The organism is Roseomonas fluvialis (genome assembly GCF_022846615.1).
Classification (GTDB): Bacteria; Pseudomonadota; Alphaproteobacteria; order Acetobacterales; family Acetobacteraceae; genus Neoroseomonas; species Neoroseomonas fluvialis.
This window is the reverse complement of the sequence record NZ_AP025637.1, coordinates 888,664-942,187: the sequence shown is the minus strand read 5'-3', so window position 1 is coordinate 942,187 and position 53,524 is coordinate 888,664. Positions and strand designations below refer to the sequence as shown.

General features: G+C 71.8%; 58 protein-coding genes (2 of these 58 running past the window's edge). 30 read left to right on the top strand and 28 right to left on the bottom strand.

The window, feature by feature from the left end; all coding sequences use genetic code 11:
• The 10 genes from dapF to MWM08_RS04580 all read left to right on the top strand — a co-directional run.
• Positions 1-264: the 3' end of a diaminopimelate epimerase gene (gene dapF, locus MWM08_RS04620; RefSeq protein ID WP_244458302.1), read on the top strand. It extends 567 nt beyond the left edge of the window; only the last 264 of its 831 coding nucleotides appear in the window; the start codon falls outside the window, past its left edge; it ends in the stop codon at positions 262-264.
• Complete coding sequence (mtaB, locus tag MWM08_RS04615) at positions 261-1,553, top strand: tRNA (N(6)-L-threonylcarbamoyladenosine(37)-C(2))-methylthiotransferase MtaB (RefSeq protein ID WP_244458301.1); 1,293 nt, start codon at positions 261-263, stop codon at positions 1,551-1,553. The genes dapF and mtaB overlap by 4 nt, the downstream gene beginning before the upstream one ends.
• A gap of 281 nt (positions 1,554-1,834) precedes the next feature.
• Positions 1,835-2,773 carry a signal recognition particle-docking protein FtsY gene (gene ftsY, locus MWM08_RS04610; RefSeq protein WP_423816065.1) on the top strand — a complete coding sequence of 313 codons (939 nt, stop codon included), beginning with the start codon at positions 1,835-1,837 and terminating at the stop codon, positions 2,771-2,773.
• A gap of 28 nt (positions 2,774-2,801) precedes the next feature.
• A complete protein-coding gene (locus MWM08_RS04605; RefSeq protein WP_244458300.1) occupies positions 2,802-3,368 on the top strand; it encodes a peroxidase-related enzyme in 567 nt (188 codons plus the stop codon).
• A gap of 25 nt (positions 3,369-3,393) precedes the next feature.
• Positions 3,394-4,191: a creatininase family protein gene (locus MWM08_RS04600; RefSeq protein WP_244458299.1), complete on the top strand. Its 798-nt coding sequence runs from the start codon at positions 3,394-3,396 to the stop codon at positions 4,189-4,191.
• On the top strand, positions 4,188-4,793 hold the full coding sequence (locus MWM08_RS04595; protein ID WP_244458298.1) for a C39 family peptidase: 606 nt from the start codon (positions 4,188-4,190) through the stop codon (positions 4,791-4,793). Before MWM08_RS04600 ends, MWM08_RS04595 begins: the two co-directional genes overlap by 4 nt.
• A gap of 45 nt (positions 4,794-4,838) precedes the next feature.
• Entirely contained in the window at positions 4,839-5,729 is an 891-nt protein-coding gene (locus MWM08_RS04590; protein WP_244458297.1) for a formate dehydrogenase accessory sulfurtransferase FdhD, read from the top strand.
• A complete protein-coding gene (mobA, locus tag MWM08_RS04585) occupies positions 5,716-6,366 on the top strand; it encodes a molybdenum cofactor guanylyltransferase MobA (RefSeq protein ID WP_244458296.1) in 651 nt (216 codons plus the stop codon). Before MWM08_RS04590 ends, mobA begins: the two co-directional genes overlap by 14 nt.
• 20 nt (positions 6,367-6,386) lie before the next feature.
• Positions 6,387-6,512: a hypothetical protein gene (locus MWM08_RS26290; RefSeq protein ID WP_255751386.1), complete on the top strand. Its 126-nt coding sequence runs from the start codon at positions 6,387-6,389 to the stop codon at positions 6,510-6,512.
• Between the two features lie 8 nt (positions 6,513-6,520).
• The gene (locus tag MWM08_RS04580; RefSeq protein ID WP_244458295.1) at positions 6,521-7,564 is read left to right on the top strand and encodes a C45 family peptidase; all 1,044 of its coding nucleotides are present in this window, start codon (positions 6,521-6,523) and stop codon (positions 7,562-7,564) included.
• Between the two features lie 92 nt (positions 7,565-7,656).
• Here the strand turns inward: MWM08_RS04580 and MWM08_RS04575 are convergent, their stop codons facing one another.
• The 13 genes from MWM08_RS04575 to MWM08_RS04515 form a co-directional block, all read right to left on the bottom strand.
• Entirely contained in the window at positions 7,657-8,004 is a 348-nt protein-coding gene (locus MWM08_RS04575; RefSeq protein ID WP_244458294.1) for a hypothetical protein, read from the bottom strand.
• Positions 8,004-9,281 (bottom strand): molybdopterin molybdotransferase MoeA, encoded by a 1,278-nt coding sequence (locus tag MWM08_RS04570; RefSeq protein ID WP_244458293.1) that lies wholly within the window; start codon positions 9,279-9,281, stop codon positions 8,004-8,006. Before MWM08_RS04570 ends, MWM08_RS04575 begins: the two co-directional genes overlap by 1 nt.
• Positions 9,282-9,812, bottom strand: a complete 531-nt coding sequence (gene mobB, locus MWM08_RS04565; RefSeq protein WP_244458292.1) for a molybdopterin-guanine dinucleotide biosynthesis protein B — start codon at positions 9,810-9,812, stop codon at positions 9,282-9,284.
• 68 nt (positions 9,813-9,880) lie between these two features.
• Positions 9,881-10,897, bottom strand: a complete 1,017-nt coding sequence (locus tag MWM08_RS04560; protein ID WP_244458291.1) for a formate dehydrogenase subunit gamma — start codon at positions 10,895-10,897, stop codon at positions 9,881-9,883.
• Positions 10,897-11,493 (bottom strand): formate dehydrogenase FDH3 subunit beta, encoded by a 597-nt coding sequence (fdh3B, locus tag MWM08_RS04555; protein WP_244458290.1) that lies wholly within the window; start codon positions 11,491-11,493, stop codon positions 10,897-10,899. The genes MWM08_RS04560 and fdh3B overlap by 1 nt, the downstream gene beginning before the upstream one ends.
• Before the next feature lie 15 nt (positions 11,494-11,508).
• On the bottom strand, positions 11,509-14,445 hold the full coding sequence (locus MWM08_RS04550; protein WP_244458289.1) for a formate dehydrogenase subunit alpha: 2,937 nt from the start codon (positions 14,443-14,445) through the stop codon (positions 11,509-11,511).
• Between the two features lie 14 nt (positions 14,446-14,459).
• Positions 14,460-14,696: a twin-arginine translocation signal domain-containing protein gene (locus MWM08_RS04545; protein ID WP_244458288.1), complete on the bottom strand. Its 237-nt coding sequence runs from the start codon at positions 14,694-14,696 to the stop codon at positions 14,460-14,462.
• A 23-nt stretch (positions 14,697-14,719) separates the two neighbouring features.
• Entirely contained in the window at positions 14,720-15,322 is a 603-nt protein-coding gene (locus MWM08_RS04540) for a TorD/DmsD family molecular chaperone (RefSeq protein ID WP_244458287.1), read from the bottom strand.
• A gap of 100 nt (positions 15,323-15,422) precedes the next feature.
• The gene (locus MWM08_RS04535) at positions 15,423-16,145 is read right to left on the bottom strand and encodes a DUF3306 domain-containing protein (RefSeq protein ID WP_244458286.1); all 723 of its coding nucleotides are present in this window, start codon (positions 16,143-16,145) and stop codon (positions 15,423-15,425) included.
• Positions 16,142-16,654: a DUF3305 domain-containing protein gene (locus tag MWM08_RS04530; protein ID WP_244458285.1), complete on the bottom strand. Its 513-nt coding sequence runs from the start codon at positions 16,652-16,654 to the stop codon at positions 16,142-16,144. Before MWM08_RS04530 ends, MWM08_RS04535 begins: the two co-directional genes overlap by 4 nt.
• The gene (locus MWM08_RS04525) at positions 16,651-17,691 is read right to left on the bottom strand and encodes a DUF6352 family protein (RefSeq protein ID WP_244458284.1); all 1,041 of its coding nucleotides are present in this window, start codon (positions 17,689-17,691) and stop codon (positions 16,651-16,653) included. Before MWM08_RS04525 ends, MWM08_RS04530 begins: the two co-directional genes overlap by 4 nt.
• Positions 17,688-18,233, bottom strand: a complete 546-nt coding sequence (locus tag MWM08_RS04520) for a DUF6505 family protein (RefSeq protein ID WP_244458283.1) — start codon at positions 18,231-18,233, stop codon at positions 17,688-17,690. Before MWM08_RS04520 ends, MWM08_RS04525 begins: the two co-directional genes overlap by 4 nt.
• On the bottom strand, positions 18,230-18,916 hold the full coding sequence (locus MWM08_RS04515; protein WP_244458282.1) for a biotin/lipoate--protein ligase family protein: 687 nt from the start codon (positions 18,914-18,916) through the stop codon (positions 18,230-18,232). Before MWM08_RS04515 ends, MWM08_RS04520 begins: the two co-directional genes overlap by 4 nt.
• Before the next feature lie 84 nt (positions 18,917-19,000).
• On the opposite strand from MWM08_RS04515, the gene MWM08_RS04510 reads away from it, so the two are divergent.
• Positions 19,001-21,043 (top strand): 4Fe-4S dicluster domain-containing protein, encoded by a 2,043-nt coding sequence (locus MWM08_RS04510; protein WP_244458281.1) that lies wholly within the window; start codon positions 19,001-19,003, stop codon positions 21,041-21,043.
• 300 nt (positions 21,044-21,343) lie between these two features.
• Here MWM08_RS04510 and aroC read toward each other — a convergent pair whose 3' ends face one another.
• Positions 21,344-22,450: a chorismate synthase gene (gene aroC, locus MWM08_RS04505; RefSeq protein ID WP_244458280.1), complete on the bottom strand. Its 1,107-nt coding sequence runs from the start codon at positions 22,448-22,450 to the stop codon at positions 21,344-21,346.
• Positions 22,451-22,503: 53 nt separating this feature from the next.
• On the opposite strand from aroC, the gene MWM08_RS04500 reads away from it, so the two are divergent.
• Positions 22,504-22,935, top strand: a complete 432-nt coding sequence (locus MWM08_RS04500) for an anthrone oxygenase family protein (RefSeq protein ID WP_244458279.1) — start codon at positions 22,504-22,506, stop codon at positions 22,933-22,935.
• 38 nt (positions 22,936-22,973) lie between these two features.
• On the opposite strand, the gene MWM08_RS04495 is transcribed toward MWM08_RS04500, so the two are convergent.
• The 3 genes from MWM08_RS04495 to fabI are packed head-to-tail and all read right to left on the bottom strand — an operon-like array spanning position 22,974 to position 24,836.
• Entirely contained in the window at positions 22,974-23,354 is a 381-nt protein-coding gene (locus MWM08_RS04495; protein WP_244458278.1) for a hypothetical protein, read from the bottom strand.
• 18 nt (positions 23,355-23,372) lie between these two features.
• Complete coding sequence (locus MWM08_RS04490) at positions 23,373-23,981, bottom strand: hypothetical protein (RefSeq protein WP_244458277.1); 609 nt, start codon at positions 23,979-23,981, stop codon at positions 23,373-23,375.
• Between the two features lie 12 nt (positions 23,982-23,993).
• The gene (gene fabI, locus MWM08_RS04485; RefSeq protein WP_244458276.1) at positions 23,994-24,836 is read right to left on the bottom strand and encodes an enoyl-ACP reductase FabI; all 843 of its coding nucleotides are present in this window, start codon (positions 24,834-24,836) and stop codon (positions 23,994-23,996) included.
• A gap of 194 nt (positions 24,837-25,030) precedes the next feature.
• Here fabI and pdxH point away from each other — a divergent pair, with 194 nt between their 5' ends.
• The 5 genes from pdxH to MWM08_RS04460 all read left to right on the top strand — a co-directional run bounded on the left by pdxH (position 25,031) and on the right by MWM08_RS04460 (position 29,933).
• A complete protein-coding gene (gene pdxH, locus MWM08_RS04480) occupies positions 25,031-25,624 on the top strand; it encodes a pyridoxamine 5'-phosphate oxidase (RefSeq protein WP_244458275.1) in 594 nt (197 codons plus the stop codon).
• Positions 25,621-27,087: a bifunctional aminoglycoside phosphotransferase/ATP-binding protein gene (locus MWM08_RS04475; RefSeq protein WP_244458274.1), complete on the top strand. Its 1,467-nt coding sequence runs from the start codon at positions 25,621-25,623 to the stop codon at positions 27,085-27,087. Before pdxH ends, MWM08_RS04475 begins: the two co-directional genes overlap by 4 nt.
• A 69-nt stretch (positions 27,088-27,156) precedes the next feature.
• Positions 27,157-28,035, top strand: a complete 879-nt coding sequence (locus tag MWM08_RS04470) for a universal stress protein (protein WP_244458273.1) — start codon at positions 27,157-27,159, stop codon at positions 28,033-28,035.
• 225 nt (positions 28,036-28,260) lie between these two features.
• The gene (locus MWM08_RS04465; protein WP_244458272.1) at positions 28,261-28,971 is read left to right on the top strand and encodes a pirin family protein; all 711 of its coding nucleotides are present in this window, start codon (positions 28,261-28,263) and stop codon (positions 28,969-28,971) included.
• A 137-nt stretch (positions 28,972-29,108) separates the two neighbouring features.
• Positions 29,109-29,933 (top strand): aldo/keto reductase, encoded by an 825-nt coding sequence (locus tag MWM08_RS04460; RefSeq protein ID WP_244458271.1) that lies wholly within the window; start codon positions 29,109-29,111, stop codon positions 29,931-29,933.
• A 248-nt stretch (positions 29,934-30,181) separates the two neighbouring features.
• On the opposite strand, the gene MWM08_RS04455 is transcribed toward MWM08_RS04460, so the two are convergent.
• Together MWM08_RS04455 and MWM08_RS04450 are read right to left on the bottom strand one after the other, a co-directional pair.
• The gene (locus MWM08_RS04455; RefSeq protein WP_244458270.1) at positions 30,182-31,597 is read right to left on the bottom strand and encodes a TRAP transporter large permease; all 1,416 of its coding nucleotides are present in this window, start codon (positions 31,595-31,597) and stop codon (positions 30,182-30,184) included.
• Positions 31,594-32,142, bottom strand: coding sequence for a TRAP transporter small permease subunit (locus MWM08_RS04450; RefSeq protein ID WP_244458269.1), 549 nt, complete (start codon positions 32,140-32,142; stop codon positions 31,594-31,596). Before MWM08_RS04450 ends, MWM08_RS04455 begins: the two co-directional genes overlap by 4 nt.
• 428 nt (positions 32,143-32,570) lie before the next feature.
• Between MWM08_RS04450 and MWM08_RS26415 the strand changes: the two genes are divergently transcribed.
• The 7 genes from MWM08_RS26415 (at position 32,571) to MWM08_RS04415 (ending at position 40,254) form a co-directional block, all read left to right on the top strand.
• Positions 32,571-34,586, top strand: coding sequence for a proton-conducting transporter transmembrane domain-containing protein (locus tag MWM08_RS26415; RefSeq protein ID WP_279323233.1), 2,016 nt, complete (start codon positions 32,571-32,573; stop codon positions 34,584-34,586).
• Position 34,587: 1 nt separating this feature from the next.
• Positions 34,588-35,547, top strand: a complete 960-nt coding sequence (locus MWM08_RS04440) for a respiratory chain complex I subunit 1 family protein (protein WP_244458268.1) — start codon at positions 34,588-34,590, stop codon at positions 35,545-35,547.
• Positions 35,544-36,212, top strand: coding sequence for a hydrogenase-4 component E (locus tag MWM08_RS04435; RefSeq protein ID WP_244458267.1), 669 nt, complete (start codon positions 35,544-35,546; stop codon positions 36,210-36,212). The genes MWM08_RS04440 and MWM08_RS04435 overlap by 4 nt, the downstream gene beginning before the upstream one ends.
• Positions 36,212-37,654, top strand: coding sequence for a hydrogenase 4 subunit F (locus MWM08_RS04430; protein ID WP_244458266.1), 1,443 nt, complete (start codon positions 36,212-36,214; stop codon positions 37,652-37,654). Before MWM08_RS04435 ends, MWM08_RS04430 begins: the two co-directional genes overlap by 1 nt.
• The gene (locus MWM08_RS04425) at positions 37,651-39,156 is read left to right on the top strand and encodes a hydrogenase large subunit (protein WP_244458265.1); all 1,506 of its coding nucleotides are present in this window, start codon (positions 37,651-37,653) and stop codon (positions 39,154-39,156) included. The genes MWM08_RS04430 and MWM08_RS04425 overlap by 4 nt, the downstream gene beginning before the upstream one ends.
• A 190-nt stretch (positions 39,157-39,346) precedes the next feature.
• Positions 39,347-39,730, top strand: coding sequence for a glyoxalase superfamily protein (locus MWM08_RS04420; protein ID WP_244458264.1), 384 nt, complete (start codon positions 39,347-39,349; stop codon positions 39,728-39,730).
• Positions 39,730-40,254 carry an NADH-quinone oxidoreductase subunit B family protein gene (locus MWM08_RS04415; protein WP_244458263.1) on the top strand — a complete coding sequence of 175 codons (525 nt, stop codon included), beginning with the start codon at positions 39,730-39,732 and terminating at the stop codon, positions 40,252-40,254. The genes MWM08_RS04420 and MWM08_RS04415 overlap by 1 nt, the downstream gene beginning before the upstream one ends.
• 239 nt (positions 40,255-40,493) lie before the next feature.
• On the opposite strand, the gene MWM08_RS04410 is transcribed toward MWM08_RS04415, so the two are convergent.
• A complete protein-coding gene (locus MWM08_RS04410) occupies positions 40,494-40,919 on the bottom strand; it encodes a DUF1489 family protein (RefSeq protein WP_244458262.1) in 426 nt (141 codons plus the stop codon).
• Between the two features lie 126 nt (positions 40,920-41,045).
• Between MWM08_RS04410 and opgC the strand changes: the two genes are divergently transcribed.
• From opgC to MWM08_RS04390, 4 genes are all read left to right on the top strand, one after another.
• On the top strand, positions 41,046-42,158 hold the full coding sequence (gene opgC / locus MWM08_RS04405; RefSeq protein WP_244458261.1) for an OpgC domain-containing protein: 1,113 nt from the start codon (positions 41,046-41,048) through the stop codon (positions 42,156-42,158).
• A 77-nt stretch (positions 42,159-42,235) separates the two neighbouring features.
• Complete coding sequence (locus tag MWM08_RS04400) at positions 42,236-42,796, top strand: sigma-70 family RNA polymerase sigma factor (RefSeq protein ID WP_244458260.1); 561 nt, start codon at positions 42,236-42,238, stop codon at positions 42,794-42,796.
• Positions 42,793-43,455, top strand: a complete 663-nt coding sequence (locus tag MWM08_RS04395) for an NrsF family protein (RefSeq protein WP_244458259.1) — start codon at positions 42,793-42,795, stop codon at positions 43,453-43,455. Before MWM08_RS04400 ends, MWM08_RS04395 begins: the two co-directional genes overlap by 4 nt.
• A gap of 44 nt (positions 43,456-43,499) precedes the next feature.
• Entirely contained in the window at positions 43,500-45,821 is a 2,322-nt protein-coding gene (locus MWM08_RS04390; RefSeq protein ID WP_244458258.1) for a methyl-accepting chemotaxis protein, read from the top strand.
• 12 nt (positions 45,822-45,833) lie between these two features.
• On the opposite strand, the gene pqqE is transcribed toward MWM08_RS04390, so the two are convergent.
• From pqqE to pqqA, 5 genes are all read right to left on the bottom strand, one after another.
• Entirely contained in the window at positions 45,834-46,919 is a 1,086-nt protein-coding gene (gene pqqE / locus MWM08_RS04385) for a pyrroloquinoline quinone biosynthesis protein PqqE (RefSeq protein ID WP_244458257.1), read from the bottom strand.
• Entirely contained in the window at positions 46,916-47,185 is a 270-nt protein-coding gene (pqqD, locus tag MWM08_RS04380; RefSeq protein WP_244458256.1) for a pyrroloquinoline quinone biosynthesis peptide chaperone PqqD, read from the bottom strand. Before pqqD ends, pqqE begins: the two co-directional genes overlap by 4 nt.
• A complete protein-coding gene (gene pqqC / locus MWM08_RS04375) occupies positions 47,185-47,910 on the bottom strand; it encodes a pyrroloquinoline-quinone synthase PqqC (RefSeq protein WP_244458255.1) in 726 nt (241 codons plus the stop codon). Before pqqC ends, pqqD begins: the two co-directional genes overlap by 1 nt.
• Positions 47,907-48,830, bottom strand: a complete 924-nt coding sequence (pqqB, locus tag MWM08_RS04370; RefSeq protein ID WP_244458254.1) for a pyrroloquinoline quinone biosynthesis protein PqqB — start codon at positions 48,828-48,830, stop codon at positions 47,907-47,909. The genes pqqC and pqqB overlap by 4 nt, the downstream gene beginning before the upstream one ends.
• 132 nt (positions 48,831-48,962) lie before the next feature.
• On the bottom strand, positions 48,963-49,040 hold the full coding sequence (pqqA, locus tag MWM08_RS26490; protein WP_198372310.1) for a pyrroloquinoline quinone precursor peptide PqqA: 78 nt from the start codon (positions 49,038-49,040) through the stop codon (positions 48,963-48,965).
• 187 nt (positions 49,041-49,227) lie between these two features.
• Between pqqA and MWM08_RS04365 the strand changes: the two genes are divergently transcribed.
• The gene (locus MWM08_RS04365) at positions 49,228-50,250 is read left to right on the top strand and encodes an aspartate-semialdehyde dehydrogenase (protein ID WP_244458253.1); all 1,023 of its coding nucleotides are present in this window, start codon (positions 49,228-49,230) and stop codon (positions 50,248-50,250) included.
• 261 nt (positions 50,251-50,511) lie between these two features.
• On the opposite strand, the gene MWM08_RS04360 is transcribed toward MWM08_RS04365, so the two are convergent.
• The 3 genes from MWM08_RS04360 to MWM08_RS04350 are packed head-to-tail and all read right to left on the bottom strand — an operon-like array spanning position 50,512 to position 53,247.
• Entirely contained in the window at positions 50,512-51,375 is an 864-nt protein-coding gene (locus MWM08_RS04360) for a DMT family transporter (protein WP_244458252.1), read from the bottom strand.
• On the bottom strand, positions 51,372-52,016 hold the full coding sequence (locus MWM08_RS04355; protein ID WP_244458251.1) for a trimeric intracellular cation channel family protein: 645 nt from the start codon (positions 52,014-52,016) through the stop codon (positions 51,372-51,374). The genes MWM08_RS04360 and MWM08_RS04355 overlap by 4 nt, the downstream gene beginning before the upstream one ends.
• Before the next feature lie 7 nt (positions 52,017-52,023).
• Positions 52,024-53,247 (bottom strand): MFS transporter, encoded by a 1,224-nt coding sequence (locus MWM08_RS04350; RefSeq protein WP_244458250.1) that lies wholly within the window; start codon positions 53,245-53,247, stop codon positions 52,024-52,026.
• Between the two features lie 229 nt (positions 53,248-53,476).
• Between MWM08_RS04350 and MWM08_RS04345 the strand changes: the two genes are divergently transcribed.
• A protein-coding gene (locus MWM08_RS04345) for a tripartite tricarboxylate transporter substrate-binding protein (protein WP_244458249.1) crosses the window boundary here: on the top strand, positions 53,477-53,524 show its start. Its footprint extends 900 nt past the window's final position; the window shows 48 of its 948 coding nt (coding positions 1-48); its start codon is at positions 53,477-53,479; the stop codon falls past the right edge of the window.

Sequence of the window (53,524 nt, the reverse complement as noted above, 5' to 3'; positions counted from 1 at the left end):
TTCGCGCAGGTGCTCTCGCCCGACCACATCCGCCTGGTCATGTGGGAACGCGGCGCGGGCATGACGCTCGCCTGCGGGTCCGGCGCCTGCGCCACCATCGTGAACGCCGCGCGCCGCGGCCTGACTGGGCGCCGCGCCACCATCACCATGCCCGGCGGCGACCTGCTGCTGGAATGGCGCGAGGCCGACGGGCACGTCCTGATGACCGGCCCGGTCGCCACCGCCTTCACCGGCACGCTGGACCTGGACGCCTACGCGCCATGACGGTCGAGGTCCTGACGTTCGGCTGCCGCCTCAACACCTATGAGTCGGAAGCGATGCGCGACCTCGCATCCCGCGCCCTCGCGGGCGATGCGTCCCGCGCCCTCGCGGGCGACGCCACCGAGGCCGGCCACGCCGGCGCCATCGTGGTCAACACCTGCGCCGTCACCGCCGAGGCCGAGCGCCAGGCCCGCCAGGCAATCCGGAAGGCGCACCGCGACAATCCCGGCGCGCGCATCATCGTCACCGGCTGCGCCGCGCAGATCGCGCCCGAGAAGTGGTCCGCCCTCCCCGGCGTCGAGCGCGTCATCGGCAATGCCGACAAGCTGAAGCCGGAAACCTGGGCGGCGCTCGACGCCCCCCCTGCCCCGGTCAGCGACATCATGGCCGCGACCGAGACCGCCGCACACCTGGTCACCGAATTCGCCGGCCGCGCCCGCGCCTTCGTTCAGGTCCAGCAGGGCTGCGACCACCGCTGCACGTTCTGCGTGATCCCCTTCGGCCGAGGCCCGTCGCGCTCCGTGCCCATCGGCGCGATCGTCGAGCAAGTGCGCGCACTGGTGCAGGCCGGCTATCGCGAGGTCGTGCTCACCGGCGTGGACATCACCTCCTACGGCCCCGACCTGCCGGGGAAGCCAGCACTCGGCCAGATGGTGCGCCGCCTGCTGGCGCTGGTCCCGGAATTGCCGCGGCTGCGCCTGTCGTCCCTGGACCCGGTCGAAGTCGACGACGACCTATGGCGCCTGATCGCCGAGGAACCGCGGCTGATGCCGCATCTGCATCTGTCGCTTCAGCACGGGTCCGACCTGATCCTGAAGCGCATGAAGCGCCGCCATTTGCGCGCCGATGCCATCGCCCTGGCCGAGCGCGCCCGCCGCCTGCGCCCGGGCATCGTCTTCGGCGCCGACCTGATCGCCGGCTTCCCGACCGAGACCGAATCCCACTTCGCCGACACGCTCTCCCTGGTCGAGGCGTGCAACCTCTCCTTCCTGCATGTGTTCCCCTATTCCGAACGTCCCGATACGCCCGCAGCCCGCATGCCGCAGCTGCCGGTGCCGGTCCGCCGCGAAAGGGCCGCGCGCCTGCGCATGGCCGGGGCGCAGGCAGCCGCGCGGCTGTTCACCGCGCGTATCGGACAGGAGGAAGACGTGCTCTTCGAACACCCCGACCGGGGCCACACGCAGCATTTCGCACCGCTGCGCCTGGCCAGCGGCACGGCCACGCCGGGCGAGATCCGCCGCCTGCGCGTGACCGCCGCCACATCCGACACCCTGATGGCGGAGGCCGCCTGATGGCGTTGCGCGCACTCTGGTCCCGGCTGCGCGGCAGCGACCCCGCCCAGCCCGGCCCGCCGCCCGAACCGCAGCGGGACGACCCGCCCCAGCCACCCCCGCCGCCGGAGGCACCCCCGCGCCCGCCGGAACCCCCCGCGGCACCGCCGCCGCCGATCGAGGACCCGACTCCCGATCGCCCGGCGGAAACCCCACCGCCCTACCGGGAGCCGCCGGGTGACCCCCCGCCGGTGGAACTGCCGCCCCCAGCGCAGCTTCCGCCACTCGAAGCCCCGCCGACCATCGCCGAGGAACCAGCCCGTCAGGGCTGGTTTTCTCGACTCAAGGCCGGGCTGTCGCGTTCGACCGCCAAGCTCACCGAGAGCGTCACGGCGGTCTTCACCAAGCGCAAGCTGGACGACGCCGCGCTGGAGGAGCTCGAGGAGACGCTGATCGCCGCCGATCTCGGCGTCGCGGCGTCCTCACGCATCGTCGAGGCGTTCCGCCGCACCCGCTTCGGCAAGGAAGTCACCGACGAGGAAGTGAAGGCGACGCTGGCCGAGGAAATCGCCGCGATCCTGGCGCCGGTCGCCACGCCGCTGGCCATCGACCGCGCCCGCGCGCCGCATGTCGTGCTCGTGGTCGGCGTGAACGGCACCGGCAAAACCACCACCATCGCCAAGCTCGGCAAGCAGTATCGCGACCAGGGGCTGCGCGCCGGCATGGTCGCCGGCGACACCTTCCGCGCCGCCGCGGTCGAGCAGCTGCAGGTCTGGGCCGATCGCACCGGCGCGCGCTTCTTCCCCCCCGCGAAGCCCGGGGCCGACGCCGCGGGCCTCGCCTTCGATGCGCTGACCACGGCGCGCGCCGAGGGCCTCGATGTGCTGCTGGTCGATACCGCCGGGCGGCTGCACAACAAAACCGCGCTGATGGAAGAACTGCGGAAGGTCGTCCGCATCATCCGCCGCGTGGACGAGAGCGCGCCGCATTCCGTGCTGCTGGTGCTGGACGCCACGACCGGCCAGAACGCCGTGCAGCAGGTGAAGGTGTTCAAGGAAATGGTCGACGTCACCGGCCTGGCGGTGACCAAGCTCGATGGCTCCGCCAAGGGCGGCGTGGTGGTCGCGCTGGCGCAGGACTTCGCGCTGCCCGTACATGTGGTCGGCGTCGGCGAGAAGGCCGAGGACCTGCGCCCATTCGAAGCGCGCGACTTCGCGCGCGGGCTGCTGGGGCTGGACTGATTCCCGCCGCGGGCCGATGGTCCGCCGCATGACGCCGATCGCCCGCACGCCCATCCCCGATATCGCCACGCTGCCCGAGGACATCCGCACCCGCATCCTGACGGTGCAGGAGAAGTCCGGCTTCATCCCTAACGTCTTCCTGATGCTGGCGCACCGCCCGGCGGAATTCCGCGCCTTCATGGCCTATCACGACACGCTCATGGACAAGGCCGAGGGGCTGTCGAAGGCGGAACGCGAGATGATCGTGGTCGCCGTCTCCTCCCGCAACCAGTGCCAGTATTGCGTGGTGGCACACGGCGCCATCCTGCGCATCCGTGCCAAGAACCCGCTGATCGCCGACCAGGTCGCCGCCAACTGGCGCAAGGCCGACATCACCGACAAGCAGCGCGCCATGCTGGACTTCGCCATGAAGGTGACCGATCGAGCGAACGAGGTGAACGACGCCGACCACGACGCGATGCGCGCCGCCGGCTTCGACGACGAGGCGATCTGGGACATCGCGGCCATCGCCGCCTTCTTCGGCATGTCCAACCGGCTGGCCAACGTGAGCAGCCTGCGCCCGAACAACGAATTCTATGCGATGGGCCGCGGCTGAACGCGGACGCCATGGGGAGGGGATGATGACCGAAGTCCGCTGGGAACGCCTGACCGCGCCGCAGCTGCGCGCGCTGGCCGAACGGAATGCCGTGGTGGTGGTGCCGGTCGCAAGCCTTGAGCAGCACGGCCCGCACCTGCCGGTCTGGACAGATTCCTTCATCGGCCATTCGGTGTCGGTCCGCGCGGCGGAGCTCTGCGCCGACCTGCCGGCGGTGGTCACGCCGCCGATGTGGCTCGGCCTGTCGGAACACCACTTCCCCTTCGGCGGCACGATCAGCCTGGACTACGCGACCTTCGCCGCGGTGCTGCGCTGCATCGTGAAGTCGTTGCTGGCGGATGGCTTCTCGAAGGTCATGCTGTTCAACAGCCATGGCGGCAACATCGACCCGCTGGCGGTGTCCGCGCGCGAGTTGGCGCATGAATTCGGCATCCCGGTGTTGACCACGACGGTCACCAAGGTCGCGCCCGCCGCCATCGCCGCCGCACTCACCGCGCAGAAGGCGATGCACCACGCCTGCGAGGCCGAGACGAGCCTGTGGCTGCACCTCGACCCGTCGCAGGTGCGCATGGAGGAGATCGCGAATTCCGTGTCGCCCGGGAATTTCGATGCCGGGCAGCAGGTGTCGTCGCGCTTCTGGTCGTTCAGCGAACGCGCACCGGTCACCGGCGTGCGCGGCGATGCGCGCGCCGCGACGGCGGAGAAGGGCAAGGCGATCTTCGAAGCCATGGCGGAGGGGCTGGCGCGCGAATTGCGCGACACTACCAACTGGTCGCCGCCCGACGACGTCTGGGCGCGCGGGCGGGCGCAAGGGAAGCGGTGATCCCGCCGTTCTTCGGCCAGTGGGAATCGGCCGGGCGCATCGGCGATATCCTGTCGGGCGCGCTGCGAGCCGAGGATGATCCGCTCTGGCCTCGCTCCGGCGCCGCGGGGGCGGCGGACTACGCGCGCTGGGCGGACCATCTGTGCGGCGTGGCCTGCCTGCGCATGGCGCTGGCGGCGCGCGGCATCACGCCGCCGCGCGCCTTCGACCTGGCGCGCGAACTGACCACGCGCGGAGGTTACGTGGTGCAGCCCGATGGCGGCATCCGCGGCCTGATCTACGCGCCCGCCGTGGCCTGGCTGCGCGAGGCGCATGGCATCGCCGCCGAGGTGCGCGTGGACGTGGCGGCGGGCGACATCCCGGCGTTGGTCGCGGACGGCGGGATGTTCATCGCCTCGGTGCATCCGGCGATCCGCTGGCCGGAGCGCGACCCGCCCGGCCGCGGCGGGCACCTGGTGCTGGTCTTCGGCACCGAGGGCGAGGCGCTGCGGTTGCACAACCCCTCCGGCGACACCGCCGCATCGCAGCACGATGCGCGCGTACCGCTGGAACGCTTTGCGCGCTTCTATGCCGGGCGCGGGATCCTGCTGCCGCGCGCCTGATCCGCCCCGCTTGTGCGGGCCAGCCGTTTCCCCCATCTCCCGCCCATGGAACAGCCGCTCCGCGTCCAGCCCGACCCCACCGACCCGCGCCTGACGCGTCGCGTCGCCGGCATCGACCACACCGGCCAGCCGATCGAGACCTCCGTCACCGTCGAACGCCCGCTCACCCTGTATCTGAACGGGCAGGAGATCGTGACGATGATGACCATCCTCGATCGCCCGGAGGACCTTGCCCTCGGCTACCTGCTGAACCAGGGCATGCTGAAGCCGGACGCCGTGGTGACCGGCGTGGACTACGACGACGACCTCGGCGTGGTCATCGTCCGCACGCCCGAGCGCACCGATTTCGAGGAGAAGCTGCGCAAGAAGACGCTCACCTCCGGCTGCGCGCAGGGCACCGCCTTCGGTGATTTGATGGACGGCTTCGCGCAGGTGCGCCTCGCGAAGACCGAGCTGCGCACGTCGTGGCTGTACCGCCTGCTGCACCGGATCAACACGCTGCCGACGCTCTACCTGGAAGCTGGCGCCATCCACGGCTGCGCGCTGTGCGTGCGCGACGAGCCGATCGTCTACATGGAGGATGTCGGCCGCCACAACGCGGTGGACAAGATCGCCGGCTGGATGTTCCGCGAGCGCGAAACCCCCGACGACAAGATCTTCTACACGACGGGCCGCCTGACCTCGGAGATGGTCATCAAGACCGTGCGCATGGCCATTCCGATCCTGGTCTCGCGATCCGGCTTCACCGCCTGGGGCGTGGAACTCGCGCGTGAAGCCGGCCTCACGCTGATCGGCCGCTGCAAGGGCAAGCGCTTCGTGGCACTTGCCGGGCAGGACCGCATCGTCTTCGACGCCGACCTGGCCTACGTGCCGGAGGAATCCGCGAAGCACTGGCGCAAGAACAGCGCCGAGGCGATGGCGAATGACGAGGGCTGACACGCTCGGCGTGGTGCTGGCCGGCGGCCTGGCGCGGCGGATGGGCGGCGGCGACAAACCGCTACGGCTGCTCGGCGGCGTGCCGATGCTGGACCATGTGCTGGCACGCCTCGCGCCACAGGTCGCCGCGTGCACCATCAACGCGAATGGCGACCCGGCGCGCTTCGCCGTCCATGGGCTGCCGGTCGTCGCGGATGGGCTGCCCGACCATCCGGGCCCGCTCGCCGGCATCCTCGCGGCGTTGGACTGGGCCGCGACGGACCGGCCGGACCTGCCCTGGGTGGTGTCGGTACCGGGCGATTCCCCCTTCATCCCGATGGACCTGGCGGCGCGCCTGCACGCCGCGCGCGCGACACGCGGCGTTCCGTTGGCCTGCGCCCGGTCCGGGGGGCACGCGCACCCGCCGATCGGGCTGTGGCCCGTGGCCCTGCGCGAGGACCTGCGCGCCGCACTGCTGGCCGGCGAACGCAAGATCGACCGCTGGACGGCGCGGCATGGCTGCGCGGAGGCCACCTGGCCCGACCAGCCCGTCGATCCCTTCTTCAACGCCAATGCGCCCGAGGACCTCGCCACCGCGGAAACCCTGCTGCCGCTGTTGCAAACCACCCCGCCGAACGCCATAGACAAGGCAAGGTAAAGCTGAGGGAGCTCGCACGCATGAAGGCCATTTTCGCCGGCATCATCATCGCCGTTGCCATCGCCAGCGGCGCCGCCCTGGTGCTCGACAGCAAGGTGCAGCGCACCGCCGAGACCGCCTTCACCACGACTGGCGCGCGCCTGTAGCCCCTAGCATGGCGCTGCGGCGCATCCCGCTGGTGGATGCGCGCCGTGCGGAGCACCCAGCCGCCTTCGCCGCCGTGGCGCAGGCGGAGGACACCGCCGCAATCCTGCAGGCCGCGCGGCGGCAATACGGCGCCGTCGGGCTCTCGCTGGGCGATGCGCTGTCGCGCCGATGGCTCGCGCGGAATGCCTCGCCCCTGGCCAAGGAGGTCGCCGCCGTCGCTGCCAGTATCGGCGGGCCGGGCGCCTACCTGCTGAACCTCTCCTTCGAATGGGGCTGCACCTGCGGCGTGCTGGACGCGCCGGCCCCGACGCTGCTGCGCGTGCTCGACTGGGGCAACCTGGCGGGGCTGGGGGAGACGCTCTGCGTCATCCGCCAGTCCGGCCCCGCGGGCCATTGGCTCAACATCGGCTGGCCTGGCCTGGCGGGGGCGATCACTGGCTTTGCGCCCGGGCGCTTCGCCATCGCCATCAACCAGCCGCCGCTGCCACTGACGCGCGCGGGTGCGGCAGCGCGCCGGCACGGGTTCCGCAAGGCGGGGCTGCTGGCGGATTGGGCGGCCTCGCGCCCTGCCACGTGGCGCCGCCGCGCGCTGCCGCCGGCCCACCTGCTGCGCATCGCCTGCGACACCGCACCGGATTACGCGACCGCGCTGGCGATGTTGCGCGACACGCCGCTGGCCGCCGCGGTGACCTTCACGCTGGCGGGCACGCAGCCCGGCCAGGCCGCCGTGATCGAGCGCGCACGCGACCAGACCGCGGTCCGCCACGGCCCGGGGCTGGCGGCCGCGAACCACTGGCAGTCGGTGGACCTGCCGGGGGCGCCTCGGTGGATCGAAAGCGCACCGCGCGCCGAACGCATGGCAGCGCTGGTCGCCCAGGGGACGGTGCCCGACGGCTTCGCCTGGCTGGAGCCGCCGCTGCTGAACCACGGCACGCGGCTGGCGGCGGTGTTGCGCCCGGCCGAGGGCCGCGTCGAACTGGTCGCGCACGAGGGTGAGCGGCGCGTGAGCGAGCCGCTGACGATCGCCGATCGCGTCGTCGAACCCGCCTGACACCGCGCCAAGGGCCGCCCTGCCCGCGCAGCAATGGCCGAACATGCGACGGCGGCCACCACGTGCGGGGCCGGCACGCACTCGCGCGGGACCTATCGCAGCAGCGCGACCAGGCCGAGCCCCACCAGCCACGCCCCGCAGGCCAGGCCAAGCCCAGGCCGTCCCGGCAGGTCCACCCGTCCCGGCGCGCGCGGGTCCACCAGCAGCGTCACCGGCCCATCGCCCTCGCGCCGTGCCAGCAGGCGGAGGTCGCGCGTCACGACGCTGACCGGCACGCCGTCCGCCAGCATGTAATCGATGCGCCAGGACGGGCCCGGCTCGAAGCGAATGGTCGCCATGGCGCGGCGCCAGGTCAGGCGCCGGACGATGCCGCGCAGGTCGCGCCGCGCCAGCACCGCGCCGAACAGGCACAGCACCAGCCCCGCCGCGGCGCCGTCCACTACAACATGCCCGCGAAGGGCAGCACCGTGACCGCATCGCCGGGTGCCACGCGCGTGACCTCCTCCGGCAATTCCGCGAAGCCGTCGGATTGCGTGAGGGAGGACAGCAGCCCCGCCCCCTCGCGCGGAAATTTTTCCGCGCGCGTCGCGCCGCCCTCGGTGCGCAGCGTGACGCGCACATATTCCCGCCGCCCGGCCTTCTTGCGGTAGTCGAAGCCCGCCACCGCGCCATAGCGCGGCAGCGGCCGGTCCGCCGCGCCAGCAAGCCGCAGCAGCAGCGGCCGCGCCAGGTGCAGGAAGCACACGACGGCCGCGACGGGATTGCCCGGCAGGCCGACCACCGGCGTCCCGCCGGCACGAAAATCCCCGCCTGCCTTCGGCAGGACGCCCATTGCCGCCGGCCGTCCGGGCTTCACCGCGAGCCGCCAGAACACGAGCGATCCGCCGGCCTCGATCGCGGCACGGACATGGTCCTCCTCGCCGGTCGAAACCCCGCCGCTGGTCAGCAGCAGGTCGTGATCGCGCGCGGCCTCCGCCAGCGCGGCCGCGGTGCGCACCGCATCATCTGGCAGGATGCCGAGGTCGCTGGCGACGCAAGGCAGGCCTGCCAGCATCGCGAGCAGGGTGAAGCGGTTGCTGTCATGCGTCTGCGCCGCGCGCAGCGGCGCGCCGGGTGGCGCGAGTTCGTCGCCGGTCGAGAAGACACCGACACGCGGCAGCGGCCGCACCGCCAGGCGCGCCTGACCCAACGCCGCCGCCAGCCCGATCTCCGCCGGCCCGAGCACACGCCCCGCAGCCAGCGCCGTGCTGCCCAGCGCCACGTCCTCGCCCGCCGGGCGCGCATTGGCGCCGCGCTTCAGGCCCGGCGGCACCAGCACAGTGTCGCCGTCGCGCTGCACGTCCTCCTGCATGACGCAGGTATCGGTGCCCGGGGGCATCGGCGCGCCCGTGAAGACGCGCAGCGCCTCCTGCCCACCGACCGGCAGCGCGGCGGCGTGACCGGCCGGCACGCGCCCGGTTTCGCGCAGCCGCGTCGGCGCGCCGGCGTCGAGGTCCGAATGGCGGAAGGCCCAGCCATCCACCGCAGCGTTGAAGAAGGGCGGCAGTGGGATCGGCGCAACCAGGTCCCGCGCCAGCACGCGGCCGCGCGCCGCCGCGAGCGGCACGATGTCCTCGCCGGTGGCGGCGGGCACGCGCGCGGCGATCAACGCCTGCGCGTCCTCCACCGACATCAGCGCGCCGCCGAAGGCGAAGCAGTCGTCGCTGAGCTGCGCCATTCAGCCCCCCTGCCAGGCGATGGTGTCGACGGGCGCGGCATGGGCCAGCACGAGTTCGGCGATCGCCGCGACATCATCGAGGCCCGCGCGCGGCAGGTCGTAGGGCGGCGCGATGTCGGACGCGACGGCCACGATGCCCGGCATCTCCGGATGCATCCACGGCTTGCCGTTGGCGGCGCGGTGCACCTCGATCTTCGGGTGCGCGTCGCGCTTGAAGCCCTCGACGATCACCAGGTCGACCGGATCCATGCGCGCGAGCAGTTCGGGCAGCGCCGGTTCGCGTGCGGTGCGCAGTTCCGTCATCAGCGCCCAGCGCACGCCGGACGCCACCATCACCTGCGACGCGCCGGCCCGGCGATGTTCAAACGAATCCTTGCCCGGCACATCGACATCGAAGCGGTGATGCGCGTGCTTCAGCGTGGAGACCCGCACACCCCACGCGATCAGCGCCGGCAGCAGCTTCACCATCAGCGTGGTCTTGCCCGCGCCGGACCAGCCGGCCAGGCCGATGATGCGCGTCACGTCGTTCATCCCCGACAAAGCGGAACGGGCGCCCGGCTCCCGCCGCGCGCCCGTCATGCGGTCCGGTGCGGGCGCGGTCAATCGCCGCCGGCAGCCTGTGCGCCGGCGGGCGGCGTGGCGCCGCGACCCTTCGCCATTTCCTTCTCGACCCACAGGTTGTGGTGCTGCTTGGCCCAGTTCAGGTCCACCTGGCCGGTCGTCATGGCGTCGGACGCGCCCTCCATGCCGATCGACCCGATGTAGATATGCGCCAGCATCACCGCGATCATCAGCACCGAGACGATGCTGTGGATGATGTGGCTGAGCTGCATGCCCGCGATGTCGGTGAAGAAGAACGGGAACACCAGCATGTAGCCGGTCACGGCCACGGCCGCGCCGCCCAGCACCGTGATCCAGAAGATACCCTTCTGCCCGGCGTTGAACCGTTCGCTGTCCGGATGCCCGTCACCGACCAGCCCGCCGCCCGAGGTGAGCCACTTCACGTCGCGCCCGTTCGGGATGTTGTCCTTCACCCAGAGCAGCAGCATCACGACGATGCCGAGCGTGAACGGGAAGGCCAGGAAGTTGTGGGCGTACTTGCCCCACTGGCTGATCGCGGTGAAGGCCTCGGGCCCCACCACCGGCAGCAGCACGTGCCGCCCGAAGGTCAGGTTCAGCCCCGACAGCGCCAGGATGATGAAGGTCGACGCCACCATCCAGTGGTTCGCACGCTCGAGCCCGTTGAAGCGCTGGATGGTGCGCCCGGCGAGGCCGCCCTCGACCGGGATGCGCCCCTTCATCATCCGGAACACCACCAGCAGGCTCAGCATGCCAAGCACCGCGATGCCGCCGACCCAGGCGAGCGTCACGTTGTGGAAGTCACGCCAGGACCGCCCGCCGGGCTGGATCAGGCTGGCTGCCTGCTGGTCCGGGATGGAGATGCGCCCGGCAACGCGCCCGCCCTGCAGCGCCTTCAGCACCTCGAGCTCATCGGCCACGGGGGGCAGCATCGACGTCGGATTGGTCGGCGTGCCGCTGACATTCGGGTTGGTCTGCGCGTGGCCAGCCACAGGCATGGCCACCAGCAGCGCGAGGGCGAGGACCAGTGCGCGCATCAGATCGCCACCGTCTCGCGGTACGCGGTGCGCCAGCCCCAGGCGCCGGAGCCGTAGCCGCGCCGCTGCACGCGCTCGCGGTAGATCTGCGCGATCACCTGGCCGTCGCCGGCGAGCAGCGCCTTCGTGCTGCACATCTCGGCACACAGCGGCAGGCTGCCCTCGGCCAGTCGGTTCGACCCGTACTGGATGTATTCGGCCTGGGTGTTGTCGGCCTGCGGGCCGCCGGCGCAGTAGGTGCACTTGTCCATCTTGCCGCGGCTGCCGAAGTTGCCGACGCGCGGATACTGCGGCGCGCCGAAGGGGCAGGCGTAGAAGCAATAGCCGCAGCCGATGCACAGGTCCTTGTCGTGCAGCACCACGGCATCCGCCGTGGTGTAGAAACAACTGACGGGACACACGGCGGCGCAGGGCGCATCCGTGCAGTGCATGCAGGCCATCGAGATCGAGCGCTCGCCCGGCTTGCCGTCATTGATGGTGACGACGCGGCGGCGGTTGATGCCCCAGGGCACCTCGTGCTCGTTCTTGCACGCAGTGACGCAGGCGTTGCATTCGATGCAGCGCTCGGCGTCGAGAAGGAACTTCATGCGGGCCATGGTTCTTGCTCCCCCTTAAGCCGCGCGGATCTGACAGAGCGTGACCTTGGTTTCCTGCATGAAGGTCACCGGGTCGTAGCCATAGGTCGTGATCGCATTCACCGATTCACCCAACACGATCGGGTCGGTGCCCTGCGGGTATTTGCTGCGCTGGTCCTCCTGCATGAACCAGCCGGCGAAGTGGAAGGGCATCCAGGCGACCCCCTTGCCGACGCGCTCGGTCACCATCGCCTTCACGCGCACGGCCTTGCCCTGCGGCATCTCGGGGCCGTTCACCAGCACCCAGGCGCCGTCGCGGATATTGCGCGGGCCGGCATCCTCGGGGTTGATCTCGACGAACATGTCCTGCTGGAGCTCGGCCAGCCACTTGTTCGACCGCGTCTCCTCGCCGCCGCCCTCGTATTCCACCAGGCGACCCGAGGACAGGATGATGGGGAAGTTCGGCGCGAGATCCTTCGCGCGGTTCTGCACCGACTGCCCCAGATGCGGCAGGCGGAAGGCGCGCCGGTCCGGCAGCGTCGGGTACTGCGCGATCAGATCGGTGCGCGGCGTGTAGATCGGTTCGCGGTGCACCGGGATCGGGTCGGGCAGGTTCCAGGCATTGGCGCGGGCCTTGGCGTTCCCGTAGGCCATCACGCCATGTTCCATGGTCACGCGGATGATGCCCATGGACAGGTCGGTCGCCCAGGAGGCGCTGCCGCCCTGCCGCGCGATCGACGCCTTCTCGGCCTCGGTCAGTTCGGCATCCCAGCCCAGGCGGGCCATCACCGCGGTGGTGAATTCGGGATAGCCGTCGGTCAGCTCCGATCCTTGCGAGTAGGACCCTTCGGCCAGCAGCGTCTGCCCGTTGCGCTCCACGCCGAAGCGCGCGCGGAAGGTGCCGCCGCCCTGCTTCACGTGCAGGTTGGTGTTGTACAGGATGTGCGTGCCCGGGTGGCGCATCTCGGGCGTGCCCCAGCAGGGCCAGGGCAGCCCGTAGAAGTCGCCGGCGATCTCGGCCGGCGCATCGGCCTTGGCGCGCAGTGTCACCAGGTCGAACTTGTCCTGGTGCTGCATGTGCAGCTTCAGGCGTTCCGGCGACTGGCCCGTGTAGCCGGTGCTGATCGCACCGCGGTTGATCTCGCGCAGGATGCTCTCGGCAACCGGGGCATTGGCGCGGATCTCGAAGCCCTTGAACACTTCCTCCTGCATGCGGAAGGTCATGTTGCGCCGCGCGGCCGCGGCGTCGATCGCGCCAGCCAGGCGGTACAGCGCCTCGTAGTCGTTCTTGCTCTCGAAGATCGGGTCGACGACCTTCGCCCCCCACTGCACAGACCGGTTCGACGCGGTGCGCGACCCGTCGCATTCGAACTGCGTGCAGATCGGCAGCAGGTAGGTGTTGTCCTTCCTGCCCGACAGCACGGCGAAGGTGGTCGGGTGCGGGTCCGCCACCACCAGCAGGTCCAGCTTCTCGAGGCCCTTCACCGCCTCGGGCATGCGGGTGACGGTGTTGCCGCCGTGCCCGAACACCACCATGGCCTTGAGGTTGTCGCGCTGCGCGAGGCCCGTCTGCGCGTTCACCGGCATGGTCACGGCATCGAAGTAGCGCGTGGTGGGGATGCCGGGCATCTCCATCATGGCCTTGCTGTCGAACCGCGACAGCATGCTCTCGTAGCTCACGCCCCACACGCGCGACCAGTGCCGCCACGCGTTCTCATCGAGGCCGTAGTACGCCGGCAGCGTGGTCACATCGAGACCGAAGTCGGTCGCACCCTGCACGTTGCAGTGGCCGCGGAAGATGTTGGCGCCCGTGCCTTCCTTGCCCACGTTGCCGGTGGCCAGCAGCAGGATCGAGTACGCGCGCACATTCGCCGTGCCGACGGTCTTCTGCGTCGCCCCCATGCACCAGATCAGCGTGGCGGGCTTCTGCGTGGCGAACATCTCCGCCACCTTGCGCAGCTGCGCTTCCGGCACGCCGGTCACGCGCTGCACCTCGGCGGGGTTCCACTTCGCGACTTCGGCGCGGACCTCGTCCATGCCGTAGACGCGCTGGCGGATGAACTCGCGATCTTCCCAGTTGTTCTGGAAGATGTGCCAGAGCATGCCCCAGATGATCGGGATGTCGGTGCCCGGGCGGATGCGCACGTATTCCGTGGCGTGCGCCGCAGTGCGCGTGAAGCGCGGGTCGATCACGATCATGTTCGCGCGGTTCATCTCCTTGCCGGAGAGAACATGCTGCAGCGAGACCGGATGCGCCTCCGCCGGATTCCCGCCCATGATGATCATGGTCTTGGAATTGCGGATGTCGTTGTAGGAATTGGTCTGCGCGCCGTAGCCCCAGGTGTTGGCCACGCCGGCGACGGTCGTCGAATGGCAGATGCGCGCCTGGTGGTCGACGTTGTTGGTGCCCCAGAAGGCCGCATACTTGCGGAACAGGTACGCGCCTTCGTTCGAGAACTTCGCGCTGCCCAGCCAGAACACGCTGTCAGGGCCCGAGGCCTGGCGCGTCGCCATCAGCTTGTCGCCGATCTCGGCCACCGCGGCGTCCCAGGTCATCCGCGTCCACTGGCCGTTCACCAGCTTCATCGGGTACTTGATGCGCCGGTCGCCGTGCACGAGCTCGCGCACCGAAGCACCCTTCGCGCAATGCGTGCCGCGGTTGATCGGGCTGTCCCAGGTGGGCTCCTGCCCGACCCAGACGCCGTTCTGCACCTCGGCGGTGACCGAACACCCGACCGAACAATGCGTGCAGATGTTCTTCACCCGCGTGACAGGCTGCTGGTGGTTCACCGGGCCGGCGGCGGCCGGGCGCACCGTGCTCAGCGGAATGGCGCCGAGCGACGCCAGGCCCACGCCCGTCACCCCGGCCTGCTTCAGGAAGCTGCGGCGGTCGAGCCCGCCCGAGGACAGCCCGGCATAGGCCGCCGCAAGCCGCTGCTTGCCCGCGCGCGCTTCGGAACGCTTGATCAGCATGATGCTTCGCCCCCTCAGCCGTCGTAGCGGTTGGTGCGGTAGAAAGCCTGCACGCCCGCGGCATTGGGCTGGTAGCGGGCCTTGAGGCGATCGGCCTCGTTTTCCTTGCGCGCAGTGCCCGCGGGCACGGCGTCGGCGCGGATCGGGCCGGCGGCCTCAACCACCGTGGCGGCCGCGGCGGCCGCACCGCCCAGGCCCAGCGCCTTCAGGAAGCCGCGGCGCTCGGACGCGCCCTTGTTGCTTGTGCTCATGTGCTGGTTCTCCCCGACATGCGTCATGGCGGCAGCCCGAGGGCCGCCTGCTCGATCTCGATGGCAATGCGTCCGAGCCGGCCGACGGCGCGGTAGAAGCGCGCGGTGCCGGCCTTCTCGATGTCCACGAAGGCGCGCCCCGCCCAGGGGCGCAGGTGCCTGGTGAAGAAGGCCTCGGCCTCGGCGGCGCCGCCGTCGAAGCTCCCCGAGAGCAGCCCGGCATAGACCTCGCACTCGGTGCCCAGATGGTCTTCCGGTTCCGCCACGCCCTCGGTGCGTTCGAGCCCGAGGCGCGCGAGGTCGCCGCGCAGTTCGGCCAGCGGCCGTTCGTGCAGGAAGCCGGTGATGTAGTAGGAGGCGAAGGGCAGCACCTCGCCGCGGCCCAGGCCGATGAACAGATCGTGAAACTCGCGCTCGGCCGAGACAGGGTCCGCCGCACGCGCGGCTGCGGCCAGCGCGCCATAGCCCTCGCCCAACGCGGTTCCGTCGCCGCGCAGCCCGGACAAGGCCGCCAGCAGACCCGAATCGGGCGCGGCCACGAGCAACCGCCCGAGCAGCGCGAACAGGCGCGCGCGCTCTACAGTCATGCCGTCGGGCCGGACGTCCAATGTGTCCTGGGCGGACATGCCGCGCTCGTTCTCCCACTCCCAGCGTTGGCCGCAGGTTATGCCAAAAGCTAAATCATCTCAAATATCTGAAATCGTTGCGAGTTATTGCGAACGCCTCTCAACTTGGCAGCGCTGATCCATGCCGGCGGGCAGCCTCGGGCGGGGTCGCCGTGGGCACCCCGGGATCATCGGGTGTCGGCGCGAGGGCGACTGAAGGCGCCTCGGGCGCGGCGGCCCCGGCGCTGGGCTGGGCCTGAAGTTCGGGCACGGCGGCGAGTTCCGGCGGTTCTTGCGCCGTCGCCGCGTCCTCCGCCGGCGCGTCCTTGGCCGGCGTATCCGGGCCGAAGATCTGCGCCAGCATCTCCCGCACGTCGCCGACCAGGTCGAGCGATGCGCCAGGCACGCCGTCCGGCGCATTGTAGTCCCAGGCATAGTCCGCCGGCCCGACGAAGTCGCGGATTGCAGGGTCGAGCGACCAGGCCTTTCGCAGCGCCGCGCGCCTCAGCGCCTCCGGCACCTCCTTGCGCAGGAAGGCGCGGATGTCGGTGGCGGCGGTCAGGCTGTCGATCGACGGCAGGCTCGCGAGGTCGAAGGTCGCAGCGGGGGTGCCAGCGGTCGGCGGGGCCTGACCGTCCTGCGCGGCGTCCGGAGGCAGGACGGGGATGCCCGGCGCCCCCGACGGCGCGAGCGCAGGCTCGGCACCAGGCGGGATCATGGCGGGGGGCTCCGGCATCGGGGCGACAGGCGCGGCGTCGCGCGCCTGCGGGTCCTCCGGCGCGCGCCCCGCCTCCGCCGCGCGCTTGCGGCGCGACCAGCGGGAGAGGAAGCCTTCGTCGCTCATGGATCGTCCACCCGCGACCGGCGGCCGAGCGCCTCCGTATCCGCGCGGTCGCGCTTGCGCTTGTGGAATTCGCGCTGCTTGTGGTGTTCGGCCACGAAGCGTTCGACCAGCAGGCGCAGGCGGGGCGGCATGGGCAGGGCCTCGAGCAGGTCGGTGCCGGATTCGGCGTAGAGCTGCGCCTCACCCGCATCGACGGTCACGGCCTGCAGCGCATAGCCGGGCGCGGTCGCGACCGGGCGCAGCAGCACCCACACGCGCGGCGGATCCTGTTCGAGGTTGTGAATGTAGTTGTCGGTGTCGGTCGGGTGCAGCGCGACCTCGGCGCGACCGGCCAGGAACAGCGTGCGGCCGGCCTCCTCGCGCAGCACGGTCCAGGGGGGCGCGTCGGGGAAGTCCTCGAGCACCTCGCGCGGTTGCCAGGCGTGCTCGGCCCAGGGCGTCACGCCGGGGCGGCGTTCGACCACCACGCCGACCTCGACGCGCACGGTGCCGGGCACTTCCAGCGTCATGCGGCGTCCTCCCGCGCGACCAGCGGCAGCCCGGCGACCAGGTTCTGCGGCTTCATGCGCACCCGGTTCGCCGCATCCATCGCCAGCGCCAGATACACCGGCCGGCCCGCGACGCGCGGCAGCACGCGCGATGCGTCGCGGAACTCCAGCACGCCGAGCCACAGGATGCGCGCGAGGCGTTCCTGCCGCACCTTCTTCCCGTGCCACAGGTCGTTCGCGATCGACGTCGCCTCGGCATCCAGGCCGACATGCCAGCTCCAGTCGCGGTCCTCGATGACCGGCACCGCGCGGATCGCGACCTCCTCGCCGAACAGATGTCGGATGAAGCGTTCCAGCATGCGCGCGATGCCCGCGGCACCCGCGCGCCCCTCGGCGATGTCGAGAGCGAAGTCGTGTGCGTCGGACCGGCCGTGATAGAGGTGCGCATTGCCGTCGTTCAGCACGTCGATCTCGACCTCGCGCGGCGGCGCGCCGGCTTCCACCAGCAATTGCCCGAGCGCGCCAAAGCCGCCGTCGCGGCCGCGCATATCGACCACTTCCTCGTCCGCGAGCAGCGTCGCGCCCTGGTGGATGCCGGCGCGCTGCGTGCGGAACAGCAGTTCGCCGGCGCGCAGTGCAAAGGGATCGCCCTCGCCCTCGAGTGCGGCACGCGCGACCAGGTGCGTGAGCATCTGCAGCAGGATCGGCGGAATGCCCGCGACACCCTCGCGATACAGCGCGACCCAGGCGGCCTCGAGCGTGGGATGGGCCGCGACGCGATCGCGGAAGGCCAGGAACTGCGTGAAATTCTCCTGCGCATCGGCATCCGCCAAAGCGGCGATGCGCGCGGCGTCCACCGATTGCAGCGGCGCGGCCATCAGCGCGGCATGCAGCGCGCGCTCGGCCTCGCAGGCTTCGTCGGGCGGGATCAGCTCGGGCCGCGCGAGGAAAGCACGCCACAGGTCCTCGGTCGCGACCAGGCGGCCGTGGTCCGCCACGTCACACAGGTGATGGCCGGCGGCGACCCAGAAATCGCCGGGCGAAAGCACGGCGCTCATGGTTCGCGCCGCGCCATGCGCGCGAGGTCGGGATGGATCGGCGCTTCCTCCTCGCCATCGACGGCCACCGCGGCGAAGACCGGCAGCGCATCGAAGCGGCGATGGTCCTGCGGGCGTTCGTGCAGGGTGCGGAACTGCTCGCGGACCTCGCCGCCGTCGAGGCTGCGGCTGAGGGCCACGAGCGTGCCGGGCGGATGGTCGCAGAGCGATTGCGCGAAGGCGATCTCGTCCTCGGCCGCTGCGCGCGCCGCGGCATCGTCGGGTGCGCCGAGCGTGCTGCGGATATGCGCTGCCAGCGCCCCCACGGCCGCCTCGTGCTGCGCCGGCGTGGCGGTGACCACCTGCACTAGCGTGGACCACCCGAAGGAGGACAGGCCCAGGAACCCCGCGCGGAAGGCCTGGCGTCGCTTGCCCTCGAGCACGGCCACGTCGTCGTCCCAGAAGCAGAAGCCGCCGGGCACGGCCCATTCGCCGGGTTCGGCCGCGCGCGGGAACACCAGCGCGTCGGAAGGGTCGAGCCGGATGGTGCGCAGCAACTTCATGCCGCCACCTGCAAGGCGCGGTGTTCGCGCTGCCCGCCCTGGTCGAGCACCAGCGCGCCGGTCGCAGGGTCGATGCCGCGCCGCCCGCCCGCGCCGATCGCGGGGTCGAGCCGCGCCAGGTAGCGTTCCGCCATCACGCGAAACCCGCGCGCCTGCCAGTCGGCGAGCGTCGCCATGAGGTGGCGCGCCCAGGCGGCGGTCATTTCGGCTGGCGTGGTGTCGGCGTAGCCTTCCTCGAACAATGTGGTGCGGCCGGGGTCGCGGCCGGGATCCTGGTCGGATGCGGCGAAGGCGGCCTCGATGCCGACCACGACCCAGTCGGGCACCTCAGAATCGGCGCAGCCGGGCGGGGTCGCGAGGCGCGCGGCGCCGACCAGGCCGCCATTGACGCGGATGCCGACCGGCCAGTCGAAGGTCAGCGGCACCTCGGGCGGGCCGAGCGCGCCGGCGGCATCGGCGAAGGCCACCATAGCGGCCAGCAGCGCAGCGCGCGCGGCCGACAGCGGCTGTTCGGGTTCCAGCACGACCGCGGCCTCGATCCGCGCCCAGGACCTGGCCCAGACCAGCGTGCCCGCGCCGTGCTGCGGTGCCTCGGCCACCGCGCGCGTCATCGCGTCTCCGCCCTCGCGCAAGGCGATGATGGGGGTGAAGACGCTCGGCAGGTCGGGCAGGCCCTCGGACACGCGCTCCCTCGTATCATTGTGCGACCCGGCATATATGCGCCCGACCCCGAAGCACCAAACGGGGGCGTCGGGGGGCCAGGCGGCATGAGCGGAACGGATGGGCGCATCGCCCTGGTGTGCAGCTGCGAGGACACGATGCGCCTCGACGAGCGCGCCATCGCGCGCGGCTGCGGCGCCGAACTGCGCACGGCCGAACAGCTCTGCATGGCGCAGCTCGATCGCTTCATGGCGGCGCTCGCGACCGGGCGGCCGGTGACCGTCGCCTGCACCGCCCAGGCGCCGCTGTTCGCGCAGGAAGCGGCCGAGGCCGGTGCCGCCGCACCCACCTTCGTGAACGTCCGCGAGCAGGCCGGCTGGGCCGCCGAGGGTCGCGCCGCCGGCCCCAAGATGGCCGCGCTGCTGGCTGCCGCCGCCGAACCGATGCCTGCCACGCCACTGGTGCCGCTGGAGAGCCAGGGCGTCACGCTGGTGCTCGGGCGCGATGGCGTGGCGCTGGAGGTGGCGGCGCGCCTGGCCGACCGGCTGGACCTCACGGTGCTGCTGACCGGCGCGGAAGCGGTCACGCCGCCGCGCAGCGCGCCCTTCCCGGTGATGAAGGGGCGCGCGCGCGCCGCGACCGGGTACCTCGGCGCCTTCGAGGTCACCGTGGATGGTGCGGCGATGCCGCGCCCTTCCTCCCGCGCGCAGTATGAATTCGGCCCCGGCAAGGATGGCGCGACCAGCCGCGCGGACATCGTGCTGGACCTGACCGGCGGCGCGCCGCTGTTCCCCGCGCATGAGGTCCGCCAGGGCTACCTGCGCGCCGACCCCGCGGACGCCGCCGCGGTGGAACGCGCCATCGTCGCTGCCGGCGAACTGGTCGGCACGTTCGACAAGCCGCGCTTCATCGCCTTCGATGGCGGGCTGTGCGCGCATGCCCGCAACAAGCGCAACGGCTGCACGCGCTGCATCGACCTGTGCCCCACCGGCGCCATCGCGCCGGGCACCGGGACGTTGAAGGACCAGGTCGTGATCAGCGCCGAGATCTGCGCGGGCTGCGGCGCCTGCGCGGCGGTCTGCCCGACCGGGGCGGCGACCTACACGCTGCCGCCGCCGGCGGCGATGGCACGGCGCATCCGCGCTCTGCTGCTGGCCTATCGTGCCGCAGGCGGCGAGGCGCCGGTGCTGCTGCTGCACGACGACACGCAGGGCGAACCGATGCTCGATGCGCTGTCGCGCCACGGCGATGGGCTGCCGGCCCGCGTGCTGCCATTGCGGGTGAACGAGCCGACCGCGATCGATCTGTCGTTGCTGACGGGCGCCTTCGCCTGGGGTGCCTCCGCGGTGCGCGTGCTGCTGCCGGCGCGCGGGCGGCACGGCGCGGAGGGCCTGGCGCGCAACATCGAGACGGTGAACGCCACGCTGGCAGGGCTCGGGCTGGGCCATGCGGTTGCGCCCGCCGCGACGATCGAGACCGACGATCCCTTCACGCTGGGCGAGGCGCTGGCCGCGCTGCCGCGCGCGGGCTTCGGCTTCGCGCCGTCCACGCACCAGGCGATCGGCACGCCGCGCGAGATGGCGCTGCAGGGGCTGCGCGCGCTGCGCGAGGCGGCGGGGTCCGCGACGGCGACGGTGGCGCTGCCCGCGCTCGCACCCTTCGGCGTGGCGCAGGTGAATGTCGCGGGCTGCACGCTGTGCCTCGCCTGCACGAGCGTCTGCCCGACCTCGGCGTTTTCGGCGAACCCGGAGACGCCGCAGTTGCGCTTCCTCGAGGATGCCTGCGTGCAGTGCGGGCTGTGCGCGGCGACCTGCCCGGAGAAGGTGATCACGCTGGAGCCGCGGCTGAACTTCGACGCGGCCGCGGCGACGCCGGTCGTGGTGAAGCAGGAGGAACCGGCTTCCTGCCCGCGCTGTTCGAAACTGTTCGGCACCAAGGCGTCGATCGCGCGCGTGAAGGCGAAGCTGAGCGCGCACTGGATGTTTGCCGACCCGGCGCGCATCGCGATCCTGGACCTGTGCGATGATTGCAGGATCACGGAGGCGACGAGCGGCGGGTTCGACCCCTATGCCGGGGCGCCGCGGCCGGTGACGAAGACGACCGAAGATTATCTGCGCGAGGCGGAGCGGGCGAAGAAGGCGGACGAGTAGGCCGGGCATCGCTTTACGGCTTTAGGACTTTGGACCTTTAATCGCCTCGGGCTGCGCGGGGCTCAGCGGTGTGGTCGCAGCAGGGTGGCTGGGAAATCCGCCATCAAAGGCGCTCAAGATCACGGGTAGGTCGGGCTATGCCCGGTGAACAGCCGGCCGCCATCCAGGAGGCACGCAAACTCCGGGTCGTTGGTAGGAATTATTTCGCATGCTGGCCGGCGCGATGCAAGCCTTATCCGGCGCCGCAACCCGCCTGGGGACCAGGACGCGGCCATTGTCACGGCCCGCGCGGTCGCTCGGTCAGTTCCGCGGCAGCCGCGCCACCATGGGCGCATCCGGATTCTGCGCCCGGTGCCGCAGCAGGTGGTCGGCCAGGACACAGGCCAGCATCGCCTCACCCACCGGCACCGCGCGGATGCCCACGCAGGGGTCGTGGCGGCCCTTGGTCAGCACCTCGACCTCCCGCCCCTGGCGGTCCACCGAGGCGCGCGGCGTCAGGATCGAACTGGTCGGCTTCACCGCGAAGCGCGCCACCACCGGCTGGCCGGTGCTGATGCCGCCCAGGATGCCGCCCGCGCGGTTCGACCCGAAGGCCACGGTGCCGTCGGGATTCATGCGCATCTCGTCAGCATTGTCGCTGCCGGTCAGGCTGGCGGCGCCGAAGCCATCGCCGATCTCGACGCCCTTCACGGCGTTGATGGACATCAGCGCGGCGGCGATGTCGGCATCGAGCTTGCCGTAGATCGGCGCGCCGAGCCCGGGGGGCAGGCCGTCCGCCACCACCTCGATCACCGCGCCCACGGAATCGCCGGATTTGCGCAGCGCCAGCAGCCGGTCCTCCCAGCGTGCCGCGGCGGCGCGGTCGGGGCAGAAGAAGGCGTTTTCGTCCACCGCCGCCCAGTCCCAGGCGGCGGGGTCCACCCAATCCCCGCCCATCGCGACCAACGCCCCGCGCACGCGCACATCGGGGCCGAGCACCTTGCGCGCGATGGCACCGGCGGCCACGCGCATCGCGGTCTCGCGCGCGCTGGAACGCCCACCGCCGCGATAGTCGCGGATGCCGTATTTCAGTTCGTAGGTGATGTCGGCATGGCCGGGGCGGAAGCGCTCGGCGATCTCGGAATAGTCCTTGGATCGCTGGTCGGTGTTCTCGATGTGCAGCGCGATGGGCGTGCCGGTGGTCAGCCCGTCCATCACGCCCGAGAGGATGCGCACCTCGTCGGCTTCCTGGCGCTGCGTGACGAATTTCGACTGGCCGGGGCGGCGACGGTCCAGGAAGGGCTGGATATCGGCCTCGGTCAGCGCGATGCGCGGCGGCACGCCATCGACCACGGCGCCGATGGCCGGGCCGTGGGATTCGCCCCAGGTGGTGACGCGGAACAGGTGGCCGAAGGTGTTGTGGGACATGTCCCCTGGCCCTTAGCGTGTCGCGGCGGGAGCCTCAACGGGCGGGGGATGTCATGCTCGCGGGACAATTGGCGCTGGTTGCCGCGGCGGCCTTCGGCGGGGCGGCCATCTACATCAACCTGGCCGAGCAGCCGGCCCGGCTGATGCTGGATGACCAGGCGCTGCTGGCGCAGTGGAAGCCGGCCTACAAGCGGGGCTTCGCCATGCAGGCCACGCTGGCGGTGGTGGGCGGCGTGCTGGGCATGCTGGCCTGGTGGCAGTCCGGCGGCGTGGCCTGGGGCATCGGTGCGGCGGTGCTGCTGGCGAACTGGCCCTTCACGCTGCTCGGCATCATGCCGACCAACCATCGCCTGCAGGCCATCGCGCCGGAGTCAGCCGGGGCCGAGAGCCGCGCGCTTATTCGACGCTGGGGCATGCTGCACGCGGTGCGGAGCGCGCTGGGCGCGATCGCGACGTTGCTGTTCGTGGCGGCGTCGCTGGGCTGAACCGGCGCGCCCGGTCGGGGGGGCGCGCCGGCGGCGCGCTACCGGTCCGTCCGCGGCCCGCCGCGAAAGGTGCAGGTCACCATCGTGATGGTGGTGCGCGGTGCGTTCGGGTCGGCGTCGAGCGGCTGCACCTCGTCTACCCGCTCGACCAGGAAGGGGCGGGCCATATCGCAGTAGCGCGCGACGGCAGACCCGCCAGGCTGGCCGGTGTCGGTCAGGAAGACCAGCGCATCCCCGGCGCGGCAGCGCAGGCGCAGGCGCTGTTCGGCCTCGTGCTCGCTCACGCGCATCGCGTCGGGACCGGTCACGCGCACCGCCGTCCAGCAGCGGGCGTCCTCCATCTGGGCCTGGGCCGGCGGGGCCGCCGGCAGCGCCGCGACGACGGCAAGCGCGACGGCCGGAAGGAAACGGCGGATCATCGTGGGCATGGCCCAGGATTAGCCCGGAACCGTGGCCGTCTCAATCGGCGCCTGGCGTAGCAGCGTCAGCAGCGCCTGGCCGCGCGGCGACAGCCGATAGCCGGTCTCGAGGCTCTCGGTCAGGCCGAGCGCCTTCAGCTGCCGCACGCGGGTCTTGAACACCGCGGTTTCGAACCCGAGGCCGGCGGCGAGGTCACCGGCGCGCCGGCCCGGCGCGGCGGCGATGGCCTCGATCGCGCGCCGCGTCCAGGCGCCCTGCGGGCTGGCCCGGTCAATGCGGCCGAGCCGCTGGCGCAGCGCATCGGCCTCGGCGGCCGAAAGCCCGGCCTGCGCCCGCAGGGCGATGCGCGGGTCGGGGCCGGCGAGGCGCAGCACGACGCGGTGGACCGCGCCCTCGCCGCGCGCGAGGGCTGCGCGCAGAGCCGCCAGGTCAGGAAAGCCGGCCTGTTGCGCGTCCCGGGCGGTCAGGCTGGCCGGGTCGACCGTCGCGACCGCGTCGAATGCCAGTTGCCCGACCGGCGTCAGCAGCGTGCCGCCGGGCCGGGCCGGCGGCCGGGTCGCGCGCCGGAAGGCCAGGGTGATGCGCCCTGCCGCGATGCCTTCCAGCACGGCGCGGCGAAACAGCATGGCGCGGGCGGCTCAGCCCTTCTCCACCGTGATGTCCGGCGCATCGGGGTTCTTCATGCCGACCACGTGGTAGCCGCTGTCGACGTGGTGCACCTCCCCGGTCACGCCCGAGGACAGGTCGGACAGCAGATACAGCCCCGACCCGCCGACATCCTCGATGGTGACGTTGCGGCGCAGCGGCGCATTGTACTGGTTCCAGCGCAGGATGTAGCGGAAGTCGCCGATGCCGCTGGCCGCCAGGGTCTTGATCGGGCCGGCGGAGATGGCGTTCACGCGGATGCCGCGCTCGCCCAGGTCGGTCGCCATGTAGCGCACACTGGCTTCCAGCGCCGCCTTGGCCACGCCCATCACGTTGTAGTGGGGCGTGACGCGCTCGGCGCCCAGGTAGGACAGCGTCAGCAGCGATCCGCCGGTGGACATGAGGGCCGCGGCGCGCTGGCCGACCGCCACGAAGGAGAAGCAGGAAATGTCCATCGCCTGCAGGAAGGCGCTGCGCGGTGTGTCCAGGTAGCGCCCGCGCAGGAACTGCTTGTCGGCATAGCCGATGGCATGCACCAGGAAGTCGATCCTGCCCCAGGCCTTCGCAACGGCGTCGAAGGCGGCGTCCATGCTGGCGTCGTCGCCCACGTCGCAGGGCAGCACCAGGGAGGAGCCGATGCTCTCGGCCAGCGGCTTCACGCGCTTCTCGAGCGCCTCGCCCTGGTAGGTGAAGGCGACCTCGGCCCCCTGGGCGGCCACGGCGCGGGCAATGCCCCAGGCGATCGACCGGTCGTTCGCCACGCCCATGACCAGCCCGCGCTTGCCCTGCATGAGGGTGCCGGTCGCGATCCGGGGCTCTGGCGTGGCGTCGTTCATGCGGTCGGGGCCCGTCCGGATGGTTGGGGAGGCGGCGGTGGTGCCATGGCGAAGGGTGCGGGGCAAGAGAGTTCCGCCCCCGTCACTTCCCGCCGCGCGCCGCCGGCGCGACTGTTCCGCGCGACTCCGCCCGGGCGCCGCCCCTTGCCCCATCGCGCCGCGGCCCGATACAGGCAGGGGCAAGGAGCACCGACATGGACGGCATCGCCACCACCGACGACCCGATCGCGATCTTCGAGGCCTGGATGGCCGAGGCCGCCGCCAGCGAACCCAACGACCCGAACGCGGTGTGCCTGGCCACCTGCACGCCGGATGGCATGCCCTCCGCGCGGATGGTGCTGCTGAAGGGCGTCGATCCACGCGGCTTCGTGTTCTACACCAACCTGGAAAGCCGCAAGGGCGGGGAGTTGGCGGCCAACCCCAACGCCGCGCTGTGCTTCCACTGGAAGACGCTGGCGCGGTCGGTGCGCGTTGAAGGCGCGGTCGAGCCGGTGAGCGAGGCCGAGGCGGATGCCTATTATGCCTCCCGCGCACGCACCTCGCGGCTGGGGGCCTGGGCGTCGAAGCAGTCGCGCCCGCTGGAGAGCCGCTTCGCGCTCGAGAAGGCGGTGGCGGAATACGGGCTGAAGTACGCGATCGGCGAGATCCCGCGCCCGCCCTTCTGGTCGGGCTTCCGAGTCCTGCCGCAGCGCATCGAGCTGTGGCGCGACATGCCCTTCCGCCTGCACGAACGGCGCGTGTTCCATCGTGACGGCGCGGGCTGGCGGATCGAGACGCTATATCCGTGAGCATCCCGCCGGCGCAGGCGGAGGCGGCCACGCTGCTGGCGCGGCTGTCCGGCGCCGCGCCGGTGGAGACGCATATCTCGGCGGTATTCGTCGGGCGCGATACCGCATGGAAGCTCAAGAAGGCGGTGGCGCTGGGCTTTTTGGATTTTTCGGCAGTCGACGACCGCGAGCGCTTCTGCCGGCGCGAACTCGCGCTGAACGCGCCGCAGGCGCCCGGGCTGTACCGCGACGTGGTGGCCATCACGCGCGGGGATGACGGCGCGCTGCGGATCGGTGGCGATGGACCGGCGGTGGACTGGGTGCTGCGGATGGACCCGGTGCCGCCCGCGGATTTCCTCGATGCCGTGGCGGCGCGCGGGGGGCTGGCGCCCGCGCTGCTCGATGCCGCGGCGGACGCGGTGGCGGCGATGCACGGCGCGGCCGAACGTGCGGCGGTGGATGCGCCGGCGGCGCTGTCACGCATTCTGGAAGGCAATATCCCCGCGGCGCGGCGCGCGGGCCTGGACGCGGCGCGCGTGGAGGCCTGGGCGGGCGCGGCGCGGCGCGAATTGGCGCGCATCGCCCCCGTGCTGGCGGCGCGCGCGGCGGCGGGCTTCGTGCGGCGCGGGCATGGCGACCTGCATCTGGGCAACCTGTGCCTGCGCGCGGGCCGTCCGGTGCTGTTCGACGCGCTGGAATTCGACGAGGCGCTGGCGCGCATCGATGTCGGCTACGACCTGGCCTTCCTGCTGATGGACCTGGATGCGCGCGTCGGGCGCGACGCGGCGAACCGCGTGCTGAACCGCTACGTGGCCCGCACCGGCGATGCCGGGCTGGTGGCGGGGCTGCCGCTGTGGCTGTCGCTGCGCGCGATGATCCGCGCGCATGTGGAGGCGACGCGGCAGCGCGACGGCGCGGCGCTGTTGGCGGCGGCTGAGGCGCATCTTTCGCCCGCCGCGCCCCGCCTGGTCGCGATCGGCGGGTTGCAGGGGACGGGCAAGTCGACGCTGGCGCGCGCGCTGGCGCCGGCGCTGGGCCGCTGCCCGGGCGCGCTGGTGCTGCGCACGGACGAAGCCCGCAAGCGGCGCTTCGGCGTCGCACCCGAGCAACGGCTGCCGCCCGAGGCCTATGCACCGGCGGTCAGCGCGGCGGTGCACGAGGAGGTCTTCGACATGGCCGTCGCGGCGCTGGCAGGCGGCCAGGCAGTGCTGCTGGACGCGGTGTTTCTCGACCCCACGATCCGCACCCGCGCGGCGGCGCTTGCGCACGCGGCCGGCCTGCGCTTCGACGGGCTGTGGCTGCAGGCGCCGCTCGAGGTGCTGCGCACGCGCATCGCGGCGCGGCGCGACGATGCCTCGGACGCCGACGAGGCGGTGTTGCTGCGCGCCGCCGCCGCCGATCCGGGCCGCATCGACTGGCAGCGGATCGACGTGACGCACGACGGCGAGGGCGCCGCGCGCGCCGCCCTTGGCAAGGATGCGTGATTCCTGTGCTAGGCTCCGGCACTGCAGGGAAGCAACGACCAACGAACCACGGTTGGGGAGACTGGAACCATGGCCTATCGCCGCCTGCTGCTGCCGCTGACCGGAACCGCCTCGGGTGAGGCGGCGCTGGCCACTGCGCTGATCGCCGCGCGCGCCTGGGGTGCCCATGTGCATTGCCTGCATGTGCGCGTCGATGCGCGCGATGTCGCACCCCTGGCCGGCGAGGGCCTGTCGGGGGCGATGATCGAGGAGATGATGGCCGCCACCGAACGCGAGAGCGGCGAGCGTGCCGATCGCGTGAAGGCGCTGTTCGACCGCTTCACCGCGGGCCTGGGCGGCGTGACGCTGGCCGACAATCCCGACACCGCGGCCAAGACCGAGGGCCCGACGCTGTCCTTCGAATCCATCCCGGGTCGGGAGGAGGACGTGGTCGCGCAGCAGTCGCGCCTTTACGACATGGCGGTGGTGCCGCACCCGGAGGCAGGCGAGGACGTGTCGAGCAGCGATGCGCTGCACGCCATCCTGTTCGATTCCGGCCGGCCGGTGCTGATCGCCCCGCGCGTGGCACCCGCCGACATCGGCACGCGGGTCTGCGTGGCCTGGAACGGCACGGCCGAGAGCGCGGCCGCCGTCGCCGCGGCGCTGCCCTGGCTGCACAAGGCCTCCGCCGTGCGCATCCTGGCGTCGGACGAATACCAGCGGCGCGGGCCGAAGGCGGAGGGCATCCAGGCCTATCTGCGCTGGCACGGCATCCAGGCCGAGATCACCCCCTTCAAGCCGGTCACGCGCGAAGTGGGTGCGGGGCTGCTGGGCGCGACGCGCGACTTCGGCGCCGATCTGCTGACCATGGGCGCGTATTCACATTCGCGCCTGCGCCAGCTGATCCTGGGCGGGGTGACGCGGCACGTGCTGGAGAATGCCGAAATTCCCGTGATGATGTGCCGCTGAAGCCATTTCCGCTCGCTTGGGCTCGCTGCAACGCCTCCGGCCCGTTGTTTTGACGAGCATCTTCACCCGACCAGATGATTCCACCTGATCGGGATCTGCTCTAGGCGCATCATCACGCGCCTGAATGGGCGCGATCAGGGCCGCCGCGTGGCGGCGCCCGCCCCGCGGGCCTATCTCCCGCTGCAACTGGCGCGGCACCCCGCGCCGCAGACGGAGCAAGGCACCATGATCGACGTGCGACCCTTCAGCAGCCTCGGCAAGGCGAAGTTCGGCTGGCTCGACGCCAACCACCATTTCTCCTTCGGCCACTACATGGACCCGCAGCGCATGGCCTGGGGCAAGCTGCGCGTCTGGAACGACGACGAAATCGCGCCAGGCACCGGCTTCGACCCCCACCCGCACCGCGACATGGAGATCATCACCTATGTCCGCGAGGGGGCCATCACCCACAAGGACAACATGGGCAACGAAGGCCGCACCGAGGCCGGCGACGTCCAGGTGATGAGTGCCGGCACCGGCGTGGTGCACGCGGAATACAACCTCGAACCCGGCAAGACGACGCTGTTCCAGATCTGGATCGTGCCCGACAAGCGCGGTGCGAAGCCGTCCTGGGGGGCGAAGCAGTTCCCCAAGGAAAAGCGCGAGGCCGGCTTTGACGTGCTCGCCTCCGGCCGGCCGCAGGATGCGGGCAACGGCGCGCTGCCGATCAACGTGGACGGGGCGGTGCTCGCGACCACACTGAAGAAGGGGCAGACGCTGGTGCAGCCGCTGGGCGAAGGCCGCGCGGCCTACCTGGTGGCGGCGCGCGGCGCGGTCACGGTGAACGGCGTGGCAGCGGCCGCACGCGACGGCATCGCCATCCGCGACGAACGCGAATTCGCCATCACGGCGACCGACGACGCGGAACTGGTGATGGTGGAGGTTGCGGCGGACTGACGCAGCGACGGCTCCGGCCGGCCCACCGGCCGGCCGGGCCACCCGACCACGGGAAGGCGCGCGATTCTGCCGCAAGGCCTTCGCGCGCAGCCCCGCCACGGCCTATCCTTCGGATAACGAACCGAGGAGACGCCGCCATGCCCAGCCTGCCCGACGGCACGCCCATCCCCGCGCTCGGCCAGGGCACCTGGCATATGGGCGAAGGCGCACGCTCGCGGGCCGAGGAAGCCGACGCGCTGCGGCTCGGCCTCGACCTCGGCATGACACTCATCGACACCGCCGAGATGTACGCCGAGGGCGGCGCCGAGGAGGTGGTGGGCGAGGCCATCGCCGGGCGGCGCGACGAGGCCTTCCTGGTGTCGAAGGTCTACCCGCACAACGCCTCGCGCCACGGCGCGATCGCCGCCTGCGAACGCAGCCTGAAACGCCTGCGCGTCGAAACCATCGACCTGTACCTGCTGCACTGGCGCGGGTCCCACCCCCTCAGCGAGACCGTCGAAGCCTTCGAAGCGCTGAAGCGCGATGGCAAGATCCGCCACTGGGGCGTGTCCAACTGCGACGTGGACGACCTCGAGGAACTCGGCCCCGCCCTGGCGAACTGCGCGGCCGACCAGGTCCTGTACAGCCTCGAACACCGGGGCATCGAATACGACCTGCTGCCTTTCTGCACCCAACGCCAGATGCCCGTCATGGCGTACTCGCCAGTCGGCCAGGGCGGCAAGCTGCTGCGCCACCGCGCCCTTCACGACGTCGCCGCACGCTACGGCATCACCCCCGCACAGGTCGCCATCGCCTGGACCCTCAGGCACCCGCACATCATCAGCATCCCGAAATCCAGCACCCCCACCCACATCCGCCAGAACGCGGCGACGCGCGACATCCACCTGACGCCGGACGACCTGACCACCCTCGACACCGCCTTCACGCCACCGGCACGAAAACGCGGGCTGGCGATGCTGTAGGGGCGGGCGTTCCCGGAGAGGGGCTTTGCCCCCCTCCGGACCTCCCCCCACCAAGGGGCAACGGCCCCTTGGATCGCGGATTTTGAATCGGGGAGATTGGGGAGGGGCATCGTCGGTGCCGCGCGGCGCGAAGGTTGCGCCATGCCCCTCCCCAATCTCCCCGATCAAGTCGAGGGGTCCAGGGGCCTTTAGGCCCTTGGTGGGTGGGGTTCGGGGAGGGCAAAGCCCTCCCTGAGGACCGCCCACGCCTACCGGAACACCGGCACCGCGTTGTCGTCCTGTGGTGGTGGGGGTGGTGCGTCGATGGTGACGCTGGCGGGGTCCACGCCGGTGCCGCGGTCGAGCCAGTAGGTCACGCTTTCGGGCCAGGCGATGACGATGGCGACCAGCAGCAGTTGCAGGAACAGCCACGGGACGGCGCCCCAGTAGATGTCGCGGGATCGCACTTCCTTGGGCGCGATGCCGCGCAGGTAGAACAACGCGAAGCCGAAGGGCGGGTGCATGAAGCTGGTCTGCATGTTGATGCACAGCAGCACGCCGAACCACACCAGGTCGATGTCGAGCTTGGCCGCCACCGGGGCCAGCAGCGGCACCACGATGAAGGCGATTTCGAAGAAGTCGAGGAAGAACGCCAGGAAGAAGATGAAGACGTTGACGAAGATCAGGAAGCCGGTCTGGCCGCCGGGGAGCTGGGCGAGCAGGTGTTCGATCCAGTGGCTGCCCTCCACGCCCTGGAACACCAGCGAGAAGACGGTGGCGCCGATCAGGATGAAGATCACCATGGCGGTGATGCGCATGGTGTTGGACATGGCTTCGCGCAGCAGCTTCCAGGTGAAGCGGCGGTTGATGACCGCCAGTACCACCGCGCCGACCGCGCCCATGGCGCCCGCTTCGGTGGGCGTGGCCAGGCCCATGAAGATGGTGCCGAGCACCAGGAAGATCAGGACGATCGAGGGCACCATGCCCTTCAGCACGCGCCACCACAGGCCCCAGCCGCGCGGCACGAGCGCTTCCGGCGGCAGCGCCGGGACCTTGTGCGGCGCGAAGAACGACACGCAGGCGATGAAGCCCATGAAGAGCAGGATCTGCAGCACCGACGGCCCGATCGCGCCGGCGTACATGTCGCCGACCGACTTGCCGAGCTGGTCGCCCAGCACGATCAGCACGAGCGAAGGCGGGATGACCTGCGTGATGGTGCCCGAGGCCGCGATCACGCCGGTGGCGATGCGCATGTCGTAGCCGTAGCGCATCATGATGGGCAGCGAGATCATGCCCATGGCGATGACCGATGCCGCGACGGTGCCGGTGATCGCGCCCAGGATCGCGCCCACGATGATGACGGCGTAGGCGAGCCCGCCTGGGACTTTCCCGAACAATTGCCCGGTGCCTTCGAGCAGGTCCTCGGCCAGGCCGCAGCGTTCCAGGATGGCGCCCATCAGGGTGAAGAACGGGATCGCCAGCAGCAGGTCGTTGGACAGGATGCCGAACACCCGAAGCGGCAGGTTGCCCAGGTAGGCGGCCGTGAAGAAGCCCAGTTCGATCGACACGAAGCCGAAGAACAGCCCGACGGCACACAGGCTGAAGGCCACCGGGAATCCCAGCAGCAGGAACACCACCAGGCCGCCGAACATCAGCGCCGGCATGATCTCGAGACTGGGGATCATTGTTCCGGCCGCTGGTATTCGTCGAGTCGTACCACGGCGGGGTCCATGCCGCGCAGGGCGGCGATGCGCTTCACCAGTTCCGACAGCCCCTGCAGGCTGACCAGCGCGAAGCCGATCGGCAGAAGGATCTTGACCGGCCATCGCAGCAGGCCGCCGGCGTTGGAGGATGTCTCCCCGCGCATCCAGGAATCGACGAACATCGGCCAGGTCATCCAGGCCAGCAGCAGCATCGCCGGCAGCAGGAAGAAGATGATGCCGAAGACGTCGATCCAGAGCTTGGTGCGCGGCCCGACCCAGCCATAGACCAGGTCCACGCGGACGTGTTCGTTGCGCTTGAGCGTATAGGCGGCGCCAAGCATGACGGTGCCGGCGAACAGGTACCACTGCACCTCGAGCCAGGCATTGGAGGACAGCGAGAAGCCGTAGCGCATGGCGGCGTTGCCGGCGCTGATGGCGCAGGCCGACAGCACGAGCCAGTCCGCCACGCGGCCGAACAGCGCGTTCATGGCATCGACGCCGCGGCTGAAACCGAGCAGGGCGTGCATCTCAGCGTGCGTCCGGGCCGCGCTGCGGCCGGTCCTGGCGGCGCATGGCGCCCTGGCCTCCGTGTGTTGGCCCCGGGATGAGGCGCGGCGGCGTCTAGCGCGGTTCGGCGCCGGTCGGAAGGGCCGGGATCGCAGCGCGGCGCCCCGGGGCGCGGGGCGCCACGCAGCGGTTGGTCCCCGGCGGAACGGGTTTGGGCGGTGCGGTGGGGGGGTTTGCGGCGCGGGGCCGGCGATTGGGGCTGCGGCGCGCGAGGGGCGTTCGGCACCTGCGCGCTCGCGCTGCGTCCCGTCGCCGGGGGCAGGCGCCAGGCCCGGCGTGCCGAGGCGCGACGGGCCGCCGGCGGAACGGCGCGGCGGAGGTGCGGCCCAGGCTGGCCGCGGCGCGGCGCGGGGGCCTATCCTTCCCTGGTGACTCGACACCCCTCATCGTGCTGACGGTCCTTGCCCTGCTGGTCGGTGCCCTGGTCCTGCTGGGGGCTGTGGCCTGGTGGCTGGCGCGCTCGGCAATCGGGGCGCGGGCGGTGCATGGCGGCGTGGCGCTGGCGGGGTTGATGCTGGCGGCGGGGGGCGTCGCGGGGCTGCTGGCGGGGCCGGCGGTGCTGGCGCTGCCGTTCGGGCCGCCCTGGGGGCCGGCGCGGCTCGCGCTCGACCCGCTCTCGGCCTGGTTCCTACTGCCGGTGGGCCTGTCGGCGGCCTGCGCGGGGCTGTTCGCGCTGGGGGGCGTGCATGGGCCGGTGCCGCCGCGCGCGCTGGTGCCCTGGCCGATCTTCCTAGCGGGCATGGCACTGTGCGTGCTGGCGGCGGATGGCTTCACCCTGCTGCTGGGGTTCGAGGCGATGTCCGTCGCCTCCTGGGTGCTGGTGGCGCAGGACCATGCGCAGGCCGAGAACCGGCGTGCGGCGCGCCTGTACCTGGGCTTCGCGGGGTTCGGCGGCGTGTCGCTGATGCTGGCCTTCGGGTTGATGGCAGGTGGCGCGGGGGACATGGCCTTCGCGGCACTGCGCGATGCGCCGCCCGAGGGCTGGCGCGCGGCGGCGGTGCTGGCGCTGGTGTTGGCGGGGGCGGGGTCGAAGGCCGGGTTGTTCCCGCTGCATGTGTGGCTGCCGCTCGCGCACCCGGCGGCGCCGAGCCATGTCTCGGCGGTGATGTCCGGCGCCATGACCAAGGTCGCGCTGTATGTGATCGCGCGCTGCGTCTTCGACCTGATGGGGCCAGCGCAGTCCTTCTGGATCGGGGCGCCGCTGATCGTGCTGGGGGCGGCCTCGGCGGTCATCGGCGCGCTGCGGGCGAATCTCGAGGACGACACCAAGACGCTGCTGGCCTGTTCGACCATCGAGAATGTCGGGCTGGTGGCGATCGGGCTGGGGCTGGCACTGGCGTTCCGCGGGGCGGACCTGCCGGCGCTGGCGGCGCTGGCGGCGGCGGCGGCGCTGCTGCACGCGCTGAACCACGCCGTGTTCAAGACGCTGCTGTTCCTGGCGGCCGGTGAGGTGCTGCACGGCGCGGGGTCGCGCGCCATCGACCGGCTGGGCGGCCTGGTGCACCGGATGCCGGTGACCGCCTGGGCGGCGCTGGTGGGGGTGGCGGCGGCGGCCGCACTGCCGCCGCTGTCGGGCTTCGCCTCGGAATGGCTGCTGCTGCAGGCGCTGCTGGCGGCGTGGCGCGTGGGGGATTTGGCCTTCCAGATGGGCGCGGCGGCGGCGACGGCGCTGGCGGCGCTGGGCGCGGCGCTCGCGGCGGCGGCGATGGTGCGGTTCTGGGGGTTGGTGTTCCTCGGCCGGCCGCGCACGCCGCGTGCGGCGGGGGCGGAGGAGGGCGGCGGTGCGGCGCGCTGGGCGCTGCTCGTCCCGGCCGGGCTGACGGTGCTGCTGGGGCTGCTGCCCGGGGTGGCGCTGGACCTGGCGGAACCGGCGCTGCGGCTGATGGCCGGGGCGGCGGCACCGCGCACCGGTCTGCTGGTGGTGGGCGCCGCGGAAGGTGGGGCGCGGTATTGGCCGCTGCTGGTGGCGGTGCTGCTGGCACTGGCGGTGGGGGCGGTGCTGTGGGCGGTGCGGCGGCGCGCACCGTCTGGCGTGGTGCGCGGGCCGGCCTGGGATTGCGGGTTCATCGCGGCACCGGCGCACCTGCCCTTCGGGGACCCGGCCTCGCAGCCCACGGCGGCCGGGTTCGGGCAGCCGCTGCGGAGGATGCTGGGCGGGTCGCTGCTGGCGGCGCGGGAGGGCGTGGCAATGCGCCCGCCGGGGTCGATGGCACCGGCACGGCTGGATGCAGGCTTCGCCGACCCCGCGCTGGTGGCGTTGGAGGGCCCCCTGCCCCGCTGGCGGGATGCGCTGGCGGGGCAGGCAGAGCGGCTGCGGGACCTGTCGATCCGGCAGTGCCTCGGGCTCACCTTCGGGGCGGTGGTGCTGATGCTGGTGTTGCTGGCCGTTCTGGAGCGCGGCTGAGATGGCGATGGTCTGGGGCATTCTGGCGCAGGCGCTGCACATCGCGCTGATCCTGGCGGCTGCACCGCTGCTGACCGGCGTGCTGCGCTGGCTGAAGGCGCGCATGATGGGCCGGCGCGGGGCGTCGCCGCTGCAGCCGCTGCGCGACCTGGCGAAACTGCTGCGCAAGACGCCGGTGCTGGCGGAGAATGCCTCGGCGGTGTCGCGGGTGGCGCCGTATGTCGCGGTCGGGGCGGCGGTGGCGGCGGCCGCACTCGTGCCGTCCTTCGCGCGCGGCATGGCCTTTTCGCCGCTGGCGGACCTGATCCTGGTGGCGGGGCTGCTGGCGCTGGGGCGCGTGGCGATGGCGCTGGCGGGGATGGATGTGGGCACGCCCTTCGGCGGGCTGGGCGCGGCGCGCGAGATGTCCTTCGCGGTCTTCGCCGAACCGGCGCTGGTGGTGGCGGCGCTGACGCTCGCGATCCTGGCGGGGACGACGAATATCGACACCATCGCGGGGGCGTTCCGCGAGGGCGGTCTCGGGCTGCGCGTGTCGCTCGGCCTCGCGCTGGTGGGGATGGTCGCGGTGGCGATCGCGGAGAATGCGCGCATCCCGGTGGACAATCCGTCGACGCACCTGGAACTGACCATGGTGCATGAGGCGATGATCCTGGAGGCCTCCGGGCGGCACCTCGCACTTTGGGAATATGCGGCGATGCTGCGGCTGGCGCTGTGGCTGGCACTGCTGTCGGCGGTGTTCCTGCCATTCGGCCAGGCGCCGGCGGGGGCTGCGCCGCATTTATGGGTGGTCGGGCTGTTGGCCTGGGTGGCGAAGATGGGCGCGCTGGCGCTGGCGCTGGCGGCCTTCGAGAGTGCGATCGCCAAGATGCGCGTCTTTCGCGTACCGGAATTCCTGGGGGCGGCGCTGCTGCTGGGCTTGCTCGGCGCGGTGTACCTGTTCGTCTCGACGGGGCTGTCATGAGCTTCGGGCAGATCGGCTACGACCTGGCGCATCTGCTCGGCGGCGGCGTGCTGCTCATGTCCTTCGTGCTGCTGTACCAGCGGCGCATGGCGGCGGTGATCAACGCCTTCGCCATCCAGGGCACGCTGCTGGCGCTGGCCGCGGCCTGGGCCGCGCATGCGCAGGGGGCGCCCGGGCTGTACGTGACCGCGGTGCTGGCGCTGGCGGCGAAGGGGGTGCTGATCCCGCTCGCCTTGCACGCGATCGTGCGGCGGCTGGATCTGCACCGGGCGGTCGAGACGGCGCTCGGCATCGGGCTGTCGATGGTGGCGGGTGTCGCGCTGGTCGCGCTATCGATCCTGGTGGTGCTGCCGGCGACCGAGGGCGTGCGCGCGGTGGCGCGGGAGAATCTCGCGCTCGCGCTGTCCGTCGTGCTGCTCGGGATGCTGATGATGATCACGCGGCGCAACGCGATCAGCCAGGTGATCGGGCTGATGAGCCTCGAGAACGGCTTGATCCTCGCGGCGATCGGCGTGGCCGGAATGCCGCTGGTGGTGGAACTCTCCACCGCCGCTCTGGTGCTGATGATCGCCGTCGTCGCCGGTGTGTTCTTCTTCCAGATCCGCGAACGCTTCGACACGCTGGATACCGGCAGCCTCGAGGAACATCGCGGGGAGCGGCGCTGATGCCGCTGCAGTGGATCATCGTCTTCTTCCCCTGGGCGGGTGCGCTGGCGCTGGCGGCGATCCCGGACCTGCGGCGCGCGGTGGCGGCGAATGTCGCGGTCAGCGCCGTGACCTTCGCCATGGCCATTGCGCTGACCGCGATGCCGTTCGCCGAGCACGGCTGGACGCGCACCGATGCGTTGAACACGCCCTTCGTGCTGGTGGCGGCCTTCGTCGGGCTGACCACGGCGGTGTTCTCCGCCGCAACGCTCGAGGCCGAGGGCTTCGACCATTGGCGCATCCGCGCCTACCACGCCGCCTACCAGGTCTTCATGGGGGCGCAGACGCTGGCGCTGCTGGCGGACAACCTGGGTGTGATGTGGGTGGCGATCGAGATCGCAACCCTCGCCACCGTGTCGATGGTCGCGGTGCATCGCACGGCCTCGGCCTTCGAGGCGGCGTGGAAGTTCTTCATCCTGTGCGGCGTGGGCATCGCGTTGGCACTGTTCGGCACCATCGTGCTGTACCTCGCTGCGCAGCCGCTGCTGACCGAGGAGACCGGCCTGTCCTGGGCGGCGCTGATGGGCGTGGCGGCGCGCTGCGATCCGGGCACGCTCAACCTGGCCTTCGCCTTCCTGCTGCTGGGCTACGGCACCAAGGCGGGGCTGGTGCCGCTGCATTCCTGGCTGCCGGATGCGCATGCGGAAGGGCCGGTGCCGATCTCCGCCGTGCTGTCGGGGTTGCTGCTGAACGCGGCGATGCTCGCGGTGCTGCGTGCGAAGTCGATCGTTGGCGCGAATCCCGAGGCGATCGCGCCGGGGCCGTTCCTGCTGGCGCTCGGGCTGGCGTCGGTGCTGCTCGGTTCGCTGGCACTGTGGCGGCGGCGCGATGCGCGGCGCTTCTTCGGCTGGAGCAGCATCGAGCACATGGGCATCGCCGCCTTCGCCTTCGGGCTGGGCGGTGCCGCGGCAAACCTGGCGGGGCTGCTGCACCTGCTCGGCCATTCGCTGGTGAAGTCCGCGGTGTTCTTCGGCGTGGGGCGTGCGGCGCAGGCCAAGGGCAGCCAGAAGATTGCAGACATTGGTGGGCTTGTGGCCACGCACCCCGCGCTCGGCTGGGGGCTGGCGCTGGCCATCGCCGGCATCGCGGGGCTGCCGCCCTTCCTGCTGTTCGTCTCGGAATTCCGGCTGCTGGCGGCGGCGGCGGCGGCGGCGGAGAGGCCCTGGCTCGCGCTGCTGCTGGCGCTCGGGATGGTGGTGGCACTGGCGGCGCTGGTGACGGTGCTGCAGGCGCTGTGCTTCGGCCCGCCCACGCCCGATGCCGCGGATGCACCGGGCGGCTGGCGCAGCGTCGCGGCGGCCGCGCCGTTGTGGCTGCACCTGGCGGTGGCGGCGGGCCTGGCGCTTGCGATGCCGGCCGGGCTGGCGGCGATGCTGGCGCAGGCGGCGAGGATCATCGGATGAGCGCGATGGACCTGGTGCGCGCCGGCGTGCCGCAGGGGGCACGGCCCTTCGAGCGCTTCGTGCTGACCCCGCCGCACTGGTCCGCCCTGGCCGCCGCGCTGGCTGAGGATACCGCGCCCGCGCTGCTCGCGATGTGGGCGGAACCGGGCGTGGTCCATGCCGCCTTCCTGGATGGCGCCGAGGTTCTGTTCGCCTCCGCGCCCGCGGAGGCTGGCCGCTATGCCGCCCTGTCCCCCGCGCGGCCCGGCGCGATCCGCTTCGAACGCGCCATCCGCGACCTGTGGGGCTTGTCCGCCGAGGGCGCGGTGGATGACCGGCCCTGGCTCGACCACGGCCGCTGGCCAATGGCGGGGCCGATGTCCGGGCATCCCGCGCCGCGACCGGGTGCTGAAGCGCCGCAGCCCACCTTTCTGCCGGTGGAGGGCGAGGGCATCCACGTGATTCCAGTTGGGCCGATCCATGCCGGCGTGATCGAACCGGGTCATTTCCGCTTCCACGTCCAGGGCGAATGCGTGGTCCGGCTGGAGGCGCGGCTCGGCTACAAGCACAAGGGCACGCTCGGGCTGATGCTGGGCAAGACGGTGCGCGCCGCGGCGGTCTTCGCCGCGCGCCTGTCGGGCGATTCCACCGTCGCGCATGGCTGGGCCTTCGCCGCCGCCGCGGAAGCCGCGCTGGGTGTCACGCCGCCGCCGCGCGCCATCGCGTTGCGCGCGGCGATGGCCGAGCTCGAACGCATCCACAACCACCTGAACGACTGGGGCTTCGTGTGCAACGATGCCGCCTTCGCCTTTCCTCATGCGCGCTGCGGCGTCCTGCGCGAACAGGTGCTGCGCGCCTGCGCCGCCGCCTTCGGTCATCGGCTGATGATGGACCGCGTGCTGCCCGGCGGCGTGGCACCCGACATCGCGCCGGGCGGCGCGGCTGTCATCCTGGCCGCGCTCGATGCCGTCGAGGCCGAGATGCCGTCCCTGCTGCGGATCTACGACAGCCACGCCAGCCTGCAGGACCGCGTGGTCGGCACGGGCTTCCTCGACCCCGTGCAGGCGGCGCGCTACGCGGCGGGCGGCTTCGTCGGGCGCGGGTCCGGCCGGCGCTTCGATGCCCGGCTGGCACCTGGCTACGCGCCATACGACGTGCTGGCGCCCGCCATCGCGGTCGAGGCCGGCGGCGATGTCGATGCCCGGGTGCGCGTGCGCGTGGCGGAACTGCGCGAAGCCATCGCGCTGGTGCGCCGCCTGCTGATGACGCTGCCCGAGGGCGAGACCATGGCCCCCCTGCCCGCGCGCGCCGGCGAAGGCAGCGCCATCATCGAAGGCTTCCGCGGCGAATGCCTGCATTGGCTGCGGCTGGATGATGGCGGGCTGATCCGCGGCGTCTTCCTGCGCGACCCGTCCTGGCTGCAGTGGCCGCTGCTGGAAGCCGCGATCGAGGGCAACATCGTCGCCGACTTCCCGCTGTGCAACAAAAGCTTCAACTGTTCCTACAGCGGGGTGGACCTGTGATCGGCGCATCGCCGCAGTCGATGCGTTGTGCATGTGCCTGCCTCAGGCGCCGGCGCCCGCACCGGCGGGCCTGGCTTGCGCGGCATGCGCTGCTGCGCCGGGCGCAACCGATGGTTTGGGCGCGGTCGCGCCGTGCGCTCCCGGCCCGATGCAAGGCAGCGGGCCCCTGTGGACGTTCGGGAGGCACTTCATGACCGTCCGCTTCAACGAGACCATACCCGTGCTGCGCATCTTCGACGTCGCGACGGCGCGCGAATTCTATGTCGGCTTTCTCGGCATGTCCTGGGACTGGGAGCATCGCTTCGAACCCGACCTGCCGGTCTTCGCGCAGGTGTCGCGCGGCGACCTCGTGCTGTTCCTGTCGGAGCATTTCGGCGACGGCACGCCGGGCACCAAGCTGATCCTGCGCATGCAGGGCGTCGTGGCGCTGCATGGCGAACTCACGGCCAAGGCCTATCGCCACCAGCGCCCCGGCCTGCACGACCAGCCCTGGGGCTGGCGGGACCTGGAGGTGATGGACCCCTTCGGCAACCGGCTGGTCTTCTCGGAACGCATCGACCCGGAGTGCGACTGATGCTCTGGCCCCGCCTGGCACGCGCGCTGCTGTCGCGCCCACTGACCGACCCCGCGCACGGCGCGCCGGCTGAAACCGCCGCCGCGCTCGGCGAGCGCCTGGCCGCGACCGCGCGCGCGCGTCTGGGCCGCTCCCTGGCGATCCGCGAGGTCGATTCCGGATCCTGCAATGGCTGCGAGCTCGAGGTGAACGCGCTGCAGAGCGTGGCCTACGACCTCGAGCGCTTCGGGCTGCGCTTCGTGGCATCCCCCAGGCATGCCGACGTGCTGCTGGTGACCGGCCCGGCCTGCCGCAACATGACCGAGGCGTTGGAACGCGCGCTGGCCTGCACGCCGGAACCGCGCTGGGTCGTGGCGGCGGGGGACTGCGCGGTGGATGGCGGCGTGTTCAAGGGCAGCTATGCGGTGCAGGACGGGGTGGGCGCGGTGCTGCCGGTCGACCTGCTGATCCCGGGCTGCCCGCCCTCCCCCACGCAGCTTTTGGAAGGGCTGCTGGCACTGCTGGAGGCCGAGTCGGAAAAATAAGGGCCGGCTGGATTGCTCCAGCCGGCCCCAAGAACCCGCCCGAAAGCGAGCCAGTCGAGCAGCGGCCTGCCGGGAATAAGCCGCCGCGACAGGACACAGCGTGGCAGCGCGAGGCTCTCCGTGCGGTGGCAGTCACCTTAAATCCACGCAACCTGGGCGGGTGCCGGGTACGGCGACGGGGCCGGCAAGGCGTTGTCCCGGCAGGGCCTTCAGGGCCGGGCAGGCGGGCGCGGCGCGCGTCAGATCAGGCACAATTCCGCGAGGTCGCGCCGCAGCCGCGGCGGCAGCCGGTCGAGCCCGCGCGGTTCGGGCCTGCCTTGCGTCACATCCGCCGGCGCTTCCTCGGGCTTGAGGTAGCGCCAACCCTGGAAGGGCTTCATCGGCCGCGCTTCGACCAGCACCAGCTTCGGGTCCAGCACCAGCGCGGCGCAGGGGGTGCCGTCGTCCCACTCCTCCTCCCGCAGGTCGAGGATGCGTTGGCGCACCCGCACGAAGCCCGCCACCACCCAGTAGATCGACCCGCCATCGAGCAATTCGTCCCGCCGCTTGGGGAACATGCGCGTCCAGGCGCGCAGCGGCGGGTCGGTGCGCAGGCGGTCGGCCTGGATCGCGGCAAGGGCCGCGACATCCTTGGGGCCAACGGACAGCTTGATGAGGTTGAGCACGGGTCCTCCTTCCCTCGCCAGGGGTCGAGTCGGCAAGCCCCTTTGCCGCGGCGCGCGTAACCGGGCGGCGGGGCGCGGCGAAACACCGCTCAGCGCCGCCCCCGTACGCCCCGGAGACCCCTGCCCATGACCCGATCCGCGCCGCGCCCGCCGGCCCGCCCGCCCCGCGACCTGCGGCTGGATGTGGTGCGCGGCTGGCTGCAGGTGTCGATCTTCGGGGCGCATGCGGTGGGCACGACCTTCGGCGCCTTCGGCATCCATGCCGCCTGGGGGCTGTCGGACAGTTCCGAGCAGTTCCTGTTCCTGTCGGGCTTCGTGCTGGCGTCGGTCTTCACCCTGAAGGCGGCGCGCGACGGGGCGGCGGCGGCGGCGCGCGACACCTGGGCGCGCACGGCGCGGCTGTGGGTGAAGCACATGGCGCTGGTGCTTCTGTTCGGCGCGATGATCCTGTGGGCCGAACGCGCCCTGCCGCTGCCGAACGAGGCCGACCGCCTGGCCTGGGGGCTGCTGCGGGCGGACCCGCTGACCGCGTTGTCGGGCGCGGCGGCGCTGCTGTACCTGCCCAACTACATCGACATCCTGCCGGTGTTCATCCTGGCGATGCTGGTGCTGCCTGGCTTCCTGTGGCTGGTCGCGCGCATCGGCGCCTGGGCGCTGCTGCCCCCGGCCGTGCTCTGGGCCGGGGTGCAGGCGGGGGCCTGGCAGTATTGGTCCTGGCTGCCGGTCGGGCTGGATCCGCTGGCCTGGCAATTCGTGTTCATGCTGGGGGCGTGGTTCGGGCGCCGCGCGCTGCTGCAGGGCGCTGCGGTGGCCTGGAACGGCTGGGCGGTGGCGGGCGCGGTGGGTCTGCTGGCGGTGGGGCTGGCGCAGCGCGTGGCGGAATTGCTGGGCACCGGGGTCGATGTCGAGACCGCCTGGATCCTGGCGGGCAAGACGCATCTGGGGCCGCTCGCGCTGCTGCACGGGCTGGCAATCGCGTACCTGGTGGCGGTGCTGGTTCCGCGTGAGGGGCGCTGGATGCACCGCGCCATCCCGCAGGCGCTGGCGGCGGTCGGGCGGCACAGCCTCGATGTGTTCTGCATCGGTCTGTTCCTGTCCTGGGGTGTCACGGCCATGCTGCGGCTGCATCCCGGCCAGTGGTGGCTCGATCCGGTTCTGACGCTGGCCGGCATCGGCGTGCTGGTGGGCTTCGCACTGCTGCGCGAGCGCCGGCGCTTCAGCCCGGCGCCGGCACAGTGAGCGCGGCGGCGTCTTCGGGCTGCTTCGCGCCCGCACCACGACCAGCTAGACTGCGGGCTCAACGCAACGGGTGGTCGGTGACGCGGGACGCGGATGGGGCGTGGGATGGATGGCTGGCGGCGGCGCAGGCCGGCGATGCGCGCGCGTATGACCGGCTGCTGCGCGATTGCCTGCCGCTGCTGCGCGCCATCGCGCGCCGGCGCGTCGCCGACCATGCCGAGGCTGAGGACGCGGTGCAGGATACGCTGCTGACCATCCATCGCATGCTCGCCACATATGATCCGGCGCGCCCGGCGCGGCCCTGGATCGCCGCCATCGCGGAACGGCGCTGCATCGACCGGCTGCGCCGGCGCGGCCGCACCTCGGGCCGCGAGAACCCGATCGACGACCATGCCGAGACGCTCGCCGCACCGGCCGGTGTGACCGGCGAGGACCGCGTGGCGAACCGCCAGCTGCGCGATGCGGTGGCGGAGCTGCCGGAAAGCCAGCGCACCGCGTTGCGCCTGGCGAAGCTCGAGGACCTGCCGCTGGCCGAGGCCTCGGCCCGTTCGGGCCTGTCGGTCGGCGCGCTGAAGGTCGCGACCCACCGTGCCTTGAAGACCCTGCGCCGCAAGCTCGGCGTCGAGGACGAACGATGAAGACCGATGACCTGATCGATCGCCTGTCGGCCGACCTGCGGCCCGTGAAGCGCCTGGCGCCGCCGCTGCTGCGCGCGGCGATCTGGATCGGCCTGGCGGTGCTGTTGGTGGCGGCCTGCGTGCTGGCCTTCGGGCCGCGCCACGACCTGATGGACCGGCTGTCGCGCCCGCATGAGATGGCGCAGCTGGTCTTCGCCCTGGCGACCGGCGTGCTGGCCGCGATCGCCGCCTTCGAACTCGCGCTGCCCGACCGGTCGCGGCACTGGGCGTTGCTGCCGCTGCCGGCCGCGGTCGCCTGGCTGGGCAGCCTGGGCATGGGGTGCCTCGCGGATGTCGCGCGGGAGGGGCCGCAGGCGCTGGTGCTGGGCACGTCCTGGGGGTGCTTCCGCTTCATCGTGCTGATGGGCGTGCCGCTGACGCTCTCGCTGGTGTGGATGCTGCGCCATGCCGGGCCGATCCGGCCGGTGCCGGTGGCGGCACTGGGCGGGCTGGCGGGGGCGGCGATCGCGTCGGTCGGGCTGTCGCTGTTCCATCACCTGGATGCGGCGGCGATGGTGCTGGTCTGGCACGGCGGCACGACGCTGCTGGTCGTGCTGGTGTTCCTGGTGTTCGGGCGCTTGTGGGGCGACCGCGCAGGGCCGCGCTTCACGGCGGCTTAAGGGAGGCGTGCGCAAATGCGCTTCGGGATTTGTCCGGAGATGTCATGCGCGCCTTCCTCAACATGCCGGTGGGTCTGAAGCTTGGCGCATCGAGCCTGCTCACGGTCCTCATGCTTGGTGGCGTGGTCGGCACGGTCTACGTGACCGGCACGAAGATGAACGAGCGGATCCGCGAGCAGAACCGCATCGCCGAGGGTGCGGAGCGGCTCACCGCCACGACGGCCACCGCGCGCGACGTGCCGCTGCACGCTCAGTCGCTGCTCGCCGCGCAGCGCCCGGCGGATGTCGAGGCCGCGCGCGACGCCGCCCTGGGCGCGCTGGAGCGCGCGGGCGAGATGGCGCGCCAGGCGGCATCCCAGTTCGACGACCGGACCGCGAAGGACCTGCTGGGCGCCGTGGCCGAACGTGCCGCCGTCTATGCCGCCGCGACAGCGGAACAGGCGCGGCTGCGCCTGGCGGTGCTGGCCGCGCGCGACGACGGCTTCCTGCAGCGCGCCGCCGAATACGACCAGGGCTTCGAAGGGGCGAATGCGGCGATCGAATTCGACCTGACCGGCGCGCAGCAGGACGACGTGCGCACGCGCTTCGTCGCCTTCCACCAGGGCGTGAACGACATGCGCGCATCGGCCCTGCGCTTCTTCGCGACCGCGGATGACCGCCAGTCGCAGCGTACGCGCCGCGCGGGGGCTCAGGCCCGCGTGCACATGCGCGGCGCGATCTCTGCCGCCGCCGGCCAGGACCGTGTGCGCGAGGAGCTGGAACGCATCGGCCGCAGCGCCGAACAGGCCTACGAGAGCGCCATCGCCGCGATCGAGACGGCCGCGACCCTGGCCCGCTTCACGACCGAGCAGGCCGCCCCCGCCCGCGAGGGACTGGCCACCGCCGTCGCCGCCGCGAATGACCGGCTGAACGAGATGCTGGCGTCGACCTCGGCCGCGGTGACCGTGTCGGTCGCGCAGCAGGAACGCATCGTGCTGGCGGTGGCGGGGGCGATCGTGCTGCTGCTGCTGCTGTCGGCCTGGGTCATGACGCGGGCGATCGGCGCGCCGCTGCGCCGCCTGGCCGGCGCCATCGTGCAGATCGCGGAGGGGCGCGCCGACATCAGCGTGCCCGACCGCGGCCGGCGCGACGAGATCGGCCGCATCGCCGACGCCGTGGAGGGCCTGCGCGGCAATGTCGCGACCGCCTTCGCACGCAGCCAGATGATCGAGCAGATGCCGATCGGCGTGCTGGTCGCGGACCCGCACAACGAATTCCGCATCAACTACGCCAATGCCTATTCGATGGAACTGGTCCGCTCGATCGAGGCCCACATGCCGGTCAAGCCCGAGGCCATGATCGGCCAGACCATCGACATCTTCCACAAGGTGCCCGGGCGCATCCGCACCATGCTGGCCGACCCCGCGAACCTGCCGCACAAGGCGCGCGTGAAGATGGGGCCGGAGGCGCTGGACCTGAATGTCTCCGCGCTGCGTGACTCGCAGGGCAACTACGTGGGCGCGATGCTGGCCTGGCACCGCGTGACCGAGCAGGCCCGCCTGGCCGACACCTTCGAGGCCGATATCGGCGCGGTGGTGAATTCCGTGGCCGCCGCCGCCGCCCGGATGCAGACCTCCGCCCGCAGCCTGACCGAAGCGGCAGCCGAGAGCGGGCGCGAGGCGCTGGCGGTCAGCGAGGCCGGCGCGCAGGCCAATGCCGACGTGCAGGCGGTGGCCGCCGCCGCCGAGGAGATGGCCGCCTCCGTCGAGGAGATCACGCGCCGCGTGGCGGAGGCCGCCGACGTGGCGCGCAAGGCGGTGTCCGAGGCAAAGGCGACCGACACGACCGTGCGCGGCCTGTCCGAGGCCGCGTCGCGTATCGGCGACGTGGTGCGGCTGATCGGCGAGATCGCGGGGCAGACCAACCTGCTGGCGCTGAACGCAACCATCGAGGCGGCGCGTGCGGGCGAGGCCGGCAAGGGCTTCGCGGTGGTGGCGAGCGAGGTGAAGAACCTGGCCGGCCAGACCGCCAAGGCGACCGAGGAGATCGGCCGCCAGATCGCCGAGATGCAGGGCGCGACCACCCAGGCGGTGGACGCCATCCGCGCCATCGGCACCACCGTGGACCGCACCAGCGACATCGCCACCGCGATCGCCGCCGCGGTCGAGGAACAGGGTGCGACCACGCGCGAGATCGCGCGGTCCGCGGCGCAGGTGGCGCAGGCGACCGGCACGGTGGCACAGAAGATCGAGGGCATCCGGTCCGCCGCGGAATCGACCGGCGGTTCGGCGAGCGGCGTGCTGGAAGCCTCCGGCGCGCTGGCCGGCGATGCCGAGACACTGCGCAGCCGGGCGGAGAACTTCCTGCGCGCGGTGCGCGCGGCGTGACGGATGGCGCGGTCAGCCCCGCGCCATCTCCCGATAAATGAAGGTGCCGTCGTCGGCGGCGGCATCCTGCACCGCCAGGTCCAGCAGCGCATGGTGGGGCGACAGCGCGCAGGCCGGGTCCGTGGCGCCGGCATCGCCGGTTAGGGCGAAGGCCTGGCAGCGGCAGCCACCCCAGTCGACCTCCCGCCGGTCGCAGGACCGGCAGGGTTCGGCCATCCAGGCAGTGCCGCGGTAGCGGGCGAAGGCTTCGGAGGTTTCCCAGATGTCGCGCAGCGACATCGCGCGGACATCGGGGAAGTCGAAGCCGGGCAGGCTCTCGGCGGCATGGCACGGCAGCGCGCGACCGGCGGGCGAGACCGCCATGACGCGGCTGCCCCAGCCGCCCATGCAGGCCTTGGGGCGATGCGCGTGGTAGTCAGGCACCACGTAGTCGATCACCAGGCGCCCCTTCAGCGCGATGCGCGCGGCATCGACCGTGGCCGTCGCGGCATCGAGCTGCGCGCGCGTGGGCAGCAATGCCGCGCGATTGGCCAGCGCCCAGCCGTAATACTGCACATGCGCGACCTCCAGCCGCCCCGCGCCGAGCGCCAGCGCGAGGTCGATCAGCGCCGGCAGGCGATCCAGGTTCTGCCGATGCACCACGGCGTTGAGCGTGAGCGGCAGCCCAGCCTCGGTCACGTGCCGCGCCGCGGCGAGCTTGCGCGCATGGGCGCCGGGCATGCCGCCGATGCGCTCAGCCCCCGTCGACTCGGTGTCCTGCACCGAAAGCTGCACGTGATCCAGCCCCGCCGCGGCCAGCGCCGCGACACGCGCGGCATCCAGCGTGACGCCGGCGGTGATCAGGTTGGTGTAGAGGCCGGCCTGCGCGGCGGCGGCAACCAGTTCGACAATGTCGCGCCGCGCGGTTGGCTCCCCGCCCGACAGGTGCAGCTGCAGCACGCCGAGCGCGGCGGCTTCGCGGAACACCCGCGCCCAGGTGGCGGTGTCCAGTTCCTGGGCCGCGCGCGTCAGTTCCACGGGGTTCGAGCAATAGGGGCAGCGCAGCGGGCAGCGATGCGTCACTTCCGCGAGCAGGCCGAGCGGGGGCGCGATGGTCATGCCGTCACCACGCCCTTCGCGGCCAGGTCCGCCAGCATCTCGGTCACGTCGGCCAGGATGTCGGCGCGCGGGGCGGCAAAGCGGGCCGCCAGGTCATCGGCGATGGCGCCCACGCTGCGCGCGCCATCGACCAGGCGCAGGATTTCCAGCGCAATCTCGTCGGGCACGAACATGCGTTCGGGGGCGAGCACGATCCAACGGCCGCGCACCGTGTCCTCGCGCAGCTTCACGCCGCGTTGAAGGCGCGGGATGGCGGCTTCGTCCATCACGGGCGGAAGGCGCCGGGCGGCGGCAGGCCCGGTTCCACATAGGCGAAATGCAGTGCGTCGAGCTGCGCCCAGAGCAGGTCGCATTTGAAGCGCAGCGCGCCCAGGACCTGCTCCTGTTCGGCGCGCGTGCGCGGCACGCGCTTCACGTAGTCCAGCGCGAAGGCGACATCGACCGGCGCCTGCGTCAGCCGCGGCGTGAAATAGGCGAGCGTCGTCTCCGACACGAAATCGTAGTTCTTCAGCATGCCGGCGACGCGCTGGCTGATGATGTTGGGCGAGAACATTTCTGTCAGTGACGACGCCACGGCTTCCAGCAGCGTGCGGTCGCGCACGAAGGCGACATAGGCATCGACGGCGAAGCGCGTGCCGGGCAGCAGGCCTTCCAGCGAGACGACGTAGTCGCGATCCAGCCCCAGCCCGTCGGTCAGCGCGAGCCAGCGTTCGATCCCGCCCGGCGCGGTGCCGTCGCCGTCATGGTCCACCAGGCGGCGGCGCCATTCGCGGCGCAGTTCGGCGGTGGGCAGGCGCGCCAGCACGGTCGCATCCTTCCGGGGGATGGACGCCTGGTAGTAGTAGCGGTTGAGCGCCCAGGCCTGGACCTGCGGCTTGGTCAGCTTCCCGCCATGCAGCAGCCGGTGGAACGGGTGGTGGATATGGTAGCGCTCGTCGCCGATCGCCTGCAGGCGCGCGTGCAACTCATCAGGCGAAAGCATGTCGGTCATGCGATGTGCAGCTCCATCCCGTCTTCGGCGATGTCCCAGCCGGCGGCCGCAGCCTGCGCGCGCTCGGGGCTGTCGGCCAGCAGCACGGGGTTGGTGTTGTTGATGTGGATGAAGACGCGGCGGCGCACGGGAATGTCGCGGAAGGCGGCGATGGTGCCGTCGATCGACATGTGGCCCATGCGCGCGCCGGTCTTGGGGCCGGCGCCGGCGCGGATCATCTCGTCATCGGTGAACAGCGTGCCGTCGAACAGCAGGGTGTCGGCGCCGGCGATGCGCGCGGCGAGTGCGGGCGTCATGGCGGCGCAGCCAGGGATGAACAGCAGCGCGCCGCCGCCGGCGCGCACCGACACGCCGATGGTCGCGCCATCATCCGCGCGACCGGGATCGGCGCCGGCTTCCTCGAACAGCGGGACCTTTCCGGGCACGGCGAAGGCCTCGAGCGTGAGGCCGAGCGGATCGCCCGCCGCGTCGGCCAGCGCGACGGCATCGCCCAGCGGCAGCGCGCGGCGTGGCACGATGGCGCGGTCGAGCACGTTGAAGATCGGGTTGGCATCCAGCGTGGCGAGCGCCGCCGGGCCGCCGTACAGCGCGAAGGCCTGGCGTTCGCGCAGCGTCAGAAGGCCGGCGATGGTGTCGACCTCGGCGCCGGTCAGCACCACCGCGGCGATCGGCGAATGGCGGATGCGCCCGGGTGCGGGCACGGGATGCAGGGCGGGGGTGGCGGCGATCTGGGCGCGCAGGTCGGGCGAGGCATTCAGCACCACCCAGCGGACGCCATCGGCGCTGACCGCGAGTGAGGCCTGGCTGCGCGCGGGGGCCGCCGGGTCGCCGGCGCGGGCACGCAGGCAGCCGGGGCCGGCCGAGTTCCATTGCGGGAAGCCGCCGCCGGCCGCCGCGCCAAGGACGATTGCGCGGAGCAAGAAGCTGGTGTCCTCGGGTTGCGTCCGGGCGCTCAGCGCCGCGGGCCAGCGTGACGCATGGCCGAGGCACGGCCCCGGAGGCCGGGGTCCGTGCGGGCCGTTCGGCGGCGCGGGGCGCGCCGCCGCCTGGGATCAGGCTTCGGCGCAGGCGTAGCAGTTGATCTCCATCGCGACGGACACTTCGGTCACGCGGGGCTTCTTCCAGGCCATGACGTTCTCCTGTGGCAGCGACGCGACATTGCGCCTAGGTGGAAGGTCGTGTGCCCGGGGCGTCAGGTCAAGCGTGGGTTGTGTCGATCATGGCGGGTTCTCCGGCCGGGGACGCGTGCCGACCGGGCCGAAACGCGCTAGACCCCCCGCCCCGGGCCGCCTGGCCCGCAGGAGACGGGAGAGCCGCATGGGCATGAAGGTCGCGATCGTGGGCGCCACCGGGGCGGTGGGCCGCGAAATGATCAAGACGCTGGCCGAACGCGCCTTCCCGGTGGACGAGGCGGTGGCGCTGGCCTCGGGCCGGTCGGCGGGGCAGGAGATCTCGTTCGGCGAGAAGACCGTGCTGAAAGTGCGCGACCTGGATCGCTACGACTTCGCGGGCACGGCGCTGGCGCTGTTCTCGCCGGGGGCGACGGTGTCCGCCGTGCATGCGCCGCGGGCGGCGGCGGCGGGGTGCCTCGTCATCGACAATACCTCCCAGTTCCGGATGGAACTCGGCGTGCCGCTGGTGGTGCCTGAGGTGAACGGCGCGCTGCTCGCGACCCGGCCGAAGAAGGGGATCATCGCCAACCCGAACTGCTCGACCATCCAGATGGTGCTGGCGCTCAAGCCGCTGCACGACATCGCGAAGGTGAAGCGCGTGGTGGTCGCGACCTACCAGTCGGTCTCGGGCGCGGGAAAGGAGGCGATGGACGAGCTGTGGTCGCAGACCCGCGGAATCTTCGTGAACGACCCGCCGCTGGCCGAGCAGTTCACCAAGCCGATCGCCTTCAACGTCATTCCCCACATCGACGCCTTCATGGACGACGGATCGACCAAGGAGGAGTGGAAGATGGCGGTCGAAACCCGCAAGATCCTCGACCCCGACATCCAGGTGGTCGCGACCTGCGTGCGCGTGCCGGTAATGATCGGCCATGGCGAGGCGGTGCACGTCGAATTCGAACGCCCGATCACCGAAAAGCAGGCGCGCGATGCTTTGCGCGAAGCGCCGGGCATCACCGTGATGGATCATCGCGAGGATGGCGGCTACGCGACGCCGATCGAGATCGCGGGCGAGGACAGCGTCTTCGTCTCGCGCATCCGGCGCGACCCGACCGTCCCGCACGGCCTGTCCTTCTGGTGCGTGGGCGACAACCTGCGCAAGGGCGCGGCGCTGAACGCCGTGCAGATCGCGGAACTGGCGCTGCGCAACGGGCTGTTCGCGGCCTAGACGAGATCCCGACCAGGTGGAGTCACCTCGTCGGGTGAAGATGCTCGCGCGAGAACGAGCTAGGGTCCAAAGCCAATCAGACCCGAGGCGGATGGCCGAGGATCGCGCAGCAGGCCGCCAGCAAGGACGCGCTGCCGATGCTGATGGCATCGGCAAGCGGCCTGACGCCCGGGTGCCGCGCGAGACCGGCCAAGCGCGCGACAGATGATGGGATTCGGCCCCTGGGGACGTTTCCGCGAGCCATAGCGAACGGAAACGACCCTAGCGCCGGCGCGGCCACGCCAGCACCAGCCCGCCGGCGGCGATCAGCGCGCAGCCGGCGATCGCCCAGGCGCCCGGCAGGCGCGCAAACAGCAGCGCATCGAAGCCGAGCGCAAACACGATGCGCGAATAGTGCCAGGGGGCCAGGCCCGAGACCTCGGCGCGGCGCACGGCACCCGCAATGCACAGCAGCGCCGCCGTCTGCACCGCCGCATAGAGCACCACAAGCGCAACATCGGCCATGGCCGGCGCGCGCCACAGCCAGGGCATGGCGGGGGCCAGCAGCACCACGCCGGCCAGCGCGCCCTGCAGCGTCGCGTCCCATTCATCGGCCGCGCCGCGAATGCGCCGTGTCATCACCTGGTAGAGCGCGTAGGTGAGCGCGGCCGCGACAGGCACCGCGGCGGCACAGGTGAACAATTCCCCGCCCGGGCGCACCACCACCAGCATGCCGGCGAAGCCAAGTGCGACCGCCACCCAGCGCCGCGGCGTGACGCGTTCGTGCAGCACCAGCGCACCCAGCACCACCAGGATGATGGGCGCGGTGAATCCCAGGGCGGAGGCCTCGGTCACCGGCACCAGCGAATAGCCGAGCACGGCGAGCGTGGTGGAGAAGATCAGCATCGCGGCGGCCAGGCGCTGGTCCATGGCGCGCGGCGGTGCCAGCAGCCGGCGCACCGCAGCGCCGGCATCGGCCGTGACGACCAGCCACGCGCCCCACCCCGCCAGCACGATGGCGGAGCGCAGGAAGGTGATCTGCACCGGATCCAGCGCATCCGACAGGATCTTCGCCAGCGCATAACCCAGCGTGTAGAGCAGCCCCGCCGCCAGCGTGAGCAGCACCGCAAGCGTGGGTTGGCTCATCGCCGGTCCGGGTAGTCGCGGCCCGGGCGCGCGCGATAGGAGGGCAGCGACCAGCCGGTGGCGATCGCGGCGGCGCGCGCGCCGAAGGCGATCAGCCCGCCGGCCGAGATGGCGGCGACGCGCCCGACGCCGGCTTCGTTCAACAGCACGAAGACCGCGGCGCCGAGGGCGGCGGCGGTGGCATAGATTTCCCGCCGGAGGATCAGCGGCACCTCGGCGCAGACGATGTCGCGCAGCACGCCGCCGAAGGTGGCGGTCACCACGCCCATCAGCACCGCCACCCAGGGGGAGGCTCCGGCGCGCAGCGCGGCCTCCGCCCCCAGCACGGCGAACAGGCCGAGGCCCACGGCATCCGCCCACAACAGCACCACGAAGCGGCGTTCGACCAGGTGCGCGGTGAAGAAGACCGCCACCGCCAGGGCCGCCGCCAGCCCCACCATGCCGGGAACCGCCAGCCAGAAGACCGGCGCGCCCAGGATCAGGTCACGCACGGTGCCGCCACCGAAGGCGCACAGGCACGCGATCAGCATGAAGCCCACCGGGTCGAGCTGCTTGCGCGACGCCGACAGCGCGCCGGCGACCGCCAGCACGGCCACCGCCGCCCAGGTCAGGACCAGCAGCAGGTCGTCGAAATAGCTCACGCCCGCCTTATTCGGCCGGCGCGGGCGCGGTGCGGCGGCTGCGGGCCTCGGCCTGGGCGGACCCGGCGCAGAGCAGCGACAAGGCCAGCAGCGCCGCCACCACCGGCAGCACCAGCTGCGGGTAGCCCATGTCGATGACGAAGCCGAGCGGCACCGGCGTGATCGCCCCACCCAGCGGCAGCCCGGAGGAGACGAAGCCGAACACCTTGCCGATCTGCCCCGGTGGCGCGGCGTCCTTCAGCATCACGTCGCGCGGCGTGCGCGAGGCGCCAAGCGCGAGCCCGCCCACCAGGCCAACCACCGGCAACAGCAATTCCGGGATCGGCAGCAGGCCAAGGGCGAGGATCATGGCGATCGCCACACTGGTCAGCACCACCACGAAGCCGATCAGGTTGCGCTTGGTGCGGTCCACCACCCAGCCCCCCACCAGCGTGCCGGCCGTGGCCCCCACCATGTAGCCGGTCAGCACCATCGAGGCGACCGCGACCGGGGTGCCCCACAACTTGCCCAGCACCGTGATAACGAAGGCCTGGACGCCAGACCCCGCCATCGAGGACAGCATGAAGAACCCGAAGAACAGCAGGATGGGGCGCGAGAGCAGCACCTCCCGCCCGCTCGGTTCGTCGCCGGTTCGGGCCGGCTTGGCCTGGTCGCGCAGGATGCGCGACTGCACCAGGATGGCGACCACCACCGGCACGCCGAGCAAGCCTACCAACAGCAGCGCCCCGCGCCAGCCCATCACTTCCGCCAGCACCGCCACCACCGGCGGCGCCAGCGCGAAGCCCAGGTTGCCGGTGAAGGTGTGCAACGCAAAGGCGCGGCCCATCCGTTCCTTGCCGATGGACCCCGCCAGGATGGCGTAGTCCGCCGGGTGGATGACGGAATTCCCCACGCCCGACAGGATCGCCAGCAGCCAGATCGCCCAGATGCCCGGTGCGAAGGCCATCGCCGAGATCGACAGCGCCATCAGCAGCGTGCCGCCGACCAGGAAGGGGCGCGCGCCGTGCTTGTCGACCAGGAAGCCCACGGGGGTCTGCAGCAGCGCCGTGGTGCCCGACATCAGCGCCATCGCCAGGCCGAGTTCGGCAAAGGACACGTCGAATTCGGCGCGCCAGAGCAGGAACAGCGGCGGCAGCGTCAGCACATAGAAATGCGACAGGAAATGCCCGGTGCCGATCAGGGCGATGATCCGGGCGTCCTGGCCGGTAGCGGGCGTGTCGGCGGCAGGCATGCGGCGCTCGTGTCAGATGTCCCTCAACGCTGGGCGCAAGGTGCTGTCGCGTCAACGCCGGGCCTTCGTGACAATCCCTCCATCCTTGGGACCGGCGTCGATCATCACGCCGGCGCGGTGCCCCCCCGCCGTCCTCCCGACCGCCGCGCTACACGGTCCGGGCCGGCCCGCGCCGCGAATCGCGAAGGCTTTCGTTGCTCTCCCGGCGGTGCAGCGCGAGCATCGGCGCATGATGAATTCCATCCACCGCCGCAGCCTGGCCGCGCTCGCCCTGGCA

Bases quoted from the DNA above. Each gene is read 5' to 3' on its own strand.
- MWM08_RS04580 (WP_244458295.1), top strand. From the start codon at position 6,521: ATGGCGCTGCGGCGCATCCCGCTGGTGGATGCGCGCCGTGCGGAGCAC.
- pqqE (WP_244458257.1), bottom strand. From the start codon at position 46,919: ATGACCATCGCGCCCCCGCTCGGCCTGCTCGCGGAAGTGACGCATCGC.
- MWM08_RS04495 (WP_244458278.1), bottom strand. From the start codon at position 23,354: ATGATCCGCCGTTTCCTTCCGGCCGTCGCGCTTGCCGTCGTCGCGGCG.
- MWM08_RS04525 (WP_244458284.1), bottom strand. From the start codon at position 17,691: ATGAGCGCCGTGCTTTCGCCCGGCGATTTCTGGGTCGCCGCCGGCCAT.
- pqqC (WP_244458255.1), bottom strand. From the start codon at position 47,910: ATGACCGACATGCTTTCGCCTGATGAGTTGCACGCGCGCCTGCAGGCG.
- MWM08_RS04470 (WP_244458273.1), top strand. From the start codon at position 27,157: ATGGCCTATCGCCGCCTGCTGCTGCCGCTGACCGGAACCGCCTCGGGT.
- MWM08_RS04465 (WP_244458272.1), top strand. From the start codon at position 28,261: ATGATCGACGTGCGACCCTTCAGCAGCCTCGGCAAGGCGAAGTTCGGC.
- mobB (WP_244458292.1), bottom strand. From the start codon at position 9,812: ATGAACGACGTGACGCGCATCATCGGCCTGGCCGGCTGGTCCGGCGCG.
- pqqD (WP_244458256.1), bottom strand. From the start codon at position 47,185: ATGGACGAAGCCGCCATCCCGCGCCTTCAACGCGGCGTGAAGCTGCGC.
- pdxH (WP_244458275.1), top strand. From the start codon at position 25,031: ATGGACGGCATCGCCACCACCGACGACCCGATCGCGATCTTCGAGGCC.
- MWM08_RS04360 (WP_244458252.1), bottom strand. From the start codon at position 51,375: ATGAGCCAACCCACGCTTGCGGTGCTGCTCACGCTGGCGGCGGGGCTG.
- MWM08_RS04440 (WP_244458268.1), top strand. From the start codon at position 34,588: ATGGCGATGGTCTGGGGCATTCTGGCGCAGGCGCTGCACATCGCGCTG.
- MWM08_RS04350 (WP_244458250.1), bottom strand. From the start codon at position 53,247: ATGCCTGCCGCCGACACGCCCGCTACCGGCCAGGACGCCCGGATCATC.
- MWM08_RS04395 (WP_244458259.1), top strand. From the start codon at position 42,793: ATGAAGACCGATGACCTGATCGATCGCCTGTCGGCCGACCTGCGGCCC.
- MWM08_RS04435 (WP_244458267.1), top strand. From the start codon at position 35,544: ATGAGCTTCGGGCAGATCGGCTACGACCTGGCGCATCTGCTCGGCGGC.
- MWM08_RS04545 (WP_244458288.1), bottom strand. From the start codon at position 14,696: ATGAGCACAAGCAACAAGGGCGCGTCCGAGCGCCGCGGCTTCCTGAAG.
- fdh3B (WP_244458290.1), bottom strand. From the start codon at position 11,493: ATGGCCCGCATGAAGTTCCTTCTCGACGCCGAGCGCTGCATCGAATGC.
- MWM08_RS04550 (WP_244458289.1), bottom strand. From the start codon at position 14,445: ATGCTGATCAAGCGTTCCGAAGCGCGCGCGGGCAAGCAGCGGCTTGCG.
- MWM08_RS04425 (WP_244458265.1), top strand. From the start codon at position 37,651: ATGAGCGCGATGGACCTGGTGCGCGCCGGCGTGCCGCAGGGGGCACGG.
- MWM08_RS04590 (WP_244458297.1), top strand. From the start codon at position 4,839: ATGGAACAGCCGCTCCGCGTCCAGCCCGACCCCACCGACCCGCGCCTG.
- MWM08_RS04605 (WP_244458300.1), top strand. From the start codon at position 2,802: ATGACGCCGATCGCCCGCACGCCCATCCCCGATATCGCCACGCTGCCC.
- opgC (WP_244458261.1), top strand. From the start codon at position 41,046: ATGACCCGATCCGCGCCGCGCCCGCCGGCCCGCCCGCCCCGCGACCTG.
- MWM08_RS04455 (WP_244458270.1), bottom strand. From the start codon at position 31,597: ATGATCCCCAGTCTCGAGATCATGCCGGCGCTGATGTTCGGCGGCCTG.
- pqqA (WP_198372310.1), bottom strand. From the start codon at position 49,040: ATGGCCTGGAAGAAGCCCCGCGTGACCGAAGTGTCCGTCGCGATGGAG.
- MWM08_RS04540 (WP_244458287.1), bottom strand. From the start codon at position 15,322: ATGTCCGCCCAGGACACATTGGACGTCCGGCCCGACGGCATGACTGTA.
- MWM08_RS26290 (WP_255751386.1), top strand. From the start codon at position 6,387: ATGAAGGCCATTTTCGCCGGCATCATCATCGCCGTTGCCATCGCCAGC.
- MWM08_RS04390 (WP_244458258.1), top strand. From the start codon at position 43,500: ATGCGCGCCTTCCTCAACATGCCGGTGGGTCTGAAGCTTGGCGCATCG.
- MWM08_RS04490 (WP_244458277.1), bottom strand. From the start codon at position 23,981: ATGCTGTTTCGCCGCGCCGTGCTGGAAGGCATCGCGGCAGGGCGCATC.
- MWM08_RS04600 (WP_244458299.1), top strand. From the start codon at position 3,394: ATGACCGAAGTCCGCTGGGAACGCCTGACCGCGCCGCAGCTGCGCGCG.
- MWM08_RS04510 (WP_244458281.1), top strand. From the start codon at position 19,001: ATGAGCGGAACGGATGGGCGCATCGCCCTGGTGTGCAGCTGCGAGGAC.
- MWM08_RS04450 (WP_244458269.1), bottom strand. From the start codon at position 32,142: ATGCACGCCCTGCTCGGTTTCAGCCGCGGCGTCGATGCCATGAACGCG.
- mtaB (WP_244458301.1), top strand. From the start codon at position 261: ATGACGGTCGAGGTCCTGACGTTCGGCTGCCGCCTCAACACCTATGAG.
- MWM08_RS04460 (WP_244458271.1), top strand. From the start codon at position 29,109: ATGCCCAGCCTGCCCGACGGCACGCCCATCCCCGCGCTCGGCCAGGGC.
- MWM08_RS04365 (WP_244458253.1), top strand. From the start codon at position 49,228: ATGGGCATGAAGGTCGCGATCGTGGGCGCCACCGGGGCGGTGGGCCGC.
- mobA (WP_244458296.1), top strand. From the start codon at position 5,716: ATGACGAGGGCTGACACGCTCGGCGTGGTGCTGGCCGGCGGCCTGGCG.
- MWM08_RS04430 (WP_244458266.1), top strand. From the start codon at position 36,212: ATGCCGCTGCAGTGGATCATCGTCTTCTTCCCCTGGGCGGGTGCGCTG.
- MWM08_RS04520 (WP_244458283.1), bottom strand. From the start codon at position 18,233: ATGAAGTTGCTGCGCACCATCCGGCTCGACCCTTCCGACGCGCTGGTG.
- MWM08_RS04415 (WP_244458263.1), top strand. From the start codon at position 39,730: ATGCTCTGGCCCCGCCTGGCACGCGCGCTGCTGTCGCGCCCACTGACC.
- MWM08_RS04420 (WP_244458264.1), top strand. From the start codon at position 39,347: ATGACCGTCCGCTTCAACGAGACCATACCCGTGCTGCGCATCTTCGAC.
- MWM08_RS04535 (WP_244458286.1), bottom strand. From the start codon at position 16,145: ATGAGCGACGAAGGCTTCCTCTCCCGCTGGTCGCGCCGCAAGCGCGCG.
- MWM08_RS04570 (WP_244458293.1), bottom strand. From the start codon at position 9,281: ATGGCGCAGCTCAGCGACGACTGCTTCGCCTTCGGCGGCGCGCTGATG.
- MWM08_RS04500 (WP_244458279.1), top strand. From the start codon at position 22,504: ATGCTCGCGGGACAATTGGCGCTGGTTGCCGCGGCGGCCTTCGGCGGG.
- MWM08_RS04530 (WP_244458285.1), bottom strand. From the start codon at position 16,654: ATGACGCTGGAAGTGCCCGGCACCGTGCGCGTCGAGGTCGGCGTGGTG.
- fabI (WP_244458276.1), bottom strand. From the start codon at position 24,836: ATGAACGACGCCACGCCAGAGCCCCGGATCGCGACCGGCACCCTCATG.
- aroC (WP_244458280.1), bottom strand. From the start codon at position 22,450: ATGTCCCACAACACCTTCGGCCACCTGTTCCGCGTCACCACCTGGGGC.
- MWM08_RS04560 (WP_244458291.1), bottom strand. From the start codon at position 10,897: ATGCGCGCACTGGTCCTCGCCCTCGCGCTGCTGGTGGCCATGCCTGTG.